This is a genomic window from Citrobacter sp. On2M, assembly GCF_018035235.1.
Classification (GTDB): Bacteria; Pseudomonadota; Gammaproteobacteria; order Enterobacterales; family Enterobacteriaceae; genus Citrobacter; species Citrobacter meridianamericanus.
The window spans coordinates 230,686-287,213 of sequence record NZ_WPCV01000004.1; the positions used below are offsets into that span (position 1 = coordinate 230,686).

At 52.4% G+C, this 56,528-nt stretch carries 55 protein-coding genes, 5 tRNA genes, 1 other RNA gene and 1 riboswitch (2 of these 62 only partly in view); of the genes, 43 read left to right on the forward strand and 18 right to left on the reverse strand.

Annotation, left to right across the window (positions count from 1 at the left end; translation table 11 throughout):
* Window positions 1-66, reverse strand: partial view of a methylaspartate mutase accessory protein GlmL gene (gene glmL, locus On2M_RS11410; RefSeq protein WP_187252783.1) — the 5' portion only. 1,323 nt of this gene lie to the left of the window's left edge; 66 of the gene's 1,389 nt are visible here — the first part of the coding sequence; its start codon is at window positions 64-66; the stop codon falls past the left edge of the window.
* Window positions 66-515 (reverse strand): methylaspartate mutase subunit S, encoded by a 450-nt coding sequence (gene glmS / locus On2M_RS11415; RefSeq protein ID WP_210904841.1) that lies wholly within the window; start codon window positions 513-515, stop codon window positions 66-68. The genes glmL and glmS overlap by 1 nt, the downstream gene beginning before the upstream one ends.
* 1,218 nt (window positions 516-1,733) lie before the next feature.
* Between glmS and cydA the strand changes: the two genes are divergently transcribed.
* The 19 genes from cydA (at window position 1,734) to pnuC (ending at window position 13,800) form a co-directional block, all read left to right on the forward strand.
* Complete coding sequence (gene cydA / locus On2M_RS11420; RefSeq protein ID WP_151219691.1) at window positions 1,734-3,302, forward strand: cytochrome ubiquinol oxidase subunit I; 1,569 nt, start codon at window positions 1,734-1,736, stop codon at window positions 3,300-3,302.
* Between the two features lie 15 nt (window positions 3,303-3,317).
* The gene (cydB, locus tag On2M_RS11425) at window positions 3,318-4,457 is read left to right on the forward strand and encodes a cytochrome d ubiquinol oxidase subunit II (protein ID WP_151219561.1); all 1,140 of its coding nucleotides are present in this window, start codon (window positions 3,318-3,320) and stop codon (window positions 4,455-4,457) included.
* 14 nt (window positions 4,458-4,471) lie between these two features.
* Window positions 4,472-4,585: a cytochrome bd-I oxidase subunit CydX gene (gene cydX, locus On2M_RS11430; RefSeq protein ID WP_003022970.1), complete on the forward strand. Its 114-nt coding sequence runs from the start codon at window positions 4,472-4,474 to the stop codon at window positions 4,583-4,585.
* Window positions 4,585-4,878 (forward strand): cyd operon protein YbgE, encoded by a 294-nt coding sequence (ybgE, locus tag On2M_RS11435; protein WP_151219562.1) that lies wholly within the window; start codon window positions 4,585-4,587, stop codon window positions 4,876-4,878. The genes cydX and ybgE overlap by 1 nt, the downstream gene beginning before the upstream one ends.
* A 273-nt stretch (window positions 4,879-5,151) precedes the next feature.
* Window positions 5,152-5,556, forward strand: a complete 405-nt coding sequence (gene ybgC, locus On2M_RS11440) for a tol-pal system-associated acyl-CoA thioesterase (protein WP_045441116.1) — start codon at window positions 5,152-5,154, stop codon at window positions 5,554-5,556.
* Complete coding sequence (gene tolQ, locus On2M_RS11445) at window positions 5,553-6,245, forward strand: Tol-Pal system protein TolQ (RefSeq protein ID WP_003022976.1); 693 nt, start codon at window positions 5,553-5,555, stop codon at window positions 6,243-6,245. The genes ybgC and tolQ overlap by 4 nt, the downstream gene beginning before the upstream one ends.
* Before the next feature lie 3 nt (window positions 6,246-6,248).
* Complete coding sequence (tolR, locus tag On2M_RS11450; protein ID WP_003022978.1) at window positions 6,249-6,677, forward strand: colicin uptake protein TolR; 429 nt, start codon at window positions 6,249-6,251, stop codon at window positions 6,675-6,677.
* Between the two features lie 63 nt (window positions 6,678-6,740).
* Complete coding sequence (tolA, locus tag On2M_RS11455) at window positions 6,741-7,997, forward strand: cell envelope integrity protein TolA (protein WP_008784157.1); 1,257 nt, start codon at window positions 6,741-6,743, stop codon at window positions 7,995-7,997.
* Window positions 7,998-8,125: 128 nt separating this feature from the next.
* Window positions 8,126-9,418, forward strand: coding sequence for a Tol-Pal system beta propeller repeat protein TolB (gene tolB / locus On2M_RS11460; RefSeq protein ID WP_003022981.1), 1,293 nt, complete (start codon window positions 8,126-8,128; stop codon window positions 9,416-9,418).
* Window positions 9,419-9,452: 34 nt separating this feature from the next.
* Window positions 9,453-9,971 carry a peptidoglycan-associated lipoprotein Pal gene (gene pal / locus On2M_RS11465; protein ID WP_003022983.1) on the forward strand — a complete coding sequence of 173 codons (519 nt, stop codon included), beginning with the start codon at window positions 9,453-9,455 and terminating at the stop codon, window positions 9,969-9,971.
* 9 nt (window positions 9,972-9,980) lie between these two features.
* Window positions 9,981-10,769, forward strand: a complete 789-nt coding sequence (cpoB, locus tag On2M_RS11470) for a cell division protein CpoB (RefSeq protein WP_151219564.1) — start codon at window positions 9,981-9,983, stop codon at window positions 10,767-10,769.
* 164 nt (window positions 10,770-10,933) lie between these two features.
* Window positions 10,934-11,009, forward strand: a tRNA-Lys gene (locus tag On2M_RS11475).
* Window positions 11,010-11,146: 137 nt separating this feature from the next.
* Window positions 11,147-11,222, forward strand: a tRNA-Val gene (locus tag On2M_RS11480).
* Window positions 11,223-11,225: 3 nt separating this feature from the next.
* Window positions 11,226-11,301 (forward strand) — tRNA-Lys (locus On2M_RS11485).
* A gap of 144 nt (window positions 11,302-11,445) precedes the next feature.
* Window positions 11,446-11,521 (forward strand) — tRNA-Lys (locus On2M_RS11490).
* A gap of 32 nt (window positions 11,522-11,553) precedes the next feature.
* A tRNA-Lys gene (locus On2M_RS11495) sits at window positions 11,554-11,629 on the forward strand.
* Between the two features lie 22 nt (window positions 11,630-11,651).
* A non-coding RNA gene (locus On2M_RS11500) (RtT sRNA) lies at window positions 11,652-11,785 on the forward strand.
* Window positions 11,786-12,009: 224 nt separating this feature from the next.
* Entirely contained in the window at window positions 12,010-13,053 is a 1,044-nt protein-coding gene (gene nadA / locus On2M_RS11505) for a quinolinate synthase NadA (RefSeq protein WP_210904842.1), read from the forward strand.
* A 27-nt stretch (window positions 13,054-13,080) separates the two neighbouring features.
* Entirely contained in the window at window positions 13,081-13,800 is a 720-nt protein-coding gene (gene pnuC / locus On2M_RS11510; protein WP_151219566.1) for a nicotinamide riboside transporter PnuC, read from the forward strand.
* Here the strand turns inward: pnuC and zitB are convergent.
* Both zitB and On2M_RS11520 read right to left on the reverse strand, forming a co-directional pair.
* Window positions 13,797-14,738 carry a CDF family zinc transporter ZitB gene (gene zitB / locus On2M_RS11515; protein WP_151219567.1) on the reverse strand — a complete coding sequence of 314 codons (942 nt, stop codon included), beginning with the start codon at window positions 14,736-14,738 and terminating at the stop codon, window positions 13,797-13,799. The genes pnuC and zitB overlap by 4 nt on opposite strands.
* Before the next feature lie 113 nt (window positions 14,739-14,851).
* Window positions 14,852-15,226, reverse strand: coding sequence for a YbgS-like family protein (locus tag On2M_RS11520; protein WP_151219568.1), 375 nt, complete (start codon window positions 15,224-15,226; stop codon window positions 14,852-14,854).
* A 317-nt stretch (window positions 15,227-15,543) separates the two neighbouring features.
* Between On2M_RS11520 and aroG the strand changes: the two genes are divergently transcribed.
* Window positions 15,544-16,596, forward strand: coding sequence for a 3-deoxy-7-phosphoheptulonate synthase AroG (gene aroG, locus On2M_RS11525; RefSeq protein WP_187252779.1), 1,053 nt, complete (start codon window positions 15,544-15,546; stop codon window positions 16,594-16,596).
* A 67-nt stretch (window positions 16,597-16,663) separates the two neighbouring features.
* Here aroG and gpmA read toward each other — a convergent pair whose 3' ends face one another.
* The 7 genes from gpmA to modE all read right to left on the reverse strand — a co-directional run bounded on the left by gpmA (window position 16,664) and on the right by modE (window position 24,453).
* On the reverse strand, window positions 16,664-17,416 hold the full coding sequence (gpmA, locus tag On2M_RS11530) for a 2,3-diphosphoglycerate-dependent phosphoglycerate mutase (protein ID WP_151219570.1): 753 nt from the start codon (window positions 17,414-17,416) through the stop codon (window positions 16,664-16,666).
* 232 nt (window positions 17,417-17,648) lie between these two features.
* Entirely contained in the window at window positions 17,649-18,689 is a 1,041-nt protein-coding gene (gene galM, locus On2M_RS11535; protein WP_210904843.1) for a galactose-1-epimerase, read from the reverse strand.
* A complete protein-coding gene (gene galK, locus On2M_RS11540; protein ID WP_151219572.1) occupies window positions 18,683-19,831 on the reverse strand; it encodes a galactokinase in 1,149 nt (382 codons plus the stop codon). The genes galM and galK overlap by 7 nt, the downstream gene beginning before the upstream one ends.
* 3 nt (window positions 19,832-19,834) lie before the next feature.
* The gene (gene galT, locus On2M_RS11545; RefSeq protein ID WP_151219573.1) at window positions 19,835-20,881 is read right to left on the reverse strand and encodes a galactose-1-phosphate uridylyltransferase; all 1,047 of its coding nucleotides are present in this window, start codon (window positions 20,879-20,881) and stop codon (window positions 19,835-19,837) included.
* Window positions 20,882-20,890: 9 nt separating this feature from the next.
* A complete protein-coding gene (galE, locus tag On2M_RS11550; protein ID WP_151219574.1) occupies window positions 20,891-21,907 on the reverse strand; it encodes a UDP-glucose 4-epimerase GalE in 1,017 nt (338 codons plus the stop codon).
* A gap of 218 nt (window positions 21,908-22,125) precedes the next feature.
* Complete coding sequence (modF, locus tag On2M_RS11555; RefSeq protein WP_151224969.1) at window positions 22,126-23,598, reverse strand: molybdate ABC transporter ATP-binding protein ModF; 1,473 nt, start codon at window positions 23,596-23,598, stop codon at window positions 22,126-22,128.
* Between the two features lie 66 nt (window positions 23,599-23,664).
* A complete protein-coding gene (gene modE, locus On2M_RS11560; protein WP_151219576.1) occupies window positions 23,665-24,453 on the reverse strand; it encodes a molybdenum-dependent transcriptional regulator in 789 nt (262 codons plus the stop codon).
* A 130-nt stretch (window positions 24,454-24,583) separates the two neighbouring features.
* Here modE and On2M_RS11565 point away from each other — a divergent pair, with 130 nt between their 5' ends.
* The 4 genes from On2M_RS11565 to modC all read left to right on the forward strand — a co-directional run bounded on the left by On2M_RS11565 (window position 24,584) and on the right by modC (window position 27,457).
* Entirely contained in the window at window positions 24,584-24,733 is a 150-nt protein-coding gene (locus On2M_RS11565; protein ID WP_003023026.1) for an AcrZ family multidrug efflux pump-associated protein, read from the forward strand.
* A gap of 200 nt (window positions 24,734-24,933) precedes the next feature.
* Window positions 24,934-25,707 (forward strand): molybdate ABC transporter substrate-binding protein, encoded by a 774-nt coding sequence (gene modA / locus On2M_RS11570; protein ID WP_187259455.1) that lies wholly within the window; start codon window positions 24,934-24,936, stop codon window positions 25,705-25,707.
* The gene (gene modB, locus On2M_RS11575) at window positions 25,707-26,396 is read left to right on the forward strand and encodes a molybdate ABC transporter permease subunit (RefSeq protein ID WP_003023032.1); all 690 of its coding nucleotides are present in this window, start codon (window positions 25,707-25,709) and stop codon (window positions 26,394-26,396) included. Before modA ends, modB begins: the two co-directional genes overlap by 1 nt.
* 2 nt (window positions 26,397-26,398) lie before the next feature.
* Window positions 26,399-27,457 carry a molybdenum ABC transporter ATP-binding protein ModC gene (modC, locus tag On2M_RS11580; protein ID WP_151219577.1) on the forward strand — a complete coding sequence of 353 codons (1,059 nt, stop codon included), beginning with the start codon at window positions 26,399-26,401 and terminating at the stop codon, window positions 27,455-27,457.
* Here the strand turns inward: modC and On2M_RS11585 are convergent, their stop codons facing one another.
* Window positions 27,458-28,276, reverse strand: coding sequence for a pyridoxal phosphatase (locus On2M_RS11585; protein WP_151219578.1), 819 nt, complete (start codon window positions 28,274-28,276; stop codon window positions 27,458-27,460).
* A gap of 165 nt (window positions 28,277-28,441) precedes the next feature.
* Here On2M_RS11585 and pgl point away from each other — a divergent pair, with 165 nt between their 5' ends.
* On the forward strand, window positions 28,442-29,437 hold the full coding sequence (gene pgl, locus On2M_RS11590) for a 6-phosphogluconolactonase (protein ID WP_187252774.1): 996 nt from the start codon (window positions 28,442-28,444) through the stop codon (window positions 29,435-29,437).
* A 54-nt stretch (window positions 29,438-29,491) separates the two neighbouring features.
* Here pgl and On2M_RS11595 read toward each other — a convergent pair whose 3' ends face one another.
* Window positions 29,492-30,442, reverse strand: coding sequence for a LysR family transcriptional regulator (locus On2M_RS11595; RefSeq protein ID WP_187260168.1), 951 nt, complete (start codon window positions 30,440-30,442; stop codon window positions 29,492-29,494).
* A gap of 178 nt (window positions 30,443-30,620) precedes the next feature.
* Here On2M_RS11595 and On2M_RS11600 point away from each other — a divergent pair, with 178 nt between their 5' ends.
* From On2M_RS11600 to On2M_RS11610, 3 genes are all read left to right on the forward strand, one after another.
* The gene (locus On2M_RS11600) at window positions 30,621-31,673 is read left to right on the forward strand and encodes a 4-oxalomesaconate tautomerase (RefSeq protein WP_210904844.1); all 1,053 of its coding nucleotides are present in this window, start codon (window positions 30,621-30,623) and stop codon (window positions 31,671-31,673) included.
* Between the two features lie 82 nt (window positions 31,674-31,755).
* Window positions 31,756-33,189 (forward strand): anion permease, encoded by a 1,434-nt coding sequence (locus On2M_RS11605; RefSeq protein ID WP_151219581.1) that lies wholly within the window; start codon window positions 31,756-31,758, stop codon window positions 33,187-33,189.
* 63 nt (window positions 33,190-33,252) lie between these two features.
* Window positions 33,253-35,514: a hydratase gene (locus tag On2M_RS11610; RefSeq protein WP_151219582.1), complete on the forward strand. Its 2,262-nt coding sequence runs from the start codon at window positions 33,253-33,255 to the stop codon at window positions 35,512-35,514.
* Window positions 35,515-35,567: 53 nt separating this feature from the next.
* On the opposite strand, the gene On2M_RS11615 is transcribed toward On2M_RS11610, so the two are convergent.
* Window positions 35,568-36,851 (reverse strand): putative acyl-CoA thioester hydrolase, encoded by a 1,284-nt coding sequence (locus On2M_RS11615; protein ID WP_210904845.1) that lies wholly within the window; start codon window positions 36,849-36,851, stop codon window positions 35,568-35,570.
* A 223-nt stretch (window positions 36,852-37,074) separates the two neighbouring features.
* Here On2M_RS11615 and hutI point away from each other — a divergent pair, with 223 nt between their 5' ends.
* From hutI to hutH, 5 genes are all read left to right on the forward strand, one after another.
* Complete coding sequence (hutI, locus tag On2M_RS11620) at window positions 37,075-38,298, forward strand: imidazolonepropionase (protein WP_210904846.1); 1,224 nt, start codon at window positions 37,075-37,077, stop codon at window positions 38,296-38,298.
* Window positions 38,295-39,236 carry a formimidoylglutamase gene (gene hutG / locus On2M_RS11625; protein ID WP_210904847.1) on the forward strand — a complete coding sequence of 314 codons (942 nt, stop codon included), beginning with the start codon at window positions 38,295-38,297 and terminating at the stop codon, window positions 39,234-39,236. Before hutI ends, hutG begins: the two co-directional genes overlap by 4 nt.
* A 64-nt stretch (window positions 39,237-39,300) precedes the next feature.
* Entirely contained in the window at window positions 39,301-40,020 is a 720-nt protein-coding gene (locus tag On2M_RS11630) for a histidine utilization repressor (RefSeq protein ID WP_210904848.1), read from the forward strand.
* A 137-nt stretch (window positions 40,021-40,157) separates the two neighbouring features.
* On the forward strand, window positions 40,158-41,843 hold the full coding sequence (gene hutU, locus On2M_RS11635) for a urocanate hydratase (protein ID WP_210904849.1): 1,686 nt from the start codon (window positions 40,158-40,160) through the stop codon (window positions 41,841-41,843).
* 1 nt (window position 41,844) lies between these two features.
* A complete protein-coding gene (hutH, locus tag On2M_RS11640) occupies window positions 41,845-43,365 on the forward strand; it encodes a histidine ammonia-lyase (RefSeq protein WP_210904850.1) in 1,521 nt (506 codons plus the stop codon).
* 39 nt (window positions 43,366-43,404) lie between these two features.
* Here the strand turns inward: hutH and On2M_RS11645 are convergent, their stop codons facing one another.
* Both On2M_RS11645 and bioA read right to left on the reverse strand, forming a co-directional pair.
* Complete coding sequence (locus On2M_RS11645) at window positions 43,405-43,881, reverse strand: kinase inhibitor (RefSeq protein ID WP_210904851.1); 477 nt, start codon at window positions 43,879-43,881, stop codon at window positions 43,405-43,407.
* A 57-nt stretch (window positions 43,882-43,938) separates the two neighbouring features.
* Window positions 43,939-45,228, reverse strand: coding sequence for an adenosylmethionine--8-amino-7-oxononanoate transaminase (gene bioA / locus On2M_RS11650; RefSeq protein WP_210904852.1), 1,290 nt, complete (start codon window positions 45,226-45,228; stop codon window positions 43,939-43,941).
* 76 nt (window positions 45,229-45,304) lie between these two features.
* Between bioA and bioB the strand changes: the two genes are divergently transcribed.
* From bioB to bioD, 4 genes are read left to right on the forward strand one after another with little or no spacing between them, the layout of a single operon-like run.
* Window positions 45,305-46,345 carry a biotin synthase BioB gene (gene bioB, locus On2M_RS11655; RefSeq protein WP_210904853.1) on the forward strand — a complete coding sequence of 347 codons (1,041 nt, stop codon included), beginning with the start codon at window positions 45,305-45,307 and terminating at the stop codon, window positions 46,343-46,345.
* A complete protein-coding gene (bioF, locus tag On2M_RS11660) occupies window positions 46,342-47,496 on the forward strand; it encodes an 8-amino-7-oxononanoate synthase (protein ID WP_210904854.1) in 1,155 nt (384 codons plus the stop codon). The genes bioB and bioF overlap by 4 nt, the downstream gene beginning before the upstream one ends.
* Entirely contained in the window at window positions 47,483-48,238 is a 756-nt protein-coding gene (bioC, locus tag On2M_RS11665; protein ID WP_210904855.1) for a malonyl-ACP O-methyltransferase BioC, read from the forward strand. The genes bioF and bioC overlap by 14 nt, the downstream gene beginning before the upstream one ends.
* Window positions 48,231-48,929, forward strand: coding sequence for a dethiobiotin synthase (gene bioD / locus On2M_RS11670; RefSeq protein ID WP_151219593.1), 699 nt, complete (start codon window positions 48,231-48,233; stop codon window positions 48,927-48,929). Before bioC ends, bioD begins: the two co-directional genes overlap by 8 nt.
* On the opposite strand, the gene On2M_RS11675 is transcribed toward bioD, so the two are convergent.
* A complete protein-coding gene (locus On2M_RS11675; protein WP_210904856.1) occupies window positions 48,895-49,617 on the reverse strand; it encodes an ATP-binding cassette domain-containing protein in 723 nt (240 codons plus the stop codon). The two genes, bioD and On2M_RS11675, sit on opposite strands and share 35 nt — an antisense overlap.
* A gap of 769 nt (window positions 49,618-50,386) precedes the next feature.
* Between On2M_RS11675 and uvrB the strand changes: the two genes are divergently transcribed.
* Entirely contained in the window at window positions 50,387-52,408 is a 2,022-nt protein-coding gene (gene uvrB / locus On2M_RS11680; protein WP_103768867.1) for an excinuclease ABC subunit UvrB, read from the forward strand.
* 94 nt (window positions 52,409-52,502) lie between these two features.
* Here uvrB and yvcK read toward each other — a convergent pair whose 3' ends face one another.
* On the reverse strand, window positions 52,503-53,411 hold the full coding sequence (yvcK, locus tag On2M_RS11685; protein WP_151219595.1) for a uridine diphosphate-N-acetylglucosamine-binding protein YvcK: 909 nt from the start codon (window positions 53,409-53,411) through the stop codon (window positions 52,503-52,505).
* A gap of 289 nt (window positions 53,412-53,700) precedes the next feature.
* A riboswitch (molybdenum cofactor riboswitch) is annotated at window positions 53,701-53,846 on the forward strand.
* Here yvcK and moaA point away from each other — a divergent pair.
* The 5 genes from moaA to moaE all read left to right on the forward strand — a co-directional run.
* Entirely contained in the window at window positions 53,834-54,823 is a 990-nt protein-coding gene (gene moaA, locus On2M_RS11690; protein ID WP_151219596.1) for a GTP 3',8-cyclase MoaA, read from the forward strand. Its footprint overlaps the riboswitch before it by 13 nt.
* 19 nt (window positions 54,824-54,842) lie before the next feature.
* Window positions 54,843-55,355 (forward strand): molybdenum cofactor biosynthesis protein B, encoded by a 513-nt coding sequence (gene moaB / locus On2M_RS11695; protein WP_003035187.1) that lies wholly within the window; start codon window positions 54,843-54,845, stop codon window positions 55,353-55,355.
* Between the two features lie 2 nt (window positions 55,356-55,357).
* Window positions 55,358-55,843, forward strand: coding sequence for a cyclic pyranopterin monophosphate synthase MoaC (moaC, locus tag On2M_RS11700; RefSeq protein ID WP_151219597.1), 486 nt, complete (start codon window positions 55,358-55,360; stop codon window positions 55,841-55,843).
* Entirely contained in the window at window positions 55,836-56,081 is a 246-nt protein-coding gene (gene moaD, locus On2M_RS11705) for a molybdopterin synthase sulfur carrier subunit (RefSeq protein WP_151219598.1), read from the forward strand. Before moaC ends, moaD begins: the two co-directional genes overlap by 8 nt.
* A 1-nt stretch (window position 56,082) precedes the next feature.
* Window positions 56,083-56,528: the 5' portion of a molybdopterin synthase catalytic subunit MoaE gene (gene moaE / locus On2M_RS11710; RefSeq protein ID WP_210904857.1), read on the forward strand. 7 nt of this gene lie beyond the right edge of the window; 446 of the gene's 453 nt are visible here — the first part of the coding sequence; its start codon is at window positions 56,083-56,085; its stop codon lies off the right edge, out of view.

Genomic DNA, 56,528 nt, shown 5'->3' on the forward strand with positions numbered 1-56,528 from the left:
GCCTTCATGAGCAAAGAGGGCAGCCTTGGTCCATGTCGAGCCGATATCGACAGAAACTGTTTGCATCAGATGGCCTCTTCCAGACAACGCTGCTCGAGGCTATTGTGCTGGTGAATATCATTAGTGATAAGCGCGCAGACATCTTCCAGGTCGTGGCTCGGCGCGAAGACGCGGTTAAACCCCATCTCTTTAAATTTCACTTCTACATCGGCGAAGTCATGTTTCCCGACGACCAGGTTGCCGCCGACGTACAGCAGAATGTCGCCGAGGCCACGCTCGATGCAGCGCTCACGTAATCCGAGGCAGTCAATATCACCATGACCGTAGATAGACGACACCACGATGGCATCGGCACCTGTTTCAATTGCGGCATCAATATATTCATCCTGGCTCACCATCACCCCGAGGTTTATTACGTGGAAATTATGAGCCGTGAAAACGCGATCCAGAACTTTATTACCTACTGCATGGCAGTCAGCACCGATGACGCCAATAACAAGTGTAGATTTCTTCATGGGTAATCCTCTGTAGGGCTGATGGTCAATAAGTGAAAATTGTTTTCTAATATTTAGAACATGGAGTGCGACAACCTTTTAATAGGGTTGGAGTTTCTGTGGAAGCGGAAAAGGAAGCAATTGATCTATTTTCAAAATATCCTGCGCAAAATGATTGTTATATTTATTGGTTATAAAATGTCATTAAAATCAATGTGTTGTTTTTGTTTCTTGTTTCTTTTTTTAATTTGTTAGGGAAATGAGTAATAAATGACTTGCCATGTTTGTGATCGAAATCTTATTTTGTTGCGATGCTCATTCATGCGACGCTTTTTATAATTTCAAAAATTATTTCTGCTAAATAACTTGTGAACGGCATAACGGTTTTTTATTTTTTAATCTTATATGGCACAATTATCTTTTGTTAAATTTAAGATAAAAATGATAATGAATTGTTTGTATCAGATTTAATCTTATGTCACATAAAAAAGAGGGAGCAGGTACGATAACTTTCAGTGATGAGTGAAGCGAAGCGCCAACTTTCTGCGGTAAAACCTAAAATGCAATGAGGCGGTCAATGTCAGGCTCTTTCGCTTCTGATTGAGATAGTTACATTACGGTGTTAATCATAAGTAAAATTAAAATGAAAAAATTGTATGAAATAAATATTCACTGACTTGCTAAACAAAAAACTGTGAGCTACCCAGCAATAGTGACTCTTTATCTGTTGGCAAATTTGTCCGTCTGGCCGGTTAAAAGATCGTGTACATTTAAATAAATATCCTATCATTTGTAGTAACGGCAATTACTCATTGAAAAACATGTCGTTAACATGTTGTTTACTAGTCACCTGACTGCTAAACACTATTAACATTGGTTTTGGAAATTGATTTAAATCAATGTTTAAAACTTGGTAAACGATCTCAAAAGAGGTTAAATTGCTGCAGATCAAATTGGTCTGAAAGTGGTAAATTAGCTATAAATTGATCACTATCGAAAAATGCAAATTTACCTCGATAAAAACCTGTTTATTGTAAGGATTTTACGGCGTAATATAATTGCGGGATCAATTTGAGTGTTTTATTAACATGTTTGTAACCTATCGTCATTGTCCTTTCTTCAAACGAGAAGAAAGAGCTGCGGCGGAGGGGAGCAGATAAATTTGTATTGGGGCATGCGTGTGACCCTTTCTAACGGGGTTCACTCTCGGAGTCTTCATGCGATGAGCAAGGAGTCATGATGTTAGATATAGTCGAACTGTCGCGCTTACAGTTTGCCTTGACCGCGATGTACCACTTCCTGTTTGTGCCACTGACGCTTGGTATGGCGTTCTTGTTGGCCATCATGGAAACGGTCTACGTCCTTTCCGGCAAACAGATTTATAAAGATATGACCAAGTTCTGGGGCAAGTTGTTTGGTATCAACTTCGCTCTGGGTGTGGCAACCGGTCTGACCATGGAGTTCCAGTTCGGGACTAACTGGTCTTACTATTCCCACTATGTAGGGGATATTTTCGGTGCGCCGCTGGCGATCGAAGGTTTGATGGCCTTCTTCCTCGAATCCACCTTTGTAGGTCTGTTCTTCTTCGGCTGGGACCGTTTGGGTAAAGTCCAGCATATGTGCGTCACCTGGCTGGTGGCTTTAGGTTCAAACCTGTCCGCACTGTGGATTCTGGTTGCGAACGGCTGGATGCAAAACCCAATCGCCGCGGATTTCAACTTTGAAACCATGCGCATGGAGATGCTGAGCTTCTCTGAACTGGTGCTCAACCCGGTAGCACAGGTGAAATTTGTTCACACTGTCGCCTCTGGTTATGTAACTGGCGCGATGTTCATCCTTGGCATTAGTGCGTATTACATGCTGAAAGGCCGCGACTTCGCTTTCGCAAAACGCTCATTCGCGATTGCTGCCAGCTTCGGTATGGCTGCTGTACTTTCTGTTATCGTTCTGGGTGATGAGTCCGGATACGAAATGGGTGACGTACAGAAAACCAAACTGGCTGCGATCGAAGCCGAGTGGGAAACTCAACCTGCTCCTGCTGCGTTTACTTTGTTCGGTATTCCCGATCAGGATAAACAAGAAAACAAATTTGCGATTCAAATTCCTTATGCGCTGGGCATCATTGCCACCCGCTCTGTTGATACACCGGTCATTGGTCTGAAAGACCTGATGGTGCAACACGAAGAGCGCATCCGTAACGGTATGAAAGCCTATCAGTTGCTGGAAGAACTGCGTGCTGGTAGTACCGATCAGGCCGTTCGCGACCAGTTCAACAGTATGAAGAAAGACCTGGGTTATGGTCTGCTGCTGAAACGCTATACCGATAAAGTCACCGACGCGACGGAAGCGCAAATTCAGCAGGCAACAAAAGATTCTATCCCACGTGTTGCACCGCTTTACTTCGCTTTCCGTATCATGGTGGCGTGCGGCTTCTTGCTGCTGGCAATTATTGCGTTGTCCTTCTGGAGCGTAATTCGTAACCGTATCGGTGAGAAAAAATGGCTGCTGCGTGCGGCGCTTTACGGTATTCCACTGCCGTGGATTGCTGTAGAAGCAGGTTGGTTTGTTGCCGAATATGGTCGTCAGCCATGGGCGATCGGTGAGGTGTTACCAACGGCGGTTGCAAACTCATCGTTAACAGTAGGTGACCTATTGTTCTCCATGATCCTGATTTGTGGCCTGTATACCCTGTTCCTGGTGGCAGAATTGTTCTTAATGTTCAAGTTTGCACGCCTCGGCCCAAGCAGCCTGAAAACCGGTCGCTATCACTTTGAGCAGTCCAATGTGACTTCTCAGCCGGCACGCTAAGACAGGAGTCGTCAAATGATCGATTATGAAGTATTGCGTTTTGTCTGGTGGCTGCTGGTCGGCATTCTGCTGATTGGTTTTGCGGTCACTGATGGCTTCGACATGGGGGTGGGCATGCTCACCCGTTTCCTCGGTCGTAATGATACCGAGCGTCGAATTATGATTAACTCCATCGCCCCGCACTGGGATGGTAACCAGGTGTGGTTGATCACCGCGGGTGGCGCATTGTTCGCTGCCTGGCCGATGGTGTATGCCGCTGCATTCTCCGGTTTCTATGTGGCGATGGTTCTGGTGCTGGCGTCCTTGTTCTTTCGTCCGGTCGGTTTTGATTACCGTTCCAAGATTGAAGACACTCGTTGGCGTAACATGTGGGACTGGGGCATCTTTATTGGTAGCTTCGTTCCACCGTTGGTGATTGGTGTGGCGTTCGGTAACCTGCTGCAAGGGGTTCCGTTCCACATTGATGAGTACCTGCGCCTTTACTACACAGGTAACTTCTTCCAGTTGCTGAATCCGTTTGGTCTGCTGGCGGGTGTTGTGAGCGTTGGGATGATCATCACCCAGGGCGCGACCTATCTGCAGATGCGTACTGTGGGTGAGTTACATCTGCGTACCCGCACCACCGCTCAGGTAGCGGCGCTGGTGACTCTGGTCTGCTTCGCGCTGGCGGGTGTATGGGTGATGTACGGTATTGACGGTTATGTTGTGACTTCTGCAGTTGATCATCATGCGGCGTCTAACCCGCTGACCAAAGAAGTCGCGCGTGAAGCAGGCGCATGGTTGGTGAACTTTAATAATGCACCGATCCTGTGGTTGATTCCGGCACTGGGTGTGGTTCTGCCGCTGTTGACTATCCTGACCTCTCGTATGGAGAAAGGGGCATGGGCGTTCGTCTTCTCCTCATTGACGTTAGCCTGCATCATCCTGACTGCTGGTATTGCAATGTTCCCGTTTGTGATGCCATCCAGCACCATGATGAACGCGAGTCTGACCATGTGGGATGCAACGTCCAGCCAGCTGACGCTGAACGTGATGACCTATGTGGCATGTGTGTTCGTGCCAATTATTCTCCTCTACACCACATGGTGCTACTGGAAGATGTTTGGTCGTATCACCAAAGAAGATATTGAACGTAACACACACTCTCTGTACTAAGTAAGGAGCTTAAAATGTGGTATTTCGCATGGATTTTGGGAACGCTTCTTGCCTGTGCATTTGGGATAATCACAGCGCTGGCGCTTGAGCACGTTGAATCAGGCAAGGCCGGACAAGAAGATAGCTGATGACCAACATTATCGCGATAGTATATGCGGTAATGGACAAGCGCCCCTTGCGGGCGCTTTCCTTTGTGCTGGCAATCGTGTTGGCCGGCTGCATATTCTGGGAACCGTCACGTTTCGCGGCCAAAACCAGTACGCTTGAAATCTGGCATGGCTTTCTGCTGATGTGGGCGGTCTGCGCAGGCATCATTCATGGCGTTGGCTTTCGTCCTCGCGCCGTACACTGGCAGGGCATCTTCTGCCCGCTGATCGCAGATATCGTCCTCGTGGTTGGTCTGATTTTCTTCTTCTTTTGAATAAGAAACATCCTTAAATATTTATGGGCTTGCATAAGCCCATAATTTTTTACTCTCCGTTTACTTTCCCCCATTCCAAAGCACCATTCCCGCGCGTATAGTAGCGAAGTTTGAAAGCACTAACCTAATTGCATTACCGGGATGTAAAGTGAAGACAGCGCGATATACAACGACATTCTTGATGCATCGCGGCGGCAAGAACGCGAGTCACCAGGGGCTTACAAAGTTAAGCGACCGGTGTGAGTGGGCAAAGCCAACAAAGAGGCAGTAAGAATGAATAAGTATATTTTCCGATGGCCGGTTCGTGTCTATTATGAAGACACCGATGCCGGTGGGGTGGTTTATCACGCCAGTTACGTCGCTTTTTATGAAAGAGCACGCACAGAGATGCTGCGTCATCATCACTTCAGTCAGCAGGTTCTGTTGGCCGAACGTGTAGCCTTTGTGGTGCGCAAGATGACCCTTGAGTATTTTGCGCCTGCCCGGCTCGACGATATGCTCGAAGTCCAAACCGAAATTACGTCAATGCGTGGCACCTCATTGGTTTTCACGCAACGCATTGTCAACGCAGAGAACACCGTGCTGAATGAAGCCGAAGTTCTGATTGTTTGCGTTGATCCACTCAAAATGAAGCCTCGTGCGCTTCCCAAGTCTATTGTCGCGGAGTTTAAGCAGTGACTGACATGAATATCCTTGATTTGTTCCTGAAGGCAAGCCTTCTGGTTAAACTTATCATGTTGATTTTGATTGGTTTCTCAATCGCATCCTGGGCTATTATTATCCAGCGGACCCGTATTCTTAATGCTGCTTCACGTGAAGCCGAAGCATTTGAAGACAAGTTCTGGTCCGGCATTGAGTTGTCGCGCCTGTACCAGGAAAGTCAGGGGCGTCGTGATAATCTGGCGGGTTCAGAGCAAATTTTTTATAGCGGGTTCAAAGAATTTGCGCGTCTGCATAGGGCGAATAGCCATGCGCCTGAAGCGGTCGTTGAGGGGGCATCCCGTGCGATGCGTATCTCGATGAACCGTGAACTGGAAACGCTGGAAACGCATATTCCATTCCTCGGCACTGTCGGCTCCATCAGCCCGTATATCGGTCTGTTCGGTACCGTTTGGGGGATCATGCACGCCTTTATCGCGCTGGGCGCGGTAAAACAGGCGACGCTGCAAATGGTTGCGCCGGGTATCGCGGAAGCGTTGATTGCAACGGCTATCGGCCTGTTTGCGGCAATTCCGGCGGTTATGGCTTACAACCGACTGAATCAGCGCGTGAACAAGCTGGAACTGAATTACGACAACTTTATGGAAGAGTTCACCGCGATTCTGCACCGCCAGGCGTTTACCGTTAGCGAGAGCAACAAGGGGTAAACCATGGCCAGAACGCGTGGACGAGGTCGTCGCGAACTTAAGTCCGAAATCAATATTGTCCCGCTGCTCGACGTACTGCTGGTGCTGTTGCTGATCTTTATGGCAACCGCGCCGATCATTACGCAGAGTGTGGAAGTTGACCTGCCGGATGCGACCGAATCGCAAGCCGTCAGCAGTAACGACGAGCCACCGGTCATTATTGAAGTTTCCGGTATTGGGCAATACAGCGTGGTCGTTGAGAAAGACAGGATGGATCAACTGCCGCCGGAGCAGGTTATCGCGGAAGCGAAAAGCCGCCTGCAGACCAATCCGAAAACAGTATTTTTAATCGGTGGTGCGAAAGACGTGCCTTATGATGAAATAATTAAAGCGCTGAACTTGTTACACAGTGCAGGCGTAAAATCGGTTGGCCTGATGACGCAGCCAATCTGATGACTGCATATTGCTGGCTTGAAAGATAGCGCGTAACAGGCGAACAGTTTTTGGGAACCGAGAGTGTCAAAGGCAACCGAACAAAACGACAAGCTCAAAAGGGCGATAATTATTTCAGCGGTGCTGCATGTCATTTTATTTGCAGCGCTGATCTGGAGTTCGTTCGATGAGCACATTGATGCTTCAGCCGGCGGCGGCGGCGGTTCGTCTATCGACGCCGTTATGGTCGATCCTGGTGCCGTTGTTCAACAGTACGATCGCCAGCAGCAACAGCAGGCAAGTGCGAAACGTGCAGAAGAACAGCGCGAAAAACAGGCGCAACAGCAAGCAGAGGAACTTCGTGAGAAGCAAGCTGCTGAGCAAGAACGACTGAAGCAACTGGAAAAAGAACGTTTAGCTGCGCAGGAAAAAGTGCGCGAGCAGGCGGAACAGCAGAAGCAAGCAGAGGCCGCCGCCGCGAAAGCGCAAGAACAACAGAAACAGGCTGAAGAGGCTGCGGCGAAGGCTGCTGCAGACGCGAAGGCCAAGGCTGATGCTCAGGCGAAACAAGCGGCAGATGCCGCGAAGAAAGCTGCTGCGGACGCACAGAAAAAAGCTGAGGCAGAAGCCGCTAAAGCCGCTGCTGATGCGAAGAAAGCTGCCGAAGCACAAGCTGCTAAGGCTGCCGCAGATGCTGCGAAGAAAGCGCAGGCTGAAGCCGCTAAGCAAGCAGCAGCCGAGAAAGCTGCCGCTGAGAAAGCAGAAAAAGCCGCCGCCGCGAAAGCAGCCGCTGCTGAAAAGGCTGCCGCTGACAAAAAAGCAGCTGCTGAAAAAGCTGCGGCAGATAAAAAGGCTGCAGCTGAGAAAGCCGCTGCCGATAAGAAAGCTGCAGCAGATAAAGCTGCTGCTGCGAAAAAGGCTGCCGCCGAAAAAGCCGCCGCAGCATCTGGCGTTGACGACTTGTTGGGCGACCTAAGCTCCGGTAAGAATGCACCGAAATCGGGTGGTGGAGCGAAAGGAAACGGCCAACCGGCGAAAGATAGTGGTACAAGTGGTGCAAATGGCGGTGCATCTGGCGCTGATATCAGTGCTTACGCATCTCAAATTCGTAATGCGATTCAGAGCCGTCTGTATGGTGCCGATTTGTATGCGGGAAAATCCTGCGTATTACATATCAAGTTAGCGCCTGATGGTCTGTTACTGGATGTGACCGAAGAGGGCGGGGATCCGGCATTGTGCCAGGCTGCGCTGACGGCTGCGAAAACAGCCAGAATTCCTAAACCGCCTAGCCAGGCTGTTTATGAAAAAGTAAAAGATGCCAAACTGGACTTTAAACTGTAATAACGACCCCTGAGAAATCGGGGGAAACGGTCTAAGGTTGAGACAGTGTTCTGGTAGTTTTGTGTATTTGAGTTTGTTAACATTCTGCTAAATTATCGTGGGCTTTCCGTCCAGATAAGGGAGATATGATGAAGCAGGCATTACGAGTTGCATTTGGTTTTCTGATGCTGTGGGCAGCGGTGCTGCACGCAGAAGTACGTATCGAGATCACCCAAGGGGTGGACTCGGCACGCCCGATTGGTGTTGTCCCCTTCCAGTGGGCAGGACCGGGTGCTGCACCTGAAGATATCGGTGGTATCGTGGGTGCTGACCTGCGAAACAGCGGTAAATTTAACCCATTAGACCGTTCTCGCCTGCCGCAGCAGCCGGGTACCGCGCAGGAAGTTCAACCTGCCGCATGGTCTGCTCTGGGTATTGATGCCGTAGTGGTTGGCCAGGTCACACCGAATCCAGATGGTTCCTACAGTGTTGCTTATCAACTGGTTGATACCGGTGGCGCACCGGGTACCGTACTGGCACAGAACACGTATAAAGTGAACAAGCAGTGGTTGCGTTACGCAGGCCATACCGCAAGTGACGAAGTGTTTGAAAAACTGACCGGTATTAAAGGTGCATTCCGTACCCGTATCGCTTATGTTGTTCAGACTAACGGCGGTCAGTTCCCGTACGAGTTACGCGTGTCCGACTACGATGGCTACAACCAGTTTGTGGTACACCGTTCTCCGCAACCGCTGATGTCTCCGGCGTGGTCTCCGGACGGTTCAAAACTGGCGTACGTAACCTTCGAGAGCGGTCGTTCTGCACTGGTTATTCAGACATTGTCTAATGGCGCAGTTCGTCAGGTAGCGTCGTTCCCACGTCACAACGGTGCACCTGCGTTTTCTCCGGATGGCAGCAAACTGGCGTTTGCCCTGTCTAAAACCGGTAGCCTGAACTTGTATGTCATGGACATTGGTTCCGGTCAGATTCGTCAGGTGACGGATGGTCGCAGCAACAACACGGAACCGACCTGGTTCCCGGACAGCCAAAACCTGGCCTTTACGTCTGACCAGGCTGGTCGTCCGCAGGTATACAAAGTTAACGTTAACGGCGGTGCTCCGCAGCGTATTACCTGGGAAGGTTCGCAAAACCAGGATGCGGATGTGAGCAGCGACGGTAAATTTATGGTAATGGTAAGCTCGGCAAATGGTCAGCAGCACATTGCCAAACAAGATCTGGTAGCGGGTGGCGTACAAGTTCTGTCGTCAACGTTCCTGGACGAAACGCCAAGTCTGGCACCTAACGGCACTATGGTAATCTACAGCTCTTCTCAGGGGATGGGATCCGTGCTGAATTTGGTTTCTACAGATGGGCGTTTCAAAGCGCGTCTTCCGGCAACTGATGGTCAGGTAAAATTCCCTGCCTGGTCGCCGTATCTGTGATAATAAATAATTGATTAATAAAGGAATCATTGAAATGCAACTGAACAAAGTGCTGAAAGGGCTGATGATTGCTCTGCCTGTTATGGCTATTGCGGCATGTTCTTCTAACAAGAACGCCAGCAATGACGGCAGCGAAGGCATGCTGGGTGCCGGCACTGGTATGGATGCAAATGGCAGCGGCAACATGTCTTCTGAAGAGCAAGCGCGTCTTCAGATGCAACAGCTGCAGCAGAACAACATCGTTTACTTCGATCTGGACAAGTACGATATCCGTTCTGACTTCGCTGCAATGCTGGATGCTCACGCTAACTTCCTGCGTAGCAACCCGTCTTACAAAGTCACCGTAGAAGGTCATGCGGACGAACGTGGTACTCCTGAGTACAACATCTCCCTGGGTGAGCGTCGTGCAAACGCCGTTAAGATGTACCTGCAGGGTAAAGGCGTTTCTGCTGACCAGATCTCCATCGTTTCTTACGGTAAAGAAAAACCTGCAGTACTGGGTCATGACGAAGCGGCTTACGCCAAAAACCGTCGCGCCGTACTGGTTTACTAAGAGAATTGCATGAGCAGTAACTTCAGACATCACGTGTTGAGTCTGTCGTTACTGGTTGGCATAGCGGCCCCTTGGGCCGCTTTTGCTCAGGCGCCAATCAGTAGTGTCGGCTCAGGCTCGGTCGAAGACCGTGTCACTCAACTCGAGCGTATTTCTAACGCTCACAGTCAGCTTTTAACCCAACTCCAGCAACAACTCTCCGATAATCAGTCCGATATTGATTCCCTGCGCGGTCAAATTCAGGAAAATCAGTACCAGCTGAATCAGGTTGTTGAGCGCCAGAAGCAAATATTGCTGCAGATGAATAATCTTGGCAGCGGTAGCGCGCCTGCTGCGCAATCTGCAGGTGGCGATCAGAGTGGGGCGGCAACCCCAGCACCTGATGCAGGCGCTGCGACAACGTCAGGGGCGCCCGCGCAAACTGGCGATGCGAATACCGATTACAATGCGGCAATTGCTCTGGTGCAGGATAAATCTCGCCAGGATGACGCGATTGAAGCATTTCAGAACTTCATCAAAAAATACCCGGACTCAACTTACCTGCCCAATGCGAATTATTGGCTGGGTCAGTTGAATTACAATAAGGGTAAAAAAGATGATGCAGCGTTCTATTTTGCTTCGGTAGTAAAAAACTTCCCGAAATCACCGAAGGCTGCAGACGCGATGTACAAAGTCGGCGTCATCATGCAGGACAAAGGTGACACAGCAAAAGCTAAAGCGGTTTATCAGCAGGTTATCACTAAATACCCTGGCACTGATGGCGCGAAACAAGCGCAAAAACGCCTTGGCGCGATGTAATGACCACCACGCGACCAGAAATCGTGTTATTTCTGGTCGTGTCGTGTGATTCCTAAGCAGTTGAGTTATTTACATCGAAATTTTTGTTGCGCTAAAATCTGAAATCAGTAATATATGCCGCCGTTGCCAAGGGATATCAAACAAACCAAAAGCAGCGCAAAAGCGGGTCGTTAGCTCAGTTGGTAGAGCAGTTGACTTTTAATCAATTGGTCGCAGGTTCGAATCCTGCACGACCCACCAATCGCTAAGGTGGAACGCGATTGTAAAACGTGAAGGATAACGTTGCGTAAGCAACGGCCCGTAGGGCGAGACGAAGTCAAGTCATCCTGCACGACCCACCACTAACTCAGTTAGTAAGTAGTATCCAGCGTAGTATCGGGTGATTAGCTCAGCTGGGAGAGCACCTCCCTTACAAGGAGGGGGTCGGCGGTTCGATCCCGTCATCACCCACCACTCGGGGCGTTAGCTCAGTTGGTAGAGCAGTTGACTTTTAATCAATTGGTCGCAGGTTCGAATCCTGCACGCCCCACCAACTTTAACATCGTACTCAGATGTTAAACGTGAAGGATAACGTTGCGTAAGCAACGGCCCGTTAGGGCGAGACGAAGTCGAGTCATCCTGCACGCCCACCAATTTATTGGTGTTACCGAGTAAAAATTTTCAGGTTATCCCGAGCGGGTCGTTAGCTCAGTTGGTAGAGCAGTTGACTTTTAATCAATTGGTCGCAGGTTCGAATCCTGCACGACCCACCATCCTGAAAGTATAAAGAAGTAAACCCCATAAGGGGGCGTTAGCTCAGTTGGTAGAGCAGTTGACTTTTAATCAATTGGTCGCAGGTTCGAATCCTGCACGCCCCACCAATGTAAAAAAGCGCCCTAAAGGCGCTTTTTTGCTATGCGCAGGATTTCATGATTCGAACCTGCAGCAGGTTCGGGTCGAACGAAGTGAGACAACGGAGCCGTTTACGGCGATGGCCCGAAGGGCGAGCGTAGCGAGTCATCCTGCACGCCCCACCAGTGTAAAAAAGCGCCCTAAAGGCGCTTTTTTGCTATCTGCGATTTAAAAGATTTGAACCTGCAGGCCCGCAGGTCGCCATCCGGCACTCATCACTCGCAATTATTGTGACTTTTCTGCGCCAATCCGCTATCTTGTTTAGCATATAAAACAATTCAAACCGAATATGGCGTGCGTTACGCTTTTAATCGGTTAATTCGTTAAGCCAGTAAAACGAGAAAGCAAGATGAGCGTGATGTTTGATCCAGAAGCAGCAATTTATCCGTTTCCGCCGAAGCCAGGGCCGCTGAGTGTGGATGAAAAGCAATTTTATCGTGAAAAAATCAAGCGCCTGTTGAAAGAGCGTGATGCCGTTATGGTCGCGCACTATTACACCGATCCTGAAATTCAGCAATTGGCCGAAGAGACCGGTGGCTGTATTTCTGATTCTCTGGAAATGGCGCGGTTCGGTGCAAAACACCCAGCTTCTACGCTGCTGGTTGCGGGCGTGAGGTTTATGGGAGAAACCGCCAAAATTCTCAGCCCGGAAAAGACTATCCTTATGCCAACCTTACAGGCGGAATGTTCATTAGATCTGGGCTGTCCGATAGACGCGTTCAGCGCATTCTGCGACGCGCATCCGGATCGTACCGTGGTGGTTTACGCCAATACTTCAGCCGCCGTTAAAGCTCGTGCTGACTGGGTCGTGACCTCCAGTATCGCGGTTGAACTTATTGAGTATCTTGATAGCTTAGGTGAAAAAATCATCTGGGCTCCGGACAGACATCTGGGTAACTACGTGCAGAAACAAACCGGCGCAGATGTGCTCTGCTGGCAGGGGGCCTGTATTGTCCACGACGAGTTTAAAACCCAGGCTTTAACGCGCATGAAAGGACTGTACCCTGATGCTGCGGTGCTGGTGCACCCGGAGTCACCTCAGTCTATCGTTGATATGGCCGATGCGGTTGGCTCAACCAGTCAGCTCATCACCGCAGCTAAATCGTTACCGCATAAGCAGCTGATTGTGGCGACTGACCGGGGCATTTTTTACAAAATGCAGCAGGCCGTTCCGGATAAAGAGCTGCTTGAAGCTCCAACGGCTGGCGAGGGGGCCACCTGTCGTAGCTGCGCGCATTGTCCATGGATGGCGATGAACGGCCTCAAGGCGATTGCTGAGGGGCTGGAGTATGGCGGCGCGGCGCATGAAATACATGTTGATCACGCGCTGCGAGAAGGGGCATTGTTGCCATTAAATCGTATGTTGGAATTTGCGGCTACACTACGAGCTTAATACTTTATTTTTGCTCTGGGGGAAAAGATGGACTTTTTTAGCACGCAGAACATTCTGGTACATATTCCGATTGGCGCAGGTGGTTACGATCTATCGTGGATCGAAGCCGTGGGGACGATCGCCGGGTTGCTGTGTATTGGCCTGGCGAGTCTTGAGAAAATCAGCAATTACGTTTTCGGTCTGATAAACGTCACGCTGTTTGCGATTATCTTCTTTCAGATCCAGCTTTATGCCAGCCTGTTGCTGCAAGTCTTTTTCTTTGCCGCCAATATCTACGGTTGGTATGCCTGGTCCCGGCAAACCAACCAGCATGAAGCGGAACTGAAAATTCGCTGGCTGCCGTTGCCAAAAGCGATCGGCTGGCTGGCGGCTTGTGTGGTGGCGATCGGCCTGATGTCGGTCTATATCGATCCGGTCTTTGCGTTGCTGACTCGTATTGCGGTCAACATAATGCAGGCATTGGGACTGCAGGTTGCTGTGCCTGAACTGCAACCCGATGCATTCCCGTTCTGGGACTCCTGCATGATGGTGCTTTCGATTGCGGCGATGATCCTGATGACGCGCAAATACGTTGAAAACTGGCTGCTGTGGGTGATCATCAACGTAATCAGCGTGGTGATCTTTGCCCTGCAAGGCGTATATGCCATGTCGCTGGAATATATGATCCTGACGGTTATCGCCCTCAACGGGAGCAGGATGTGGATCAACAGTGCGCGTGAGCGAGGTTCCCACGCGCTGTCTCATTAATGGTGATGATGTGAATGGCCGGACACGCCCTGATACAGGTGGCAGTCCGGTCCATTGCACGGCTGATACTCCATCTGAATCGTCGCGTGTTCAATCTGGTAATGATGAATAAGGAAGTGCTGAATACGCTCCAGCAGCGCATCATGATCGTGCGGCGGGATCACCTGCACATGCAGCGTCATTACCGGCTTTTCTCCCACCATCCAGACGTGGACATGGTGCACATTGCGGACTTCGGGAATATCCCGGCTGAGATGGCGCTGCAGTGCGGCGATATCCAGCGCCAGCGGAGCCCCTTCCAGTAATTCGTTGACGCTATCTTTTAATAATCGCCAGGCGCTGCGCAGCACCAGTACGGATACCAAAATTGAGAGGATCGGGTCCGCAGGCGTCCAGCCCGTCCAGATAATAATCAACGCAGCGATGATTGCCCCGACCGAGCCGAGTAAATCGCCCATCACATGCAGCGCTGCGGCACGGACGTTCAAATTTTTCTCTTCGCTGCCGCGATGTAAAACCCAAAAAGCAAGCACGTTGGCCAGTAAACCCGCGACAGCAATAACCATCATCATGCCGCCCGCCACGGGACGAGGTGTCTGGAAGCGCTCAATCGCCTCCCAGACGATTAAAATGGTGATAACGACCAATGCGATGGCATTAACGAATGCGGCCAGCGTCGTGAGCCTCAGCCAGCCGAAGGTGTGGCGTATTGTGGGTGGGCGACGGGAAAACTGAACGGCCAACAGCGCAAAAAGCAGCGCTGCCGCATCCGTAAGCATATGCCCGGCGTCGGCCAGCAAGGCCAGTGAGCCTGAAAGTATTCCGCCCACCACTTCGACCAACATAAATCCGGCGGTAATGCAGAATGCGAACATCAGTCGGCGGGCGTTATTGTCTTTGGGTTGCTCAGAGGAAGTATGAGTATGTACGTGCGCCATTATGCCATCCCTTTGTTATTCTCATCTTTACTGTATGCCATCATACCGTTTTTGGGATGATAAAATTAAAAAGGAGAGCTAATGCTCTCCCGTTATTAGCTTTATTTTCAGCGTTACTGCGTGGTGCCGTCAGTTTTGGTATCAACATCATTGTTGATGCCGTTTCCAGTCTCAACCTTCTTGTTCACATCAGGACAGCGACCGTCCTTACACATAGTGTTTTTGTGCATCTCGTCTTTGGTCATCCCCTCATGGTTCATTGATGAACCGTTCGGGTGCAGCATCGTGCCACCTGAATTCACGTTATTGTTGTCGACATTATTCGGCGCTACGTTTTCGCGAGCGTCTGGTGCTACCTGACCGGCATCTGCTGAGGAATTTGCCTGGCCATTATTGGACTGCGAGTTGGTTTCAGCGGCCAGCGCTGCACCGCTGGCGAGGCTGAGGGTAGCAGTAAGAAAGAGTGAAGCCAGCTTAGTCATATGCATAATATGCTCCTGTTAAGGTCGATATGTCGGATAACGTCTTCCAACAGTGCATGTGCCAGTTACATCATCAATACGTGGTTAATCGTTTTGCTTTGGAAATTAAAACCAGCATACAATCTTGAAATCTATGAAAATTTAAGATGTTACAGTTAGAAATTGTAGTCTGGATCTCATTTTTCGCTACATTATTGCGTTTTTTTACCAGATTCCAGGATTAATCCGTCCAAAGTGTAAAACCCCGTTTACACCTTATGACTGAAGATATAGATTGGATGGATTGCATTCATTTATATAAGTATGGCAACGCTGGAATAATCATGAATTATCAGAACGACGATTTACGCATCAAAGAGATCAACGAGTTATTACCGCCAGTCGCACTGCTGGAAAAATTCCCCGCTACTGAAAATGCCGCAAATACGGTGGCTCATGCCCGTAAGGCAATTCATAAAATTCTGAAAGGGAACGACGATCGCCTGTTAGTGGTGATTGGGCCGTGCTCTATTCATGATCCGGCTGCCGCCAAAGAGTACGCCACTCGCCTGCTGGCGCTGCGCGAAGAGTTAAAAGGCGAGCTTGAAATTGTCATGCGAGTCTATTTCGAAAAGCCGCGTACCACCGTCGGCTGGAAGGGGCTTATCAACGATCCGCACATGGACAATAGCTTCCAGATCAACGATGGACTGCGCATTGCGCGTAAACTGCTGTTGGATATCAACGACAGCGGATTGCCAGCTGCAGGTGAATTCCTCGATATGATCACGCCGCAATATCTTGCCGACCTGATGAGTTGGGGCGCTATTGGAGCACGTACCACTGAGTCTCAGGTGCACCGCGAACTGGCATCTGGTCTGTCCTGCCCGGTTGGCTTTAAAAACGGTACTGATGGCACGATCAAAGTTGCGATTGATGCAATCAACGCCGCAGGGGCACCACACTGCTTCCTGTCTGTGACCAAATGGGGTCATTCGGCGATCGTGAATACCAGCGGTAATGGTGATTGCCATATCATTCTGCGCGGTGGCAAAGAGCCGAACTACAGCGCTCAGCATGTTGCCGACGTGAAAGAAGGTCTGATTAAAGCAGGGCTCTCTGCGCAAGTGATGATCGACTTTAGCCATGCCAACTCCAGCAAGCAGTTCAAAAAGCAGATGGATGTTGCGAAAGATGTTTGCGGGCAAGTTGCTGGTGGTGAAAAAGCGATTATTGGCGTGATGATCGAAAGCCATCTGGTCGAGGGTAATCAGAACCCGGATAGCGGCGAACCGCTGACCTACGGTAAGAGCATCACCGACGCCTGCATTGGCTGGGAAGATACTGATGCGGTGTTACGTCAACTGGCGGATGCGGTAAAAGCGCGCCGCGGTTAAACGTTAGCCTACCAGAAAGATAAAAAAAGCGCGGATAGTCCGCGCTTTTTTATGCGACACGCAGAAATTACTTCGCTTTACCCTGGTTCGCAACGGCAGCTGCTTTTGCGGCGATCTCGTCAGCGTTACCCAGATAATAGTGTTTGATTGGTTTGAAGTTTTCGTCGAACTCATACACCAGTGGTACACCCGTCGGGATGTTCAGTTCGAGGATCTCATCTTCGCCCATGTTATCCAGGTATTTCACCAGCGCACGCAGGGAGTTACCGTGAGCGGCGATAATCACTCGCTCACCGCTTTTCATGCGCGGCAGGATGGTTTCATTCCAGTAAGGGATAACGCGATCGATGGTCAGCGCCAGGCTTTCGGTAACCGGTAACTCGTTGTCGGTCAGCGTCGCATAACGCGGATCATGACCCGGATAGCGTTCGTCATCTTTAGTCAGTTCCGGTGGGGTGACCGCAAAGCCGCGACGCCATTGCTTAACCTGCTCGTCACCGTATTTTTCCGCAGTTTCCGCTTTGTTCAGCCCCTGCAGCGCGCCGTAATGACGTTCATTCAGTTTCCAGGATTTCTCAACTGGCAGCCAGGCCTGATCCAGTTCATCCAGTACGTTCCACAGGGTGTGGATGGCACGTTTCAGCACAGAGGTATATGCAAAATCGAAGCTATAGCCTTCCTCTTTCAACAGTTTACCTGCTGCTTTCGCTTCGCCCACGCCTTTCTCGGACAGATCAACGTCATACCAACCGGTAAAACGGTTCTCCTTGTTCCACTGACTTTCACCGTGACGTACCAGAACCAGCTTAGTTACAGCCATACACTCACTCCTATAAATCATATTGAATGATAATAATTCTCATTATATTGCCGTAATGCGTCAGCGGCAATCCTTACGCATAACCATAGCGAAAATAGCGCCACAGTGTAAGGTTCTTGTGAACTCAAGGTTGCGATTTTGTCTTTGAACGGTGGGGATTTGAACGGTTCTACTGTGATAAACAAGCAACAGGCCCGATTCGTTACGTCATCGGGCCTGGGAGGGGGAACGATTAAGCTGGTATAAACCGGTATTCCGTCACGCTGGTGTACTCTTCGCCAGGACGCAGGAAGCAGTCTGGCTGCGGCCATTCCGGATGGTTCGGGCTGTCCGGCAGGAACTCGCTTTCCAGCGCCAGACCTTGCCAGTCGGCGTAGGCGTCAGGACCACGGGATGGCGTACCGCCGAGGAAATTTCCGGAATAAAACTGCAAAGCCGGGGCAGAGGTGTAGACCTCCATCTGCAGTTTTTCATCCTGTGACCACAGATTCGCGATCGGTTTGCGGCTATCGCCTTGCGCCTGTAGCAAGAAAGCGTGATCGTAACCTTTTACTTTCCGCTGATCGTCATCGGCCAAAAATTCGCTGTCGATAACTTTCGCCACGCGGAAATCGAACGCGGTACCAGCCACCGGCTTCAGTCCGTCGTGTGGGATACCCATTTCATCCACCGGCAAGTACTCGTCAGCGAAGATCTGCAGCTTATGTTGACGGACATCGGTTGTATCACCGTCGAGGTTGAAATAAACGTGGTTGGTAAGATTCACCGGACAGGGCTTATCGACCGTGGCGCGGTAGGTGATCGAAATACGATTATCGTCAGTAAGGCGATACTGCGCGGTCGCGCAAAGATGGCCAGGAAAGCCCTGGTCGCCATCTTCAGACGTTAGGGCGAACAGCACCTGACGGTCATTCTGATTGACTATCTGCCAGCGACGTTTGTCGAAACCGTCCGGCCCGCCGTGCAGCTGGTTGTTGCCCTGGCTTGGTATTAATTCAACGGTTTCACCGGCAAAAGTATAGCGGCTGTTGGCGATACGGTTAGCGTAGCGACCAATCGACGCCCCCAGAAATGCAGCCTGTTCCGGATATTGTTCCGGGCTGGCGCACCCGAGTAATGCTTCGCGCACGCTACCATCGCTCAGCGGAATACGCGCAGAGAGCAGGGTCGCGCCCCAGTCCATCAGCGTGACCACCATCCCTGCGTCATTGCGCAGGGTAATCAGGCGAAACGGCTGACCGTCCGGAGCCTGCACAGGGATTTCGTTTAACATTGTCCGGCTCCTTGTGAAGGTTTGCAGACGTAGAATGTTTCTTTGATACCGGTTTTTGCTTCGTATTGCTCAGCGACAGCTTGTTGCACGGCAGGCACCAGATCTTGCGGGATCAGCGCCACGATGCAGCCGCCGAAGCCGCCGCCAGTCATACGTACACCACCTTTATCGCCGATGGTCGCTTTGACAATTTCAACCAGCGTATCAATTTGTGGCACGGTGATTTCAAAGTCATCGCGCATTGAGGCGTGAGATTCCGCCATCAATTGTCCCATACGCAGCAGGTCGCCTTTTTCCAACGCCTGCGCGGCTTCAACGGTACGCGCATTTTCCGTGATGACGTGGCGGACGCGTTTGGCGACAATCGGATCCAGCTCGTGGGCGACAGCGTTAAATGCTTCAAGACTGACATCACGCAGTGCCGGTTGCTGGAAGAAACGTGCGCCGGTTTCACACTGTTCGCGACGGGTGTTGTACTCGCTGCCGACCAACGTGCGTTTAAAGTTGCTATTGATGATCACCACCGCCACACCTTCCGGCATGGAGACAGCTTTGGTGCCCAACGTACGGCAGTCGATCAGTAGCGCATGATCTTTCTTGCCAAGCGCGGAGATCAGCTGATCCATAATGCCGCAGTTACAGCCGACAAACTGGTTTTCAGCTTCCTGGCCATTCAGGGCGATTTGTGCGCCGTCGAGCGGCAGGTGATAGAGCTGTTGGAATACCGTACCCACAGCGACTTCCAGCGAGGCGGAAGAGCTAAGACCTGCGCCTTGCGGGACATTACCGCTGATCACCAGATCCGCACCGCCAAAGGCGTTACTGCGTTTTTGTAGATGCTTCACCACGCCACGCACGTAGTTCGACCACTGCTGGCTGTCGTGGGCGATAATCGGCGCATCGAGAGAGAACTCATCAATCTGATTGTCGTAATCAGCGGCGATCACGCGAACTTTTCGATCGTCGCGCGCGGCACAACTGATGACAGTTTGATAGTCGATGGCGCAGGGCAGAACGAAGCCATCATTATAATCGGTGTGTTCGCCGATCAGGTTTACGCGACCCGGTGCCTGAATAGTATGGGTGGCTGGGTAGCCAAACGTTTCTGCAAACAGAGATTGTGTTTTTTCTTTCAGACTCATTATTTAAACTCCGGATTCGCGAAAATGGATGTCGCTGACCGCACGCAGTCGCTCAGCCGCTTGTTCTGCCGTCAGGTCACGCTGGGTTTCCGCCAGCATTTCATAACCGACCATAAATTTACGCACGGTCGCGGAACGCAGCAGCGGCGGGTAAAAGTGCGCGTGTAACTGCCAGTGTTCGTTTTCTTCACCGTTGAACGGCGCGCCGTGCCAGCCCATAGAGTAGGGGAATGAGCACTGGAACAGGTTGTCGTAACGACTGGTCAGTTTTTTCAGCGCCAGCGCCAGGTCTGCACGCTGTTCATTGGTCAAATCAGTGATACGCAGCACATGCGCTTTCGGCAGCAGCAGCGTTTCGAACGGCCACGCGGCCCAGTAAGGCACAACCGCCAGCCAGTGCTCAGTTTCTACGACCGTACGACTGCCGTCCGCCAGTTCGCGCTGGACGTAATCAACGAGCATCGGTGCGCCCTGTTCAGCGAAGTACGCTTTCTGCAGGCGATCTTCACGTTCGGCTTCGTTGGGCAAAAAGCTGTTGGCCCAAATTTGACCGTGCGGGTGCGGGTTAGAGCAGCCCATCGCCGCGCCTTTATTCTCAAATACCTGCACCCAGGGATAGGTTTTTCCTAACTCTTCAGTCTGTTCCTGCCACGTCTGTACAATTTCTGTCAGCGCAGGGACGCTGAGTTCCGGCAGCGTTTTGCTGTGATCGGGCGAGAAGCAAATCACGCGACTGGTACCGCGTGCGCTCTGGCAACGCATCAACGGATCGTGACTGTCCGGCGCGTCCGGGGTATCTGACATGAGGGCCGCAAAGTCATTAGTGAAGACATAGGTCCCGGTGTAATCCGGGTTTTTGTCGCCGGTAACGCGCGTATTGCCAGCGCACAGAAAGCAGTCCGGGTCATGCGCAGGCAGTACCTGCTTAGAAGGAGTTTCCTGCGCCCCTTGCCACGGACGTTTGGCGCGATGCGGTGAAACAAGGATCCACTGCCCGGTGAGCGGGTTAAAACGGCGATGTGGGTGATCGACAGGATTGAATTGCGTCATGATTGGTCCTTAATCCGAATATCCCTGTGGGTGGCGTGACTGCCAGTGCCATGTGTCTTGTGCCATTTCATCCAGCGTGCGGGTCACGCGCCAGTTGAGCTCGCGATCGGCTTTGCTGGCATCAGCCCAGTAGGCCGGAAGATCGCCATCACGGCGCGGGGCGAAATGGTAATTAATCGGTTTACCGCAGGCTTTGCTGAAGGCATTGACCACGTCCAGCACGCTGCTGCCGATGCCTGCGCCAAGGTTGTAAATATGCACACCCTGTTTGTCCGCCAGTTTTTCCATTGCGACAACGTGACCGTCGGCGAGATCCATCACGTGGATGTAGTCGCGAACGCCGGTGCCATCTTCAGTAGGATAGTCGTTGCCAAATACGGCAAGGGACTCGCGGCGACCCACGGCAACCTGTGCGATGTAAGGCATCAGGTTGTTGGGAATACCCTGAGGATCTTCCCCCATATCCCCTGATGGATGCGCGCCAACCGGGTTAAAGTAGCGCAACAAAGCAATGCTCCAGTCGGGTTGGGCTTTTTGCAGATCGGTCAGGATCTGTTCCACCATCAGCTTACTTTTGCCGTACGGACTCTGCGGCGTGCCGGTGGGGAAGCTTTCAACATAAGGAATTTGCGGCTGATCGCCATAGACGGTCGCGGAGGAGCTGAAAATGAAGTTTTTCACGTTGGCGGCGCGCATGGCGTTTACCAGACGCAGAGTTCCATTGACGTTGTTGTCATAGTACTCCAGCGGCTTGGCCACGGATTCTCCAACGGCTTTTAACCCGGCAAAATGGATGACCGTGTCAATGGCATGATCGTGCAGAATTTCGGTTATCAGCGCTTCGTTACGGATATCTCCTTCCACAAAAGTCGGATGCTTACCACCTAAACGCTCAATGACGGGCAGAACGCTGCGCTTGCTGTTGCAGAGATTATCCAGGATCACCACCTCGTGACCGTTTTTCAACAACTGCACGCAAGTGTGGCTTCCGATGTAACCGCTACCACCTGTAACCAATACTCTCATAATTCGCTCCGTTAAGCCTATGGTATGCAATAACCATAGCATAACAAAGATGCGAAAAGTGTGACATGGAATAAATTAGTGGAATCGTTTACACACTGGCGTTTTCACATATTTGCAGTGGTTATTTTATTTTAAATCATTACGTTAGGTTGTTATCTCAGCGTTTGTCTGAAAAAAAGACAGAAAAAAGGGCGTATTCAAACGCCCTGGTATGAAAATTAACGCAGTGATGTTTGTTGATAGGTGTAGATATCGCCCTCGGGCACAAACTCCAGACGGTGGGTAATGCAGGCTGGGGCATCTTCGGCGTGATGAGAGACGAACAACAGCTGAGTTTCGCCTTGACCGATCAGCACATCCACAAAACGACGAATCAGTTGGCGATTGAGCGGATCTAACCCTTGCAAAGGCTCGTCAAGAATCAACAAGGTAGGGTGTTTAACCAGCGCGCGAACAATCAGCGCCAGCCGCTGTTGACCCCAGGAAAGACTATGGAATGGCGCATCCGCAGTACGTTTATCGATGCCAAGGATATCCAGCCACTGTTGTACCAGTTTGTGCTGCCTGTCGGAGACGGCCTGGTAAATGCCAATTGAATCAAAATAACCGGAGAGAATAACGTTGCGTACGGTCGTACTCACCCGATAATCCAGATGCAGACTGCTGCTGACGTAGCCGATGTGTTTTTTGATATCCCAGATAGTTTCACCGCTACCCCGACGGCGGCCAAACAGCGTCAGATCGTTACTGTAGCCCTGGGGATGATCGCCGGTGATTAAACTGAGCAGGGTTGATTTTCCCGCACCGTTGGGGCCGACGATTTGCCAGTGCTCGCCTGGGTTTACCTGCCAGCTCATATGATGAAGGATAGGGCGATCGTTATACGAGACGATGCCATTGTTAAGTACAATTCGTGGCTCGTTATCTGACAACGTGCGGCGCACCGAAGGTTCATCCGGTTCGGGTAACTGAATACCTTCCAGTCGTTCGCTATGGGCAAGTTGAGCGATTAATGCCTGTTGCAGAAGGTCGGCTTTCGCGCCGGTTTCTGTCAGCGTGCAATCGGCAAGCACGCCGGCAAACTGCACGAACTCGGGAATTTCATCAAAGCGGTTAAGCACCAATATCAACGTAAAGCCAGCCTGGTGCAGGTCAGCGAGCAGTTCTGCTAACTGGCAGCGGGATGCCACATCCAGCCCGTCAAAGGGCTCATCGAGGATCAGTAAATCCGGTGCGGACATTAACGCCTGGCAAAGCAGAGTTTTACGTGTTTCTCCGGTCGAAAGGTATTTGAAACGCCTGTTGAGAAGGGCAGAGATGCCAAACTGCTGAGCCAATGTAGCGCAGCGGGCGGGATCGCTGATCTCATCCTGAATGATTTCTGCGGTGGTGCGCCCGGTGTCATCTTCACCGGGGCTGAGAAGATCGGTGTTGTTTCGCTGCCACTCGTCGCTGACCAGCTTCTGGAGCTGTTCAAAGGAGAGTCGGGTGATACGCGTAAACTGACAGTGGCGCTCGCCTTTCAGCTGCGGTAATTCCCCTGCCAGCGCGCGGGCCAGCGCAGATTTCCCGCTACCGTTAGAGCCAACAAACGCCCAGCTATCACCCGCGTTTAACGTCAACGCATCTAACTGGAGCGTTTTTGTGTCGCTAAGACGAAACGTGCCTTGCGAAATTTGCAACGATGACATTTTGTATCCCATTATTTGCAGCGATTAATAACAGGGATACGTGTTCTTCAAGCTGATGTCAATCACTCAGCATAGTGTGGCGATAATCACCCTGTCAGCATTGAAAAAAGCAGTGACGTTCGCGCCTTCCTGCAGCGTCGCACTATTTTCTGTCGGAATGGTTGCACACAGTGTCTGGCCGTCTGGCAGCGTCATCAATACCTCGCACTGTTCTGCGCCGCGTTCGATATGGCTGATCGTGCCCTGCAGCTGGTTGTCGGCAGCCTGAGCGATAGCGTCATCCTGGGTAATTCCGACCCACGGCGCTTTCAGCAGAATCAACACCTCTTTGCCTTCATCAAGGCCCAGACGCTCGCCGCTTTGTGCCGTGATCGCCACCTTCAGGCGCGTTTCGCCATCGGCCAGCAGGACGTCGACATGCTGCTGTACCAGGGAGTGATCGCGGGCGGTAATCGTGCCAAACCACTGGTTACGGGCGCTGGTTTGCAGCGAAAAGCGAGAAATTGCCGCCAGCAGGCTGTTAAGTGGCAGCGCATCATCATCACTCAAAACATCAAAGGCTTTTTGTTGGATTTGCGCCAGCAAATCGTACAGCTGGATTAAACGTTGGCCGTAGCGGGTTAACACCGCGCCGCCGCCGCCTTTACCGCCTGTGGCACGCTCAACCAACGTCTGCTCGCTGAGCTGGTTCATTTCGTTAATTGCATCCCAGGCACTTTTGTAGCTGATGCCTGCATCCTTCGCGCCCTGACTGATGGAGCCGGAAAGCGCAATGTGCTTCAGCAGAGAAATGCGACGGGGATCGGCAAACAGTTTTTGCTGAAGTTTCAGCGTAAGAAGGATTTCGGCCTGCATCACAAGCTCCTAGCAAAAAAAGGTATTGTGACGGAAAACCATGCCTGAGCAAAGCCGACCGCACAAAAGGGGAGTGCTTTTCTGCGTTATGGGGTTAGAATACAGCTAAGGACTATATCTGGAGTTGACCATGTTAGAGTTATTGAAAAGTCTGGTATTCGCCGTAATCATGGTACCTGTGGTAATGGCCATTATTCTGGGTCTGATTTACGGACTGGGTGAAGTGTTCAACATTTTCTCCGGTATCGGTCAGAAAGACCAGTCCAGACAGAATCATTGATTCCCCAAACGCCCGCTCAGTCGGGCGTTTCTATTTTTTCGCCTTTCTGTTTGTTTTCTCTGACTGCCATTTCTCAAGATCCTGCTTTCCCTGCCGATATTTTCTTTGTGTAACCTCTAATTGGTATCAATAACCTCTGGGAAAATCCTGTTTTACTCGTTATATTTGCGACTACATAACGAAACGCAAAGGAGTTACAGATGGCACGTACATGGTTACCCTTGTTTGCAGGGGCAACACTTTCTCTTACCGTTGCCGGGCATGTGCTGGCGGATGAAGGAAAAATTACCGTTTTCGCAGCGGCATCATTGACCAACGCGATGCAGGATATTGCAACGCAATACAAAAAAGAGAAGAACGTTGACGTCGTCTCCTCTTTTGCTTCTTCTTCCACACTGGCGCGCCAGATTGAAGCCGGTGCACCAGCCGATCTATTTATTTCTGCCGATCAGAAGTGGATGGACTACGCGGTGGACAAAAAGTCGATTGATAGCGCAACGCGTGCAACGTTGTTGGGTAACAGCCTGGTGGTTGTGGCACCGAAAGCGAGTGAGCAGAAAGCGTTTGCCATCGACAGCAAAACCAACTGGACCAGTTTGTTGAACGGTGGACGTCTGGCCGTTGGCGATCCAGAACATGTTCCAGCAGGCATTTATGCCAAAGAAGCGCTGCAAAAACTGGGTGCATGGGATACCCTTTCCCCAAAACTGGCGCCTGCTGAAGACGTACGGGGTGCGTTGGCGCTGGTTGAACGTAACGAAGCGCCGCTGGGGATTGTCTATGGTTCCGATGCCGTCGCCAGCAAGGGCGTAAAAGTAGTTGCGACTTTCCCGGAAGATTCGCACAAAAAAGTGGAATACCCTATCGCGATTGTTGATGGCCACTCCAACGCAACGGTTAGCGCGTTCTATGATTACCTGAAAGGACCGCAGGCTGCTGAAATCTTTAAACGTTATGGATTTACGACCAAGTAATGATACTGACCGATCCTGAATGGCAGGCCGTTATATTGAGCCTGAAAGTTTCTTCCCTGGCCGTGTTGTTTAGTCTGCCATTTGGGATTTTCTTTGCCTGGTTACTGGTGCGATGCAAATTCCCGGGCAAAGCGCTGCTCGACAGCGTGCTGCATTTACCGCTGGTACTGCCGCCTGTGGTGGTGGGGTATCTGCTGTTGGTCTCTATGGGACGGCGTGGATTCATCGGCGAATGGCTGTATGACTGGTTTGGCATCACCTTTGCCTTTAGCTGGCGTGGTGCCGTGCTGGCCGCTGCGGTGATGTCCTTCCCGCTCATGGTGCGGGCTATTCGTCTGGCGCTGGAAGGTGTCGACGTCAAGCTGGAGCAGGCCGCTCGTACGCTGGGCGCCGGACGCTGGCGCGTCTTTATGACTATAACGCTACCGCTGATGCTACCCGGCATTATTGTTGGTACGGTGTTGGCGTTCGCCCGCTCGCTTGGCGAGTTCGGTGCAACAATTACCTTTGTTTCCAATATACCTGGCGAAACCCGCACTATCCCTTCGGCGATGTATACCCTGATCCAGACTCCGGGCGGCGAAAGCGCGGCGGCAAGATTATGTATCATATCCATTGTATTAGCGCTGATTTCGCTGCTGATTTCTGAATGGCTGGCGCGTATTAGCCGTGAGCGGACGGGGCGATAATCATGTTGGAACTTAATTTCACCCAGACGCTGGGGACGCACTGTCTGACGCTCAACGAAACGCTGCCCGCCAGTGGGATCACCGCGATTTTTGGCGTTTCAGGCGCGGGGAAAACCTCACTGATTAACGCCATCAGCGGTCTGACACAGCCGCAGTCCGGACGCATCGTGCTCAACGATCGGGTATTAAACGACGTTGAGAAGGGTATCTGCTTAACGCCTGAAAAACGCCGGGTGGGTTATGTTTTTCAGGATGCGCGTCTGTTCCCGCATTATAAGGTGCGCGGCAATCTGCGCTACGGCATGGCGAAAAGCATGGCCGGACAGTTTGATAAGCTGGTGGCGTTGTTGGGCATTGAACCGCTGCTTGATCGTCTGCCCGGCGGGCTTTCCGGTGGTGAAAAGCAGCGTGTCGCCATCGGTCGGGCGCTGCTGACCGCACCTGAGTTATTGCTGCTTGATGAGCCGCTCGCCTCGTTGGATATTCCGCGTAAGCGTGAACTGCTGCCTTACCTGCAACGTCTGGCACGCGAAATTAATATTCCGATGCTGTACGTCAGCCACTCGCTGGATGAAATTTTGCACCTGGCCGACAAAGTAATGGTGCTTGAAAGCGGGCAGGTCAAAGCGTTCGGTTCGCTGGAAGATGTCTGGGGCAGCAGCGTGATGCACCCGTGGCTGCCGAAGGAGCAGCAAAGCAGCATTCTGAAAGTCAGCGTACTGGAACATCATCCACACTACGCGATGACCGCGCTGGCGCTTGGCGATCAGCATTTGTGGGTCAATAAACTGGATCAACCACTGCAAACCGCGCTGCGTATTCGTATTCAGGCCTCTGATGTTTCGCTGGTGCTACAACCGCCGCAGCAGACCAGTATTCGTAACGTGCTGCGGGCGAAGGTCGCGCAGTGCTATGACGATAACGGTCAGGTGGAGGTTCAGCTTGAAGTGGGTGGTAAAACGCTGTGGGCGAGGATCAGCCCATGGGCCAGGGATGAACTGGGGATCAAACCCGGCCAGTGGCTGTATGCCCAAATTAAGAGCGTGTCGATTACTGCCTGATTACAGCAGGTGGGAATAGATAAATTTCGCGATGCTGTCGGTGGTGTTATCACCAATCACGATATTGGCGCGGGCTTTGACCGCGTCGTCCGCATTACCCATAGCCACGCCAGTGCCTGCGGCTTCCAGCATGCTGATATCGTTAAAGTTATCGCCAAAGGCAATGACGTTTTCCATTGCCCCCCCCTGGGCTTCAATCCACTGGGTCAGGCGCCGTCCTTTGCTGTTGCCTTTACGGGCAATGTCGACCTGATCGTGCCAGGACCATTCACACTCCAGTCCCAGCTGTTGTTCAACATGCTTACCAAACTGTTGCAGTTTCGGAATATCTTCGTCGGTTAGGGCAAATTTCCAGACGGCGTTGACGTCATGCGCAGCCTTCGCCAGCGAAGGCACCTGGGTGAAGGTTGGGCGCTGCTCCGGCGGCAGGGTTTGCGCCCAGTTAGCGGTACGCACCACATGCCCGGTTGGGCGCTCATACAGCATGGCTTCATCCACATACATCAGCCCGTGGATCTGATGCTCATCCAGCATGTCGATCAGCTGTAATGCCTGGTCTACCGGGAGGGGATCGGATTCCAGTACCTTTTTTGCTTGATAATCATACAAGTAGGTGCCGTTGCAGCAAATTGCAGGTGTATCCAGCTCCAGTGCCTGATAAAAAGGATGAATAGCAACGTGATGGCGACCTGTGACAATGATAAGTTGGTAGCCTGCTTCTCTGGCGCGCGCGAGCGCTTCGAGAGAGGATGGCAGCAAGGTTTTTTTCGGGGTCAGCAACGTACCGTCTAAATCCAGGGCAATCACGCGTGCGGTCATAGGTTTTTCCAGATTAAGGTTGAGAATTTTGTCTGCTGGAATGGTACACCGAGACGGGAGCCGGACAAAATTCTGAGCCTTAATTAAGCATTCACCGTTAAAAGCGTCTACCTTAGGCGTGTGTCAGGCAATTGCTGCCACCTGCCAAAAAGCAAAGGAGTATTCATGAAGCAAACCGTTTATACCGCCAGCCCTGAAAGTCAGCAAATTCATGTCTGGAGCCTGAATCACGAGGGGGCGTTGACGCTGACGCAGGTGGTTGATGTGCCGGGTCAGGTACAACCGATGGTCGTCAGCCCGGATAAGCGCTATCTCTATGTTGGCGTGCGCCCGGAGTTTCGCGTGCTGGCTTATCGTATTGCGCCTGATGACGGTGCGCTAACCTTCGCGGCAGAGTCTGCGCTGCCGGGTAGCCCGACCCATATTTCTACCGATCATCAGGGGCGTTTCGTGTTTGTTGGCTCTTATAACGCGGGCAGCGTAAGTGTTACCCGCCTTGAGGATGGACTGCCGGTAGAGCTGGTTGATGTGGTTGAAGGTCTGGACGGTTGCCACTCGGCCAACATCTCACCGGATAACCGTACCCTGTGGGTTCCGGCGTTGAAACAGGATCGTATTTGCCTGTTTGACGTCAGCGATGATGGCCATCTGGTCGCGCAGGAACCGGCTGAAGTGACTACCGTGGAAGGCGCGGGCCCGCGTCATATGGCGTTCCATCCGAATAAGCAATATGCCTACTGTGTGAACGAGCTGAACAGCTCTGTTGATGTCTGGGAGCTGAAAGATCCGTACGGCAAGATTGAGTGCGTGCAGACGCTGGATATGATGCCTGCTGATTTCTCAGACACCCGTTGGGCGGCAGATATTCACATTACACCAAATGGTCGTCATCTGTACGCTTGCGATCGCACTGCCAGCCTGATTACGATCTTTAGCGTGTCAGAAGACGGTAGCGTGCTGACGAAAGAGGGTTTCCAGCCTACCGAAACTCAGCCGCGTGGTTTTAATATCGATCACAGCGGAAAATACCTGATTGCTGCCGGGCAAAAATCGCACCATATCGCGGTGTATGAGATTGCAGGTGAACAAGGTCTGTTGACAGAGAAAGGTCGTTACGCGGTAGGGCAAGGTCCAATGTGGGTGGTGATTAACGCGTACTAAAACGCGCTGGCGTTACAAACGATCCGCAATCTGGTAAAGGTTGCGGATTTTTTTTTATTTAATGAGCGGTAGATTTTCCTGACATTCAGCAACGGATGTCCAAAGGCTATCTTTGTCATCTGACCATAAATTCAGCAGAAGGGAGAAAAATCGCTCAGCGGGAGGGGAGAGAATAGCGTCCTTACGGCGAATAATCCCCAGCGTACGTCTAATGACAGGCTCAACCAGGGGGATCCCTATCAGCGTTGGATGCGGCGTTTGCGGCATGGCAAGTCCTGGTAACGCGGAAACGCCCAATCCCGCCTCAACCAGGCCCAGCGAGGTGGACAGATGGCGGACCTCGTAAAACCAGTTCAACTTCCACGGTTTATCAGTTAAATATTGTTCAATCAATAATCGGTTACCGCTTGAGGAGCGAACGCCTATCAGTTTGTAATTCAGTAATTCTTGCCATTCTACCAACTGTTTATTGGCGAGCGGATGGTCGCGCCGACAGGCCAGAACAAACGGTTCATTAACCAGTGGAGTGAACTCGATAGAGGAATTTGTGATGTTGTTCATGTTTATCCCAAAATCAGCCTCGTTGCAAAGTACGGATTCCATACAATTATTCGTACCTTGTTCAATAATTCGCACTTTGATATTGGGATACAGCTCATTAAATTTCCCGATTGCCAATGGTAAGAAATAGAACACGGCGGTAGGAATACAAGACAATGTCACTATGCCATGATGGTGAGCATTCATTTCACTAATGCTAAAAATGGTTTCATCTAAGGCTCTAATTAATTCTCTGGCTTCAGGTAATAATCTTTCCCCCGCTTTTGTTAATGTAACTTTGCGAGTTGTTCTTTCAAAGAGTTGAGTGTGTAAATACTCTTCCATCTTTTTAATCCTGCGTGTTAATGCAGGTTGCGTAATATTAAGTAACTTGGCGGCATTGTTAAAAGAATCGGACTCTGCCAGCGTGACAAACGCCTTCATGCTTGATAATTCGTGTTTCATTCTGACTCCGGACTAAATCGGGGAAGCCCCTGCCTATGATGAAAGCGTCCAGTGTATCTGCAATTCTTAAATTTCAATTAATAAAAATAAATCATTAATCTCGTAAACAAAGTCATTAGCCACCCTATTCATGACATGCAACCATGTACTCAGTGGAAATAATATTGAGAGCATAATCATGAAAAAAATACCTTGCGTTATGATGCGCGGAGGAACCTCCAGAGGTGCATTTTTATTAGCACAAGATCTACCGCAAGAAGAAAAGCTGCGTGATGAAGTATTGATTAAAATTATGGGTTCTGGCAATGCGCTGGAAATAGACGGTATTGGCGGTGGCAATCCGTTAACCAGCAAAGTCGCGATTATTAGTCGTTCAAATGACCCGAAAGCTGATATCGATTATTTATTTGCGCAGGTATTGGTGCATGAGCAACGGGTCGATACCACGCCGAACTGCGGTAATATGCTTTCCGCCGTTGGCGCGTTTGCTATTGAAAAGGGACTAATTAATGCCGCAATGCCGACAACGCGCGTTCGTATTCGCAATGTAAACACCAACACGTTTATCGAAGCTGATATACAGACGCCGAACGGTGTTGTGGAGTATGAAGGAACATCAAAAATTGACGGTGTCCCGGGCACATCTGCCCCGATTGCGCTGACGTTCCTCAATGCCGCAGGTTCTAAAACTGGGCAAATCTTCCCGACAGGTCAGCAGATTGATTATATCGACTCCGTTCCCGTGACCTGTATGGATATGGCGACACCAGTGGTGATTATTCCTGCTGAATACCTGGGGAAAACGGGCTATGAATCCGCGCAAGATTTAGATGCAGACCGCGAATTATTATCGCGCATTGAGTCTATTCGTTTACAGGCCGGTGAGGCTATGGGTCTGGGGGATGTCAGCAATAAGGTTATCCCTAAACCTATTCTCATCTCGGCACCCCAGCACGGTGGCGCAATTAATGTTCGTTATTTTATGCCGCACTCTTGCCATAAAGCACTGGCAATTACCGGGGCGATAGCGATCGCCAGCAGTTGTGTCATTAACGGTACTGTTACGCTTCAGGTAACACCAGGCACGCATGACGGGAATATCACTATAGAACATCCTGGTGGGGCCCTTGATATTCATTTAACTAATGAAGGGGATGAACCTGCAACCCTCAGAGCTTCGGTTATTCGTACCGCCAGGAAAATATTCGCTGGTGACGTTTACCTTCCCTGACAGCATTGACCTCATTTTGCTGTGATTACGGAAAATCGAAAAGAACTCTGTACTTAATATACAGATTATCCAGGACTCAAAAATGAACGTTAAATCATTATGGAAGCTAATATTAATATTAGCCATCCCCTGTATTATCGGTTTCATTCCTGCCCCTGCGGGATTAAGTGAACTGGCATGGGTGCTTTTTGGTATTTATCTTGCTGCGATTGTCGGGCTGGTGATCAAACCGTTTCCTGAACCGGTGGTATTATTGATTGCCGTTGCCGCCTCAATGGTGGTTGTCGGAAATTTAGGCGGCGGCGTACTTAAAACCAGCAGCGTGCTGAGTGGCTATGCTTCCGGTACGACATGGCTGGTTTTCTCTGCGTTTACTTTAAGCGCTGCTTTTGTGACGACGGGGCTGGGTAAGCGCATTGCCTATATTCTGATCGGTAAAATAGGTAACACCACGCTTGGCCTGGGATACGTGACTGTGTTCCTTGACCTGGTATTAGCCCCGGCAACACCGTCAAATACGGCGCGCGCGGGTGGCATTGTATTACCCATCATCAATAGTGTTGCGGTGGCGTTAGGCTCTGAGCCGGACAAGAGCCCACGTCGCGTCGGTCATTACCTGATGATGACGGTGTATATGGTCACTAAAACAACCAGCTATATGTTTTTTACTGCGATGGCCGGAAACATTCTGGCATTAAAGATGATCAACGATATCTGTCACTTGCAGCTGAGCTGGGGGGGATGGGCGCTCGCGGCTGCGCTGCCTGGATTAATCATGCTGTTATTGACGCCATTAGTTATTTATTTTATGTATCCACCTGAAATTAAAAAGGTAGATAACAAAACTATTGCTAAGGCCGGGCTTGAGGATTTAGGGCCAATGAAAGGGCGCGAAAAAATGCTGCTGGGCATTTTCGTCCTCGCGCTATTAGGATGGATCTTTAGTAAAACTCTCGGTGTTGATGAATCTACGGTAGCGATTGTCGTAATGGGAACAATGCTCTTATTTGGCGTAGTTACCTGGGATGATGTGGTTAAAAATAAGGGCGGTTGGAATACCTTAATCTGGTATGGCGGTATAATCGGTTTGAGTTCTCTGTTATCAAAAGTGAAGTTTTTTGACTGGTTAGCTGAACTTTTCAAAAATAACCTCGACTTTGGTAACCACGGGAATATTGCGTTCTTTGTGATTCTTTTTTTGAGCATTATTGTTCGTTATTTCTTTGCCTCTGGTAGCGCCTATATTGTGGCCATGATGCCGGTATTTGCCATGTTGGCGAATGTATCCGGGGCTCCACTGATGTTAACTGCATTGGCATTGCTCTTTTCTAACTCTTACGGCGGTATGGTTACCCATTATGGCGGTGCTGCGGGACCGGTTATTTTTGGCGTCGGGTATAACGACATCAAATCGTGGTGGTTGGTTGGCGCAATGCTGACGTTTTTGACGTTCCTCGTCCATATTACGCTGGGTCTTTGGTGGTGGAATATGTTGATTGGCTGGAACATGCTCTAACTAAATCACATCGTTCATTGGTTGTCTGTGCTCAGGTGAGAATACAGCAATGTGGAGTATCTAATGATTAAATTATATGAGAAAGGGATTTATCTCTCCGGTAATAATGAAATTATCGCTGAGGATGAGGTGTCTGAGTCTATCTGTAAAGAAGAGGCGAAAAAAGGAACTATCGCGTGGTCGATTCTCTCAGCGCATAATACGTCCGGTGACATGAATAAGCTTAAAATTAAGTTTGATTCATTAGCTTCACACGATATTACCTTTGTCGGGATTATTCAGACCGCTAAAGCATCAGGGATGGAGCGCTTTCCATTACCGTACGTTCTGACCAACTGCCATAACTCATTATGCGCGGTAGGGGGAACCATTAACGGTGACGATCATATGTTTGGCCTGTCGGCGGCACAACGATACGGCGGAATCTTTGTGCCGCCACATATTGCTGTCATCCATCAGTACATGCGCGAAATGATGGCTGGTGGCGGCAAAATGATCCTCGGTTCAGACAGCCATACGCGTTACGGCGCATTAGGTTCGATGGCGGTGGGGGAAGGGGGCGGTGAGCTGGTTAAACAGCTGTTAAACGATACCTGGGATATTGATTATCCTGGCGTTGTGGCCGTTTATCTGACCGGCAAGCCTGTAGCGGGCGTAGGTCCCCAGGATGTGGCCTTAGCTATCATTGGCGCGGTATTTAAAAATGGCTACGTCAAAAATAAGGTCATGGAGTTTGTCGGCCCTGGCATTCGGCATCTTTCAACGGATTTTCGCAACAGCGTTGATGTGATGACCACCGAAACTACCTGTCTAAGCTCCGTCTGGCAAACGGATGATGACACTCGCAGTTGGCTGGCATTACACGGTCGCGAACAGGATTATCGCCCGCTCAAACCGCAGCCGATGGCCTGGTACGATGGGTGCATTTATGTCGATCTGAGTGCGATTAAGCCGATGATTGCGCTGCCATTTCATCCAAGTAATGTCTATGAGATTGCTACACTCAATGAAAATCTGACGGATATTCTCCGGGAGATTGAAGTTGAATCTGCGCGAATCGCGCAAGGTAAAGCCAGCCTGGCGTTACTGGATAAAGTGGAGAATGGACGCTTAAAAGTGCAGCAGGGTATCATTGCCGGATGCTCGGGAGGCAACTATGAAAATGTGATTGCTGCGGCACAGGCATTACGTGGTCAATCCTGTGGCAATGATGCTTTCTCGCTGGCAATCTATCCCTCTTCACAACCAGTGTTTATGGATTTAGCGCAGAAAGGCGTCGTTGCGGATTTGCTGGGGGCGGGAGCCGTCATCAGAACCGCGTTCTGTGGCCCATGCTTTGGTGCGGGCGATACGCCAATCAACAACGGTCTTAGTATCCGCCATACCACGCGTAACTTCCCCAACCGCGAAGGTTCGAAGCCGGGCAACGGGCAAATGTCCGCCGTTGCGCTGATGGATGCACGTTCGATAGCGGCAACGGCCGCCAACGGGGGATACCTCACTGCTGCAACGGAGCTGGACTGCTGGGATGCGTTGCCAGACTATGCGTTTAACCCTGCGCCTTATAAGAGCCGCGTATACCAGGGCTTTGTCAAAGGGGCCACGCAGCAGCCGCTCATTTATGGCCCGAATATTAAAGACTGGCCGGAGCTGGGCGCATTAACGGAAAATATTCTGCTGAAAGTGGCCTCAAAAATCCTTGATGATGTGACAACGACGGATGAGCTTATTCCGTCCGGAGAAACCTCTTCGTATCGTTCCAATCCTTTGGGATTGGCTGAATTTACACTTTCCCGACGCGATCCCGGCTATGTTGGCAGAAGCAAGGCGGTCGCTGAACGGGAAAAACAACGTCAGGCGGGTGACGTTAGCGAACTGGCGTCCGTTTTCGCACGCATCCAGCAGATTACTGGTCAGGAAAATATGCAACCATTGGAGACTGAGATTGGCAGCATGATTTATGCCGTCAAGCCTGGAGATGGTTCTGCACGCGAGCAGGCGGCAAGCTGTCAGCGAGTGATCGGTGGATTGGCAAATATCGCCCAGGAATATGCCACCAAACGTTACCGTTCCAATGTGATCAACTGGGGTATGTTACCGCTACAAATGGCAGAGAAACCCTCTTTTGAGGTCGGGGACTATATCTATATTCCCGGTATTCGCCGTGCGCTGGATGCGTGCAGCCGCGAGATAAAAGCGTACGTTCTTCATGATGATGGCGCAGTGAGTGAAATCAGCTTGTATATGGAAAGCCTGACCGCCGAGGAGCGTGAAATTATTAAAGCGGGGAGTTTGATTAACTTTAATAAATCGCGTTTGGTGTAACACCATAAAAAAGGTCGCCAGCGTCAATATGGCGACCTTTTTTTATTCAGGCATTACTGTTTCGGCTCGGCAACCACTTTGCTACCGATACCGCGGTTGTTGTATTCCCACATGCGGTTGAAGTTGGTGTCGTTCAGGTTGCGCTGGATTTCACCTTTGTCATTTTCCGCACCGGTATTACCAGCAAATGGACGCTTCGCGATAACACTGTCACCCCATGGTTTAGCCATGTTGAAACCTTCGTTGATCACGCTGTCGCGGATAACGACCTGACCATTAGTGTTCGAATCGACATCCAGCGAACGGCCTAACTGTGCCACGCCATCGCCACTTGCCGTGAAGCGGCTATTAATCGCCAGGAAACCGTAATAGATGTTTGACAGAGTAGCCGGTGCAAACACATAGGCTTCCTTCTGTGTGCGGGAGTTCACTACGCGGAAATCGGTGTTCTCGAACACCACTGCGCCGCGACCGGAAACAATATCCACATCACCTTCAATGTAGCTGTTGGTTACCAGCGTACGTGGTTGACGATCGTTTTCCAGACGGTTTTGTACACCGCTGTTGGTCACGAAAAACGTATTCTGGCGGCCAAGAATGTTGACCTTGTTGATCTGCACTTTATCGCCATCGGTACGCAACGCAACGGCCGGGTGGTTACCCGCATCAACGCTGTCACCCAGATTGTTTTCGATGGTCAGATTCTGCAATTGCAGGCCGTTATTCTGCGACCAGACGACAGCAGAACACATCACGCCAATATTCGCGCCGCGTTTGTTCTGGCAATTATCAAACATATACCACGCCGGTTTGCCTGGCATATATTTACCGCCCGGGTTCACCGCATGGCGCCAGTCTGCAGGACTCATGTCACCGTCAATGGCCAGGCCAATTTTCACATCCAGTGGTTTTTCGCCCATGCCGTACAGCGTCAGGCTACCCGTTGCAGCCGGGATATAAACCGTACCCTGATATTCACCTGGCAAAATCGCGATGTACTGACGTTTGTTAGTACGTTTGATGATTGCCGCATCCACTGCCGCCTGAATGCTGGTATGGGTGACGCCCTGAGTCCCTGCCGGGCCGACAACAAAGTCAGGTTGCGCAGGCAGAGAAATAGCAGAAGGGCTCCACGGCTGAGTATTTGGCGTCAGCGCGGAAAAATAGTGTGCAGCGACGAAATTTTTCGCTTCATTGGCCGACAGAATCGGGCGCGAGGAGGTACCTGGCGCGCTCTGATCGGAAGGAATTTGATCGGGCGGTGTAGAGCTACAGGCGGTCAGCGTCACGCCAAAAGCCATTGCCAGCGCCAGACGGGAAACTGATGAAATATTCACAGGTTGCTCCGGGCTTTGAAAGTTATCCATTGAAGCCTGCTTTTTTATACTAAGTTGAGCGAAACGGAAAGGCGAAAAGGTAAAAAGTTGTTTTTTATAGCAGCAATAGCGGATGTGGAGCGTTCTGAAGTCACAATTAAATAACATTTATCGCCCTTCAGGTTGACAACATCCGCAGGATCTCAATAAATGTCTATACAACCTATGACAAGTGGTGAGTGGAATGCAGCAATTTTTCCCTGATGATGCCATCTGGCGTAATGTCCGCCTGGCGACCATGGATCCTGAACGTAATACCCCGTATGGGCTGGTGGACGATCATGCGCTGATTATTCGTCAGGGCAAAATTCGCGCTATCGTGCCGGAATCCTCATTATACCGTACACATGACAATACCTTTGATATGCAGGGCAGATTGATTACGCCGGGTCTGATTGACTGCCATACACATCTGGTCTTTGGTGGAAACCGCGCAGGCGAGTGGGAACAACGGCTCAACGGGGCATCTTACCAGCAGATAAGCGCCCAGGGCGGGGGGATCAATGCCACCGTATCAGCGACCCGCAGCGCCACGGACGAACAACTTTTACACATTGCCCATCAGCGGATGGACCATCTGATCAACGAAGGCGTTACGTTGCTGGAAATTAAATCCGGTTACGGTCTGGATTTGCAGACAGAAGAGAAGATTTTACGCGTGGCGGCGGGGCTGGCGGCGGAAAATATCGTGGAAATAAGTCCGACGCTGTTGGCTGCGCATGCGACTCCAGCGGAATTCAGGGATGATCCTGACGGCTATATTACGCTGGTGTGCGAGACCATTTTGCCGCAGCTGTGGGAACAAGGTTTGTTTGAGACCGTCGATCTGTTCTGTGAAAGCGTCGGATTTAACCTCGCGCAGAGTGAACGGGTATTTCAGGCCGCACAGGCGTTGGGCATTCCGGTTAAGGGTCACGTTGAACAGTTGTCGCTGCTCGGTGGCGCGCAGTTGGTCAGCCGCTATTACGGGTTATCCGCCGATCATATTGAATATCTGGATGAAGCGGGCGTCGCGGCGATGAGCCAAAGCGGCACGGTCGGCGTGCTGCTGCCCGGCGCGTTCTATTTCCTCAAAGAACAGCAGCGCCCGCCGGTAGAGCTGCTGCGTCAATATCAGGTCCCAATGGCGGTGGCGACGGATTTCAACCCCGGCACCAGCCCATTTATCAGCCTGCACTGGGCGATGAACATGGCCTGCGTCCAGTTTGGTTTAACGCCGGAAGAAGCATGGGCTGGCGTAACTCGCCATGCGGCCCGGGCGCTGGGGCGTCATGCCACTCACGGACAACTGAAGGCCGGGTTCGTGGCCGATTTTGTGGTGTGGGATGCGACTCTTCCTGTCGAGATCCTGTATGAGCCTGGGCGTAACCCACTCTACCAGCGCGTATTCCGAGGACAACCATCATGATGAACTGGCATCCCGCTTCTCCCGCGCTTTGGCAAGGTCGTGATGACCGCGCTGAATCGCCAACTGCGCTGCGCCTGTTTCAGACCATCACGCTCAGTGCAGCGTTTAGCCCTGAAAATTATCGCGAGCAGATAGCGCTATTGGGATTTGCCTGCGATGAAGGCGTGAAACGTAATCAGGGACGCACGGGCGCCGCCGGAGCCCCCGATGTGCTGCGCAAGGCGCTGGCGAATTTAGCCAGTCACCACGGTCATGATCGGCTGGTGGATCTGGGTAATATTGTGGCGCAGGCTCCCGATCTCGAGGGCGCGCAGCAGGCGTTACGCCATGCTGTGCAACGCTGCCAGCAGGCTGAAATGCGCACCTTCGTGTTGGGTGGGGGGCATGAAACCGCCTTTGCCCACGGCGCGGGTGTGCTGGATGCTTTCCCGCGCTCAACCGTAGGTATCGTTAACCTCGATGCCCACCTGGATTTACGTCATGCTGACCAGGCGACTTCTGGTACGCCTTTTCGCCAGTTGGCTCAGCTCTGTGATGCACAGCAGCGTGAATTTCATTACGCCTGCTTTGGCGTTAACCGCGCCGCCAACACTCAGGCGTTGTGGGATGAAGCGCAGCAACGCAATGTTACCGTGGTGGAGGATCTGCACTGTCATAACGCACAGGCGCAGATGGCGCAGTTCATATCAAGCGTTGACGTTATCTATCTGACTATCGATCTCGACGTTTTGCCGGTCTGGGAAATGCCTGCGGTGTCCGCTCCTGCCGCGCTGGGTGTACCGCTGTCTACATTGCTCAGGCTGATTGAGCCGCTTTGTCGCAGTGGTAAATTACAAGCGGTGGACATGGTTGAATTTAATCCCCGTTTTGACGATGATGGCAACGCGGCGCGCGTTGCGGCGCGGCTTGGCTGGCAAATCGCACACTGGTGGCACTGACGTGCCTGATAACGTTACGCTGCCATTTGGCAACTCTTATTCTCAGCTTAAGGAAGGCTTACGCATGCAACCATCCCGTTCTGCTCCGGCGCCTTTTTACGAAAAGATCAAACAGGAGATCAGCGAAAAGATAGCCAGCGGTATCTGGCAAGCTCACGATCGCATTCCGTCTGAGGCAGAGCTGGTGGCGCAGTATGGTTTCAGCCGCATGACCATCAACCGGGCGCTGCGTGAGCTAACCGATGAAGGTTTACTGGTGCGTTTGCAGGGCGTAGGGACGTTTGTTGCCGAGCCAAAAGGGCAGTCCGCGCTGTTTGAAATTCGCAGCATCGCGGATGAAATCAACGCCCGTCAGCATCAGCACCGATGTGAGGTGCTGACCCTGGAGAGAACTTCGGCAAACGCGCAGCAGGCTTTGGAGTTAAACGTCAAAGAGGGCACCTCCATTTTTCACTCTGTCATGGTGCACTACGAGAACAACCTACCCGTGCAGATTGAAGATCGCTGCGTGAATGCCGAAATTGTGCCCGAGTATCTGGCGCAGGATTACAGCCAGACCACGCCGCACGCATACCTTTCACTGATAGCCCCCTTGACCGAAGGTGAGCATATCGTTGAGGCCGTTCGCGCCAGCGCCGAAGAGTGCGCGCTGCTGAACATCAAAGAACACGATCCCTGCCTGCTGATCCGCCGCAAGACCTGGTCCGCGTCATCCATTGTCTCTCATGCCCGTTTGCTGTTCCCGGGTTCCCGCTATCGTCTGCAGGGGCGTTTCATGTCCTGATCCAGGAGATGAAAACCGTGATTGCTGCCGCAGTATAATAAAATTGTATCTTAATTGTTAAATTCGGCCTTGCGATAGCTTGTATAGACAAGTATATGTTACTTATCTGTCCGAACGTTCGCGAGGAGTGCTCTACCATGTCTCATAGCAAGTATCGTCAGCAGGATATTCGTGCCCCACGAGGCACCACCTTAACGGCCAAAAGCTGGCTGACCGAAGCGCCGCTGCGCATGTTAATGAACAATCTTGATCCCGATGTGGCAGAAAATCCGCATGAGCTGGTGGTTTACGGTGGGATCGGTCGTGCGGCGCGGGACTGGGAGTGCTATGACGCCATCGTCAACGCGTTGATCAAACTGGAGACCGATGAGACGCTGCTGGTCCAGTCCGGTAAACCGGTTGGCGTGTTCAAAACCCATGACAACGCGCCGCGCGTGCTGATTGCCAACTCCAACCTGGTGCCACATTGGGCTACCTGGGAACACTTCAACGAGCTGGATGCCAAAGGACTGGCGATGTACGGTCAGATGACCGCCGGGAGCTGGATCTACATCGGCAGCCAGGGCATCGTGCAGGGGACGTATGAAACCTTCGTTGAAGCAGGTCGTCAGCATTATCAGGGTAACCTGAACGGACGCTGGGTACTGACCGCCGGGCTTGGTGGCATGGGCGGGGCGCAACCGTTAGCCGCTACGCTTGCAGGGGCGTGTTCGCTGAACATTGAATGCCAGCAGAGCCGGATCGATTTCCGTCTGCGTACCCGTTACGTGGACGAGCAGGCGACATCACTGGACGATGCGCTGGCGCGTATTGTTAAGTATACCCGTGAGGGTAAAGCAGTCTCTATTGCGCTGTGCGCGAACGCCGCCGACGTTGTGCCGGAACTGGTGAAGCGTGGGGTGCGCCCGGATATGGTCACCGACCAGACCAGCGCCCACGATCCGCTGCATGGTTATCTGCCGTCCGGCTGGAGCTGGGAAGAGTATCAGGCGAAAGCGGTGTCCGATCCGCAGGGCACGGTGCAGGCGGCGAAACGCTCCATGGCAACACACGTCGAGGCGATGCTGGCGTTTAGCAAAATGGGCGTGCCGACGTTTGATTACGGCAATAACATTCGCCAGATGGCCAAAGAGATGGGCGTGGAAAACGCTTTTGATTTCCCCGGCTTCGTACCAGCTTACATTCGACCGTTGTTCTGTCGCGGCATTGGCCCGTTCCGTTGGGTGGCGCTTTCCGGCGATCCGCAGGATATTTATAAAACCGATGCCAAAGTGAAAGAGATCGTGGCTGACGATACACACCTGCACCACTGGCTGGATATGGCGCGTGAGCGGATTAATTTCCAGGGTTTACCGGCGCGTATCTGCTGGGTCGGCCTGGAATGGCGGCAAAAACTGGGGCTGGCGTTTAACGAGATGGTGCGTAGCGGTGAAGTGTCCGCGCCGATTGTTATTGGCCGCGATCATCTGGATTCAGGCTCTGTTGCCAGCCCAAACCGCGAAACTGAAGCCATGCGCGACGGTTCTGACGCGGTATCCGACTGGCCGTTGTTGAATGCACTGCTTAATACAGCCAGTGGCGCGACCTGGGTATCACTGCACCACGGTGGCGGGGTAGGAATGGGCTTCTCCCAGCATGCCGGGATGGTGATTGTGTGTGATGGTACCGATGAAGCCGCTGCGCGTATCGCCCGGGTCTTACACAACGATCCGGCGACCGGGGTGATGCGTCACGCCGACGCCGGGTATGACATTGCGGTGGAATGCGCCGTCGAAGAAGGGCTGAATTTGCCGATGATTGCTGCGACGCAGGAGAAATGCTGATATGAACACCATGACATTAACACCGGGTCATCTGAGCTTTGCGCAACTACGCGACATCTGGCAGCAGCCGGTCAAACTGAGCCTGGATGCTGCCGCGATTGATGCTATCAACGCCAGCGTCGCCTGCGTCAATAATATTGTCACTGAAGGCCGCACGGCGTATGGCATTAATACGGGGTTTGGCTTGCTGGCCCAGACCCGTATCGCCACGGAAGACTTGCAGAATTTGCAGCGCTCGCTGGTGCTTTCCCATGCGGCGGGCGTCGGCGATGCGCTCGATGACGCCATGGTTCGCCTGATTATGGTGTTGAAAATCAACAGTCTGGCGCGCGGTTTTTCCGGTATTCGTCTGAGCGTGATCGATGCGCTGATCGCACTGGTGAATGCCGAAGTGTATCCGCTTATCCCGGCGAAAGGCTCGGTGGGAGCATCGGGCGACCTGGCGCCGCTTGCGCATATGTCTCTGACGCTGCTGGGCGAAGGTAAAGCGCGCTGGCAGGGGGAATGGCTTCCGGCAACTGAAGCGCTGAAAAAGGCCGGGCTGGAGCCAATTACGCTGGAGGCGAAAGAAGGGCTGGCGCTGCTCAATGGTACTCAGGCTTCCACCGCCTTTGCGCTGCGCGGACTAATTGAAGCTCAGGAGCTGTTCGCATCTGCAACGGTGTGCGGGGCGCTGACCACCGAAGCCGTGCTGGGTTCTCGTCGTCCGTTTGATGCCCGTATTCATGCCGCGCGAGGACAGCGTGGGCAGATTGATGCTGCGACGCTGTACCGTCACGTATTGACCGACACCAGCGCACTTTCACAGTCGCATCATAACTGTGAAAAAGTGCAGGATCCGTATTCTCTGCGCTGTCAGCCGCAGGTGATGGGGGCGTGTCTGACGCAAATGCGCCAGGCAATGGATGTTCTGCTGGTCGAAGCCAACGCGGTTTCCGACAATCCGCTGGTGTTCGCCGAAGAGGGGGATGTCATTTCTGGCGGCAACTTCCATGCTGAACCGGTGGCGATGGCGGCAGATAATCTGGCGCTGGCGATTGCGGAAATCGGGTCGTTATCAGAACGACGTATTGCGCTGATGATGGACAAACATATGTCGCAGTTGCCGCCGTTCCTGGTGAAAAACGGCGGAGTGAACTCCGGATTTATGATTGCTCAGGTAACCGCGGCCGCGCTGGCGAGCGAGAACAAAGCGCTGGCGCATCCGCACAGCGTGGACAGCCTGCCGACCTCCGCCAATCAGGAAGATCATGTCTCTATGGCGCCAGCGGCGGGCCGCAGACTATGGGAGATGGCGGCGAATACGCGCGGCGTGATTGCCGTAGAATGGCTGGCGGCGTGTCAGGGGATTGACCTGCGAGAAGGGTTAACCTCAAGCCCGCTGCTGGAGCAGGCGCGCCTGGCTTTGCGCGCGCAGGTTGCCCACTATACACAGGATCGCTTTTTCGCCCCGGATATCGAGTGCGCGACCGAACTGCTAGCCCAGGGAACCTTGTTGAAACTGTTGCCTGAGTTTCTGTAACACAATGCCGGATACGCTGTCGCTTATCCGGCACAGAGGTTAACTAAACATCGCCGTAATCGAGGCGCTGGCGAGCGAGTGGAAATGGACATTAAATCCGACCATCGCGCCGCTGGCGCCCTCATTGACATCAAGACGCTCCACATCCAGCGCATGAACCGTAAAGATATAACGATGGGTTTCACCTTTCGGCGGCGCGGCGCCACCATAACCTGCTTTACCAAAATCCGTGCGTGTTTGCATTACGCCTTCCGGCAACGCAACCAACCCTGAGCCGTACCCTTGCGGTAAAACCCGGGTATCTGCAGGCAGGTTAACCACCAGCCAGTGCCACCAACCGGAGCCGGTTGGCGCATCAGGATCGTAGCAGGTTACGACAAAGCTCTTGGTCCCTGCGGGTACGTCATCCCAGGCCAGATGCGGAGAAATGTTATCCCCGTCATACCCCATGCCGTTAAAGACGTGGCGATGAGGAAGCTTTTCGCCATCGCGTAAATCGTTACTGATTAGTTTCATGCTGACTCCTCTCGTTAGCCAAAAAGTGTAGTCAGAAACCATAGAGCTTACCGCTGATTAATCGCTAAAAAATGTTGCATTGCGCACAGCCTCGTTGACGGCCTGGGTCAGGCGACGCAATTGTTCGGGCTTGATGATGTACGGCGGCATCAGATAAATGAGCTTACCAAACGGTCTTACCCACACGCCCTGTTCGACAAAGAATTTTTGCAACGCGGCCATATTCACCGGGTGCGTGGTTTCGATGACGCCGATGGCACCAAGCACGCGCACGTCGACGACCCAACCGGAGTCTGCCGCCGGGGCGAGTTCTGTCCGAAGCTGCGTTTCTATGGCCGCTACCTGCGAACGCCACTCGCCGGTTTCGAGTAACGACAGGCTGGCGGAGGCGACGGCGCAGGCCAGTGGATTACCCATGAAAGTTGGACCATGCATAAAGCATCCGGCTTCACCGTTGCTGATGGTTTCTGCGACCTGACGCGTGGTCAGGGTAGCGGAAAGGGTCATCGTTCCGCCGGTTAACGCTTTGCCAAGGCACAAAATGTCTGGAGTGATATCGGCGTGCTCACAGGCAAATAGCTTGCCCGTGCGACCAAATCCGGTGGCGATTTCATCGGCAATCAGCAAAATGCCTTCCCGGTCACACATTTTACGGATGCGCTTTAACCACTCAGGATGGTACATGCGCATGCCGCCAGCACCCTGCACAATCGGCTCAAGGATCACCGCCGCAATTTCGTGGCGATGTGCGGCCATCAGACGGGCAAAAGGCACCATATCCAGTTCGTCCCATTCGCCGCCCATCCGGCTTTGCGGAGCGGGCGCAAACAGGTTCTCCGGCAGATAACCCTTCCACAGACTGTGCATTGAGTTTTCAGGATCGCAGACCGACATCGCGCCGAAAGTATCGCCGTGATAACCGTTACGAAATGTCAGGAAACGCTGACGGGATTCGCCTTTGGCCTGCCAGTATTGCAGTGCCATTTTCATCGCGACTTCCACGGCGACCGAACCTGAATCCGCGAGAAAAACGCACTCCAGCGCCTCTGGCGTCATCGCCACCAACTGGCGACACAGCGCAATGGCCGGGGCATGGGTAATGCCGCCAAACATCACGTGCGACATAGCATCAATCTGCGTTTTCATCGCGGCATTCAACTGTGGATGGTTGTAACCGTGGATCGCCGCCCACCAGGATGACATACCGTCAATCAGCCTCTCACCGTTGGCTAATATCAGTTCACAACCTTCGGCACGCGCCACCGGATAAACCGGCAGCGGGGAGGTCATGGAGGTGTAAGGGTGCCAGATATGGCGTTGGTCAAACGCAAGATCGTCCGTTGTCATAATCGACTTGTAAACCAAATTAAAAAGATTTAGGTTTACGAGTCTACACCAAACTGACAACGAAACGTATACCAATATGGCTCATTCTTCTCGCTGGACAATGTCGCAAGTCACCGAATTATTTGAAAAACCGCTGCTGGATCTGCTGTTTGAAGCGCAGCAGATTCATCGTCAGCACTTCGATCCGCAGCAGGTTCAGGTCAGTACATTGTTGTCGATAAAGACCGGTGCCTGCCCGGAAGATTGTAAATACTGCCCGCAAAGTTCCCGCTATAAAACCGGCCTGGAAACGGAACGTTTGATGGAAGTTGAACAGGTTCTGGACTCTGCACGTAAGGCGAAACAAGCCGGTTCAACGCGGTTTTGCATGGGTGCGGCGTGGAAGAATCCTCACGAACGCGATATGCCTTACCTGGAACAGATGGTTCAGGGCGTGAAAGAACTGGGGCTGGAAGCCTGTATGACGCTGGGCACGCTGAACGAAACCCAGGCCCAGCGCCTGGCCAATGCGGGTCTGGACTACTACAACCACAACCTCGACACCTCGCCGGAATTTTACGGCAATATCATTACCACCCGTTCGTATCAGGAGCGCCTGGATACGCTGGATAAAGTGCGTGAGGCGGGCATTAAAGTGTGCTCCGGCGGGATTGTGGGACTGGGGGAAACGGTCACCGATCGCGCGGGTCTGCTGCTGCAACTGGCGAACCTACCCACCCCGCCAGAAAGCGTCCCCATCAACATGCTGGTGAAAGTAAAGGGCACGCCGCTCGCCGATAACGACGATGTGGATGCGTTTGATTTTATTCGTACTATCGCCATTGCGCGCATCATGATGCCGACGTCGTACGTGCGTCTTTCTGCCGGACGCGAGCAGATGAACGAACAAACCCAGGCAATGTGCTTTATGGCCGGGGCCAACTCGATTTTCTACGGCTGCAAATTGCTGACCACCCCGAACCCGAACGAAGATAAAGACCTGTTGTTGTTCCGCAAACTGGGTCTGAATCCGCAACAAACGGCGGTGCTGGCGGGCGATAACGAACAGCAGCAACGTCTGGAACAGGCGCTGCGTACTCCGGATACTGACGATTACTACAACGCGGCAACCGTATGACCTGGCAGCAAAAAATAGACGATGCGCTCGTTTTGCGTCGTTCTGCCGATGCCCTGCGTCGGCGCTATGCGGTGACGCAGGGCGCCGGTCGTTGGCTGCAGGCAGACGATCGCCGGTATCTGAATTTCTCCAGCAATGACTACCTTGGCTTAAGCCACCACCCTCAGATTATCCGTGCCTGGCAGCAGGGGGCAGAGCGTTTTGGGGTCGGCAGCGGTGGCTCGGGTCATGTCAGCGGTTATTCGGTTGCGCATCAGGCGCTGGAAGAAGAACTGGCCCACTGGCTGGGCTATTCGCGGGCGCTGTTGTTCATCTCCGGTTTTGCGGCTAATCAGGCGGTCATTACCGCGCTGATGGGCAAAGAGGATCGGATTGTCGCCGACCGACTCAGCCATGCCTCGCTACTGGAGGCTGCGAGCCTTAGCCCCGCCGTGCTACGTCGCTTTACCCACAACGATGCGCAGCATCTGGAACGTCTGCTGGCTGCCTCCTGTCCGGGGCAGCAGTTGGTGGTGACCGAAGGCGTGTTCAGCATGGATGGCGACAGCGCGCCACTGGCTGAAATCCACGCGGCGGCTGAGCGGCAAAGCGCATGGCTGCTGGTGGATGATGCCCACGGTATAGGCGTTACCGGTGAGGAAGGGCGCGGTTCATGCTTCCATCAACAGGTGAAACCTGAGCTGTTAGTGGTGACCTTCGGGAAGGGATTTGGCGTCAGCGGCGCGGCAATCCTGTGTTCAGACAGCGTGGCCGATTATCTGCTGCAGTTTGCCCGTCATCTGATTTACAGCACCAGTATGCCTCCGGCGCAGGCTCAGGCTTTACGCGCTGCGCTGACAGTGATCCGCAGCCGTGAAGGTGACGAGCGCAGAGCAAAACTGACAATGCTTATCCGGCGTTTTCGCGCCGGCATGACGACCCCTGATTTAGTGCTGGCGCATTCAGACAGCGCTATTCAGCCGCTGATCGTTGGCGACAACCATAAAGCCTTGCAACTGGCGCAGGTATTACGGCAACAGGGATGCTGGGTGACGGCAATCCGTCCACCCACCGTGCCGGTCGGCACCGCCAGACTTCGTCTCACGCTAACCCAGGCGCATGAGCCCCAGGACATCGACCGCTTGCTGGAGGTGCTGCATGGCGCAGGTTGATAAGCAAGCCATTGCCGCCGCGTTTGGTCGCGCGGCTTCCCTCTACGAACAACACGCTGAACTCCAGCGCCAGAGCGCCGATGCGTTACTGGCGCGACTGGATGGTCGTCAGTTCGACCACGTGCTGGATGCGGGCTGTGGCCCGGGGCGTATGAGTCGTTACTGGCGGCGGCAGGGGAGCAAAGTCAGCGCCCTGGATCTGTCGGCGCAAATGTTGGCAGAAGCACAGCGTCACGATGTTGCTCATCACTATTTATTGGCGGATATCGAAGCTCTACCGCAGGCGAGCGCCACTTTTGACCTGGCCTGGAGCAATCTGGCCGTGCAGTGGTGTAGCGATTTACGCGGCGCGTTAAGCGAGTTGTACCGGGTGGTACGCCCGGGCGGGATAGTGGCGTTTAGTACCCTGGCACACGGCTCGATGCCAGAACTGCGTCAGGCGTGGCGAGCGGTTGATGACCGGGAGCATGCCAACCGTTTTTTGCCCGTGGAACAGCTGGAAAGCGCCCTGGATGGCTGGAATGTTGACTACCAGTCTCATGCCATCACGCTGTGGTTTAACGACGCGCTAAGCGCCATGCGCTCGCTGAAAGGCATCGGCGCGACGCATTTGCATGATGGCCGCGAGCAGCGCTTACTTACTCGTTCACAGTTGCACCAAGTGCAGTTAGCCTGGCCCCAGCAGCAGGGGAGATATCCGCTGACCTATCATCTATTTTTGGGAGTGATTCAACGTGACTAGCACGTATTTTGTCACCGGGACAGACACCGAAGTGGGTAAAACTATTGCCAGCTGCGCGCTGCTCCAGGCGGCGGGGTTGTTGGGATTACGAACCGTCGGCTATAAGCCCGTGGCGTCCGGTAGTGAAATAACGGCTGAAGGACTGCGCAACAGCGATGCGCTGGCTCTACAGCGCAACAGCGTTGTAGCCGTGGATTATGCAGCCATCAATCCGTATACCTTCGCGGAACCTACCTCACCGCATATCATCAGTGCTGACGAAGGGCGCCCCATTCAGGCCTCCGTGATGTCTGCGGGATTACGCACGCTGGAAGAGCAGGCTGAATGGGTACTGGTAGAAGGCGCGGGCGGATGGTTTACGCCGCTTTCGCCAACACTGAGTTTTTCTGACTGGGTAAAAGCGGAGCAACTGCCGGTGATTCTGGTGGTTGGCGTTAAGCTTGGTTGCATCAATCACGCCATGCTGACCGCTCAGGCGGTGCAGCAGGCCGGACTGACCCTTGCCGGATGGGTCGCCAATGATGTGACGCCGCCTGGAAAACGTCATGCAGAATATATGGCGACGCTCAGGCGTGTGCTTGCGGCACCGCTGCTGGGGGAAATTCCCTGGCTGGCAGAAAAGCCGGAGCAGGCATCAACAGGGCATTATATCGATCTTAGCGCTTTGTCTGCGTTGTCCCCCAGTCGTTAATTAGCGGGTCGCCGAACGGTGTTATTTGCCCCTGCGCTACGTTACGCCCACGGTGTAACAGGCAATAGCAATCGGCGACCCGTCGAATAAACGGCAGGCTCTGCTCCGCGAGCATAATGGCGATGCCAAGTTCCTGGCTTAGCTTGACAATCAGATTACCCAGCCTGTGGATATAAGCCTGACCACTTCCTCGCGTGGGTTCATCGAGGATCAGCAGGCGCGGGCGTGTGACCAGCGCGCTGGCGAGCGCAAGCTGGTGCTGATTTTCCTCCGACAATGCCACTCCTTTGACCTGACGCAGTTCGAAAAGCTGTGGAAACAGGCGGTAAATATCGCTGCTGTTCATCGTTTCGCTTTCTTCAACCGCCTGACGCGCAATATGCAGATTTTCCTCGACCGTTAGTTGTGAAAAAATCCGTCTCTCTTGTGAAACGTAGTTAATACCCAGCGCAATGCGATTTGCCGTCGGAATCGGACTCAGGTCGCGCGGCGGTGCGCCAGCCTGATGCCAGAACATGGTTCCGCTTTCAATCGGTAAATTGCCGATAATGCAATTGGCAAGCGTAGTCTTTCCCATCCCCGGAAGCCCCAGCACGCCGGTACATTTGCCGGGCAGCAGGTCGAGATCCACATCCCACAATGAGTGTTGATTGCCGTAATAGTGATTCACTGCGCGAAGACTCAACATAGATTTCTCCATCATGATGTTATCGGCCCCACTAACAGGTCGTCGGAAGAAACCTGCAATTCTCTTGCCAGAAGCGGGATTCGTGGTAGAAACAGCGTGATAGCATACTAAAAACGCAAAAAAGTCCGGTTCATCAGATGGGAAGGGCTGTTTTGTGCACATTGCCAGTGCCTGGCGGTATCGTGATGGTGCAGGCAGGAAAATGATGAAAATGCGAGCAAGATCCCGGCCATTCCAGGTTGCTTCGTTAGCTGATAAATATCAAAAAATAGCGATAATTTTTTTTTATGCCTGCGGAAAAGAGAGTCAGGGTGTTTTTGCCAGGCTACAGTCCATACGGGCTGGAGGCAGTTATCCACTATTCCTGTGGATAACCTTGTGTATTAGAGTTAGAAAACACAATGTAAGCGAGAGAAGACGCGGGTTGCGACTAAATTGATGCGAAAGACGGCTTGTGATAATAATCATTAAATTACAGAAAGTTAGATAAAAGCAATGGCTGTCGCCGAAGTGTCATGTGTTGCCACAAAACTTTCATCGGGTAGCTTGACAAATGTTAAAAAAGTCATTGCTTTGGGGATAACACGTTTTTACTGGTGTTTTATCTTGTCTCTGGCCAAATTTTAGCCTGTAGTCACGCTCGTTCAGATGGCGTATCAGAAATATTCTGGCGTGTTACTGTTTTTTCATCCAGTATTTTTTACTGGCAAAATATACCACTGCGAGTAAAATTACACACCTGCCCGCCCATTGCTTCAGGTAGCTGCTCATGAGTAAACCGTTCAAACTTAATTCCGCTTTTAAACCCTCTGGCGATCAGCCTGAGGCAATTCGCCGTCTGGAAGAAGGGCTGGAGGATGGTCTGGCGCATCAGACGCTACTGGGGGTGACGGGGTCTGGGAAAACATTCACCATCGCTAACGTGATTGCGGACTTGCAGCGTCCTACCATGGTGCTGGCCCCCAATAAGACGCTTGCTGCTCAGCTGTACGGTGAGATGAAAGAGTTCTTCCCGGATAACGCGGTGGAGTATTTCGTCTCTTACTACGACTATTATCAGCCGGAAGCCTACGTACCCAGTTCTGACACCTTCATCGAGAAAGATGCTTCGGTCAACGAACATATTGAGCAGATGCGCCTGTCGGCAACTAAAGCGCTGCTGGAGCGTCGGGATGTCGTCGTCGTGGCCTCCGTTTCCGCTATCTATGGTTTGGGCGATCCGGATCTGTACCTGAAGATGATGCTGCACCTGACGGTAGGGATGATTATCGATCAACGCGCGATCCTGCGCCGCCTTGCGGAACTGCAATACACCCGCAACGATCAGGCATTTCAGCGCGGGACCTTCCGTGTGCGCGGTGAAGTGATCGACATTTTCCCGGCTGAATCCGACGACATCGCGCTGCGTGTGGAACTGTTTGATGAAGAAGTTGAACGCTTATCGCTGTTTGACCCGCTCACCGGGCAGGTCGAATCCACGATTTCGCGCTACACCATCTATCCTAAAACGCACTACGTGACGCCGCGCGAACGTATCGTGCAGGCGATGGAAGAAATCAAAGTTGAGCTGGCAGAGCGGCGTAAAATTCTGTTGGCAAATAACAAATTGTTGGAAGAACAGCGGTTAAGCCAGCGTACACAGTTCGATTTGGAAATGATGAATGAGCTGGGTTACTGCTCGGGGATTGAAAACTACTCCCGCTATCTGTCCGGGCGTGGCCCCGGTGAGCCGCCGCCGACGCTGTTTGATTACCTGCCTGCCGACGGTCTGCTGGTGGTGGATGAATCCCACGTCACAATTCCACAAATTGGCGGCATGTATCGCGGAGACCGGGCGCGTAAAGAGACCCTGGTCGAATACGGATTCCGTCTGCCCTCGGCGCTGGATAACCGTCCGCTCAAATTTGAAGAGTTTGAGGCGTTGGCTCCACAAACCATCTACGTTTCAGCGACGCCGGGTAACTATGAGCTGGAGAAATCTGGTGATGAAGTGGTCGATCAGGTAGTACGACCGACCGGCCTGTTGGATCCGGTCATTGAGGTGCGTCCGGTGGCGACGCAGGTTGACGATCTGCTGTCGGAGATCCGCACCCGTGCGGCGATTAACGAACGTGTGCTGGTCACTACGCTCACCAAACGCATGGCGGAGGACCTCACCGAATATCTCGAAGAACACGGTGAGCGGGTGCGCTATCTGCACTCTGACATCGATACCGTGGAACGCATGGAAATCATTCGTGACCTGCGTCTGGGCGAGTTTGACGTGCTGGTGGGTATCAACCTGTTACGTGAGGGGCTGGACATGCCTGAAGTCTCGCTGGTGGCGATTCTGGACGCAGACAAAGAAGGGTTCCTGCGTTCTGAACGTTCGCTGATCCAGACCATTGGTCGTGCGGCGCGTAACATCAACGGTAAGGCTATTCTTTACGGCGACAAAATTACCGCCTCAATGGCCAAAGCGATTGGTGAAACTGAACGTCGTCGTGAGAAACAGCAGCTTTACAACGAAGAACACGGCATTACGCCGCAGGGGCTGAATAAGAAAGTGGTCGATATTCTGGCGCTGGGTCAGAATATTGCGAAGACCAAGGCGAAAGGCAAAGGGAAGTCACGCGCAGGTGCGAAGTCTGAGGTTGTCGAACTGGATATGACGCCAAAAGCGCTGCAGCAGAAGATTCACGAGCTGGAAGGACAAATGATGCAGCATGCGCAGAATCTTGAATTTGAAGAGGCCGCGACGATCCGCGACCAGTTGCATCAGCTGCGCGAGCTGTTTATCGCGGCGTCTTAACGCGATGTTGAAGGTGGGGGAGACCCGTCATCTGGCCTGGAAACGTCAAGGTTGTGTATGCCTGATAAGCGTCAGCGCCATCAGGCAAATTCGCTCAGCCTAACGCCTGTACCGCTTTTTCCAGCGCGCTATGCAATAGCTGGCGATCATGGCGGTAGGGAATATCGCTGGCTTCCAGCACTTCCTGAATGACAACGCGATTGGTAACGGTGGAAACATCCACTTTCGGGCCCACAACTACGGCATCAATCACTTTCTTGCCAACATACTGTTCAATGATTGCCAGCTTATCGTTGAGTGTCAGGCTGGCTGCTGGCAGGCTTAACTCGCGGCCGAGATTACCGATGTAGACCATCGGGGCCGGCGTGCGACGTAACGCCTGCGCCAGATCGTCGAGCAGCAGGATCGGCATCAGACTGGTGTAAAAACTGCCTGGCCCTATCAGAATCAAATCCGCTTCGGCGATAGCTTCAACCGCTTCCCGCGTGGTGGGGACTTTTGGCGACAGCATCAGCTCCTGAGGAGGGATAGTGAGCTGATCGATATTCACTTCGCCATAGACTTCATGCCCCTGATCGTCGATAGCCATCAGATCCACTGGCAGCTCCGACATCGGAATTAAATGCGCATCGACCTTCAGCAGGTTACGAATTAAATTGATGGCTTCTAAAGGCCGCACGCTGAGGTGATCGAGTGCCTTTAACATCAGATTTCCGAGGTTATGCCCGGAAAGTTCGCCATTTCCGCCAAAACGATACTCAAACATAGCGGATGCGACGCTGGGCTGGGTAATTAACTGGTTGAGACAGTTACGCATGTCTCCCCAGGCGATCCCGCCTTCAGAGCGACGAATACGGCCTGTCGAGCCGCCGTTATCGGTCGTGGTGACGATACCCGTCAGGCGTGAGCCTAAAGGGGAAAGTGAGGAAAGAACGCGTCCTAATCCATGCCCTCCGCCGAGAGCGACAACGCGGTCCAAATCTGCCAGGGTGCGAGTGCGCATAGAGTTTCCTGATATCAATTGATCGGCGCTACAGTACCGTAAATAGCGTGTTTTCAGCAATTATCCAGTTGGCATCTGGCGAAATTTATTATCTGCGATCTACCCCTTTCTGACGATATCGACCTGACGGCAAGATGATGTATATCAATGCAAAACTATGGTTTTTGCTTATTCTGTAGCGAAAATGCACGATCGCGTCGCTATATACATATTTATATAGCGAAAGTGTACATGGCAAAAGCGTCATTTACACGCTAGTATCGGCATAACCACAATGTACTCGAAGTATGACGAGTATAAACACTCTAGCCTCTGCACCTGGGTCAAATGATACGGTGCTTTGGCCGTGACAATACTTGAATAAGTTTGTCACCAGGGCGCAGGAAGAAATGACTACGTCTCCCGTATTTGGAAAGGTGTACATGGGCTCTCAACTTACCGATGCTTTCGCGCGTAAGTTTTACTACTTACGTTTGTCGATTACAGATGTGTGTAACTTTCGTTGCACCTACTGCCTGCCGGATGGCTATAAGCCCGGCGGGGTCACCAATAACGGCTTTTTAACCGTTGATGAAATTCGTCGTGTCACGCGTGCGTTCGCCAGTCTGGGAACGGAGAAAGTGCGTCTGACAGGTGGCGAACCTTCATTGCGTCGCGACTTTACCGACATCATCGCCGCCGTGCGTGAAAACGACGCCATCCGTCAGATTGCGGTGACCACCAATGGTTATCGTCTGGCGCGCGATGCCGCCGTCTGGCGCGATGCCGGGCTAACCGCGCTAAACGTCAGCGTCGACAGCCTGGATGCCCGTCAGTTTCATGCCATTACCGGGCAGGACAAGTTTCAGCAGGTGATGGCAGGTATTGACGCCGCCTTTGATGCGGGTTTTGAAAAAGTGAAAGTCAACACCGTGCTGATGCGCGACGTAAACCATCATCAGCTGGACACCTTCCTGGCCTGGATCCAACCACGGCCGATCCAACTGCGTTTTATTGAACTGATGGAAACAGGCGAGGGCAGCTCGCTCTTCCGTAAACACCATATCTCCGGCCAGGTACTGCGCGATGAGCTGCTGCGCCGCGGCTGGATTCATCAGATCCGACAGCGCAGCGACGGCCCGGCTCAGGTTTTCTGCCATCCTGACTATGTTGGCGAAATTGGTCTGATCATGCCTTATGAGAAAGACTTCTGCGCTACCTGCAACCGTCTACGCGTTTCCTCTGTCGGTAAGCTTCATCTGTGTTTATTTGGTGAAGGTGGCGTTAGCCTGCGTGATTTGCTGGAAGATGACGCTCAGCAGTCGGCGCTGGAAGAACGCATTTCAGCTGCGCTGCTGGAGAAAAAACAGACCCATTTCTTACATCAGAACAATACCGGTATTACGCAAAACTTATCTTACATTGGCGGCTGATCGCTAAAAGGAGTTTTTCATGAGTCAGGTAAGCGCTGAATTTATCCCGACACGCATTGCTATTCTTACTGTTTCCAATCGTCGTGGCGAAGAAGATGACACCTCCGGCCATTATCTGCGTGACTCGGCGCAAGAAGCGGGTCATCAAATAGTCGACAAGGCGATTGTCAAAGAGAACCGTTACGCCATCCGCGCCCAGGTTTCAGCCTGGATTGCCAGTGACGACGTGCAGGTTGTGCTCATCACCGGCGGCACCGGGTTAACCGAAGGGGACCAGGCGCCGGAAGCGCTGCAACCGTTGTTCGACAGAGAAGTTGAAGGGTTCGGCGAAGTCTTCCGTATGTTGTCGTTTGAAGAGATTGGCACCGCGACGCTGCAATCCCGGGCGATTGCCGGAGTCGCCAATAAAACGCTGATTTTCGCCATGCCGGGGTCGACCAAAGCGTGTCGTACCGCCTGGGAAAATATTATTGCGCCGCAGCTTGATGCCCGTACGCGTCCGTGTAATTTCCACCCACATTTGAAGAAATAAGTATGTCGCAACTGACTCATATTAACGCCGCTGGCGAAGCGCATATGGTGGATGTCTCCGCCAAAGCGGAAACGGTACGCGAGGCGCGTGCCGAAGCCTTTGTTACCATGCGTAGTGATACGCTGGCGATGATTATCGATGGCAGTCACCATAAGGGCGATGTATTCGCCACGGCGCGTATTGCGGGTATTCAGGCCGCCAAACGGACCTGGGATCTTATCCCGCTGTGTCATCCGCTGATGCTGAGCAAGGTGGAAGTCAATCTGCACGCCGAGCCTGAGCACAACCGCGTACGCATTGAAACGCTGTGTCGCCTGACCGGGAAAACCGGTGTCGAAATGGAAGCGTTAACGGCTGCCTCCGTAGCGGCGTTGACTATCTACGATATGTGTAAAGCGGTGCAAAAGGATATGGTGATTGGTCCGGTGCGTCTGCTGGCAAAAAGCGGCGGCAAATCCGGAGATTTTAAGGTGGATGCGCATGATTAAGGTTCTCTTCTTTGCTCAGGTACGCGAACTGGTAAATACCGATGCCTTAGAGGTCGCCGCCGAGTTTGCAACGGTAGAAGCGCTGCGTAAGCATCTTGCGGCAAAAAGCGATCGCTGGGCGTTGGCGCTGGAAGACGGTAAGCTGCTGGCGGCGGTAAACCAGACGCTGGTCGATTTTGACCATACCCTTAATGCGGGTGACGAAGTGGCTTTCTTCCCACCGGTAACCGGAGGCTAAGATGGCTGAAACGCGAATTGTTGTTGGCTCTGCGCCGTTTCGTGTCGGGGATGAGTATCCCTGGCTGGCCGAACGCGACGAGGACGGCGCGGTGGTCACTTTCACCGGGAAAGTCCGCAACCACAATCTCGGCGATAGCGTGCAGGCGTTAACGCTGGAACACTATCCAGGGATGACTGAAAAAGCGCTGGCGGAGATTGTCGACGAAGCGCGTTCGCGCTGGCCGCTGGGACGAGTAACAGTGATTCATCGCATTGGCGAACTGTGGCCGGGTGACGAAATCGTTTTTGTTGGCGTGACCAGCGCGCATCGTAGCAGTGCGTTTGATGCCGGGCAGTTCATTATGGATTACCTGAAAACCCGCGCGCCGTTCTGGAAGCGCGAGGCCACGCCGGAAGGTGAACGTTGGGTTGATGCTCGCGACAGCGATAAGCAGGCGGCAAAACG

Excerpts from the sequence above, each read along its gene's own strand:
- glmS (WP_210904841.1), bottom strand. The coding sequence starts at position 515 with ATGAAGAAATCTACACTTGTTATTGGCGTCATCGGTGCTGACTGCCAT.
- cydA (WP_151219691.1), top strand. The coding sequence starts at position 1,734 with ATGTTAGATATAGTCGAACTGTCGCGCTTACAGTTTGCCTTGACCGCG.
- cydB (WP_151219561.1), top strand. The coding sequence starts at position 3,318 with ATGATCGATTATGAAGTATTGCGTTTTGTCTGGTGGCTGCTGGTCGGC.
- cydX (WP_003022970.1), top strand. The coding sequence starts at position 4,472 with ATGTGGTATTTCGCATGGATTTTGGGAACGCTTCTTGCCTGTGCATTT.
- ybgE (WP_151219562.1), top strand. The coding sequence starts at position 4,585 with ATGACCAACATTATCGCGATAGTATATGCGGTAATGGACAAGCGCCCC.
- ybgC (WP_045441116.1), top strand. The coding sequence starts at position 5,152 with ATGAATAAGTATATTTTCCGATGGCCGGTTCGTGTCTATTATGAAGAC.
- tolR (WP_003022978.1), top strand. The coding sequence starts at position 6,249 with ATGGCCAGAACGCGTGGACGAGGTCGTCGCGAACTTAAGTCCGAAATC.
- tolB (WP_003022981.1), top strand. The coding sequence starts at position 8,126 with ATGAAGCAGGCATTACGAGTTGCATTTGGTTTTCTGATGCTGTGGGCA.
- pal (WP_003022983.1), top strand. The coding sequence starts at position 9,453 with ATGCAACTGAACAAAGTGCTGAAAGGGCTGATGATTGCTCTGCCTGTT.
- cpoB (WP_151219564.1), top strand. The coding sequence starts at position 9,981 with ATGAGCAGTAACTTCAGACATCACGTGTTGAGTCTGTCGTTACTGGTT.
- nadA (WP_210904842.1), top strand. The coding sequence starts at position 12,010 with ATGAGCGTGATGTTTGATCCAGAAGCAGCAATTTATCCGTTTCCGCCG.
- pnuC (WP_151219566.1), top strand. The coding sequence starts at position 13,081 with ATGGACTTTTTTAGCACGCAGAACATTCTGGTACATATTCCGATTGGC.
- zitB (WP_151219567.1), bottom strand. The coding sequence starts at position 14,738 with ATGGCGCACGTACATACTCATACTTCCTCTGAGCAACCCAAAGACAAT.
- On2M_RS11520 (WP_151219568.1), bottom strand. The coding sequence starts at position 15,226 with ATGCATATGACTAAGCTGGCTTCACTCTTTCTTACTGCTACCCTCAGC.
- aroG (WP_187252779.1), top strand. The coding sequence starts at position 15,544 with ATGAATTATCAGAACGACGATTTACGCATCAAAGAGATCAACGAGTTA.
- gpmA (WP_151219570.1), bottom strand. The coding sequence starts at position 17,416 with ATGGCTGTAACTAAGCTGGTTCTGGTACGTCACGGTGAAAGTCAGTGG.
- galM (WP_210904843.1), bottom strand. The coding sequence starts at position 18,689 with ATGTTAAACGAAATCCCTGTGCAGGCTCCGGACGGTCAGCCGTTTCGC.
- galK (WP_151219572.1), bottom strand. The coding sequence starts at position 19,831 with ATGAGTCTGAAAGAAAAAACACAATCTCTGTTTGCAGAAACGTTTGGC.
- galT (WP_151219573.1), bottom strand. The coding sequence starts at position 20,881 with ATGACGCAATTCAATCCTGTCGATCACCCACATCGCCGTTTTAACCCG.
- galE (WP_151219574.1), bottom strand. The coding sequence starts at position 21,907 with ATGAGAGTATTGGTTACAGGTGGTAGCGGTTACATCGGAAGCCACACT.
- modF (WP_151224969.1), bottom strand. The coding sequence starts at position 23,598 with ATGTCATCGTTGCAAATTTCGCAAGGCACGTTTCGTCTTAGCGACACA.
- modE (WP_151219576.1), bottom strand. The coding sequence starts at position 24,453 with ATGCAGGCCGAAATCCTTCTTACGCTGAAACTTCAGCAAAAACTGTTT.
- On2M_RS11565 (WP_003023026.1), top strand. The coding sequence starts at position 24,584 with ATGTTAGAGTTATTGAAAAGTCTGGTATTCGCCGTAATCATGGTACCT.
- modA (WP_187259455.1), top strand. The coding sequence starts at position 24,934 with ATGGCACGTACATGGTTACCCTTGTTTGCAGGGGCAACACTTTCTCTT.
- modB (WP_003023032.1), top strand. The coding sequence starts at position 25,707 with ATGATACTGACCGATCCTGAATGGCAGGCCGTTATATTGAGCCTGAAA.
- modC (WP_151219577.1), top strand. The coding sequence starts at position 26,399 with ATGTTGGAACTTAATTTCACCCAGACGCTGGGGACGCACTGTCTGACG.
- On2M_RS11585 (WP_151219578.1), bottom strand. The coding sequence starts at position 28,276 with ATGACCGCACGCGTGATTGCCCTGGATTTAGACGGTACGTTGCTGACC.
- pgl (WP_187252774.1), top strand. The coding sequence starts at position 28,442 with ATGAAGCAAACCGTTTATACCGCCAGCCCTGAAAGTCAGCAAATTCAT.
- On2M_RS11595 (WP_187260168.1), bottom strand. The coding sequence starts at position 30,442 with ATGAAACACGAATTATCAAGCATGAAGGCGTTTGTCACGCTGGCAGAG.
- On2M_RS11600 (WP_210904844.1), top strand. The coding sequence starts at position 30,621 with ATGAAAAAAATACCTTGCGTTATGATGCGCGGAGGAACCTCCAGAGGT.
- On2M_RS11605 (WP_151219581.1), top strand. The coding sequence starts at position 31,756 with ATGAACGTTAAATCATTATGGAAGCTAATATTAATATTAGCCATCCCC.
- On2M_RS11610 (WP_151219582.1), top strand. The coding sequence starts at position 33,253 with ATGATTAAATTATATGAGAAAGGGATTTATCTCTCCGGTAATAATGAA.
- hutI (WP_210904846.1), top strand. The coding sequence starts at position 37,075 with ATGCAGCAATTTTTCCCTGATGATGCCATCTGGCGTAATGTCCGCCTG.
- hutG (WP_210904847.1), top strand. The coding sequence starts at position 38,295 with ATGATGAACTGGCATCCCGCTTCTCCCGCGCTTTGGCAAGGTCGTGAT.
- On2M_RS11630 (WP_210904848.1), top strand. The coding sequence starts at position 39,301 with ATGCAACCATCCCGTTCTGCTCCGGCGCCTTTTTACGAAAAGATCAAA.
- hutU (WP_210904849.1), top strand. The coding sequence starts at position 40,158 with ATGTCTCATAGCAAGTATCGTCAGCAGGATATTCGTGCCCCACGAGGC.
- hutH (WP_210904850.1), top strand. The coding sequence starts at position 41,845 with ATGAACACCATGACATTAACACCGGGTCATCTGAGCTTTGCGCAACTA.
- On2M_RS11645 (WP_210904851.1), bottom strand. The coding sequence starts at position 43,881 with ATGAAACTAATCAGTAACGATTTACGCGATGGCGAAAAGCTTCCTCAT.
- bioA (WP_210904852.1), bottom strand. The coding sequence starts at position 45,228 with ATGACAACGGACGATCTTGCGTTTGACCAACGCCATATCTGGCACCCT.
- bioB (WP_210904853.1), top strand. The coding sequence starts at position 45,305 with ATGGCTCATTCTTCTCGCTGGACAATGTCGCAAGTCACCGAATTATTT.
- bioF (WP_210904854.1), top strand. The coding sequence starts at position 46,342 with ATGACCTGGCAGCAAAAAATAGACGATGCGCTCGTTTTGCGTCGTTCT.
- bioC (WP_210904855.1), top strand. The coding sequence starts at position 47,483 with ATGGCGCAGGTTGATAAGCAAGCCATTGCCGCCGCGTTTGGTCGCGCG.
- On2M_RS11675 (WP_210904856.1), bottom strand. The coding sequence starts at position 49,617 with ATGTTGAGTCTTCGCGCAGTGAATCACTATTACGGCAATCAACACTCA.
- uvrB (WP_103768867.1), top strand. The coding sequence starts at position 50,387 with ATGAGTAAACCGTTCAAACTTAATTCCGCTTTTAAACCCTCTGGCGAT.
- yvcK (WP_151219595.1), bottom strand. The coding sequence starts at position 53,411 with ATGCGCACTCGCACCCTGGCAGATTTGGACCGCGTTGTCGCTCTCGGC.
- moaA (WP_151219596.1), top strand. The coding sequence starts at position 53,834 with ATGGGCTCTCAACTTACCGATGCTTTCGCGCGTAAGTTTTACTACTTA.
- moaB (WP_003035187.1), top strand. The coding sequence starts at position 54,843 with ATGAGTCAGGTAAGCGCTGAATTTATCCCGACACGCATTGCTATTCTT.
- moaC (WP_151219597.1), top strand. The coding sequence starts at position 55,358 with ATGTCGCAACTGACTCATATTAACGCCGCTGGCGAAGCGCATATGGTG.
- moaD (WP_151219598.1), top strand. The coding sequence starts at position 55,836 with ATGATTAAGGTTCTCTTCTTTGCTCAGGTACGCGAACTGGTAAATACC.